This window comes from Candidatus Palauibacter scopulicola (genome assembly GCF_947581915.1).
Taxonomy (GTDB): domain Bacteria; phylum Gemmatimonadota; class Gemmatimonadetes; order Palauibacterales; family Palauibacteraceae; genus Palauibacter; species Palauibacter scopulicola.
The window spans coordinates 1-45,320 of record NZ_CANPWG010000035.1; the positions used below are offsets into that span (position 1 = coordinate 1).

At 69.5% G+C, this 45,320-nt stretch carries 40 protein-coding genes and 6 tRNA genes; 28 read left to right on the forward strand and 18 right to left on the reverse strand.

Annotation, left to right across the window (positions count from 1 at the left end; genetic code table 11):
• Positions 1 to 286 precede the first annotated feature (286 nt).
• The 9 genes from RN743_RS06440 to RN743_RS06480 form a co-directional block, all read right to left on the reverse strand.
• Positions 287 to 808, reverse strand: coding sequence for a hypothetical protein (locus RN743_RS06440; RefSeq protein ID WP_310777782.1), 522 nt, complete (start codon positions 806 to 808; stop codon positions 287 to 289).
• 34 nt (positions 809 to 842) lie between these two features.
• Positions 843 to 1,376 carry a hypothetical protein gene (locus RN743_RS06445; protein WP_310777784.1) on the reverse strand — a complete coding sequence of 178 codons (534 nt, stop codon included), beginning with the start codon at positions 1,374 to 1,376 and terminating at the stop codon, positions 843 to 845.
• Between the two features lie 127 nt (positions 1,377 to 1,503).
• Positions 1,504 to 2,346 (reverse strand): hypothetical protein, encoded by an 843-nt coding sequence (locus tag RN743_RS06450; protein WP_310777787.1) that lies wholly within the window; start codon positions 2,344 to 2,346, stop codon positions 1,504 to 1,506.
• Between the two features lie 482 nt (positions 2,347 to 2,828).
• A tRNA-Pro gene (locus RN743_RS06455) sits at positions 2,829 to 2,902 on the reverse strand.
• A 64-nt stretch (positions 2,903 to 2,966) separates the two neighbouring features.
• Positions 2,967 to 3,039, reverse strand: a tRNA-Gly gene (locus RN743_RS06460).
• Between the two features lie 79 nt (positions 3,040 to 3,118).
• Positions 3,119 to 3,190 (reverse strand) — tRNA-Thr (locus RN743_RS06465).
• 76 nt (positions 3,191 to 3,266) lie between these two features.
• Positions 3,267 to 3,340: transfer RNA gene (locus RN743_RS06470), tRNA-Ala, on the reverse strand.
• 32 nt (positions 3,341 to 3,372) lie between these two features.
• Positions 3,373 to 3,447 (reverse strand) — tRNA-Asp (locus RN743_RS06475).
• Positions 3,448 to 3,464: 17 nt separating this feature from the next.
• Positions 3,465 to 3,538, reverse strand: a tRNA-Val gene (locus RN743_RS06480).
• A 219-nt stretch (positions 3,539 to 3,757) separates the two neighbouring features.
• Between RN743_RS06480 and RN743_RS06485 the strand changes: the two genes are divergently transcribed.
• From RN743_RS06485 to RN743_RS06525, 9 genes are all read left to right on the forward strand, one after another.
• On the forward strand, positions 3,758 to 4,567 hold the full coding sequence (locus tag RN743_RS06485; RefSeq protein ID WP_310777790.1) for a cytochrome c3 family protein: 810 nt from the start codon (positions 3,758 to 3,760) through the stop codon (positions 4,565 to 4,567).
• Positions 4,555 to 7,647 (forward strand): molybdopterin dinucleotide binding domain-containing protein, encoded by a 3,093-nt coding sequence (locus RN743_RS06490; RefSeq protein ID WP_310777793.1) that lies wholly within the window; start codon positions 4,555 to 4,557, stop codon positions 7,645 to 7,647. The genes RN743_RS06485 and RN743_RS06490 overlap by 13 nt, the downstream gene beginning before the upstream one ends.
• Entirely contained in the window at positions 7,647 to 9,014 is a 1,368-nt protein-coding gene (gene nrfD / locus RN743_RS06495; RefSeq protein WP_310777795.1) for an NrfD/PsrC family molybdoenzyme membrane anchor subunit, read from the forward strand. Before RN743_RS06490 ends, nrfD begins: the two co-directional genes overlap by 1 nt.
• Complete coding sequence (locus RN743_RS06500) at positions 9,007 to 9,510, forward strand: DUF3341 domain-containing protein (RefSeq protein ID WP_310777797.1); 504 nt, start codon at positions 9,007 to 9,009, stop codon at positions 9,508 to 9,510. The genes nrfD and RN743_RS06500 overlap by 8 nt, the downstream gene beginning before the upstream one ends.
• Complete coding sequence (locus RN743_RS06505; RefSeq protein ID WP_310777800.1) at positions 9,507 to 10,121, forward strand: cytochrome c; 615 nt, start codon at positions 9,507 to 9,509, stop codon at positions 10,119 to 10,121. The genes RN743_RS06500 and RN743_RS06505 overlap by 4 nt, the downstream gene beginning before the upstream one ends.
• The gene (locus RN743_RS06510) at positions 10,118 to 11,398 is read left to right on the forward strand and encodes a hypothetical protein (RefSeq protein WP_310777803.1); all 1,281 of its coding nucleotides are present in this window, start codon (positions 10,118 to 10,120) and stop codon (positions 11,396 to 11,398) included. The genes RN743_RS06505 and RN743_RS06510 overlap by 4 nt, the downstream gene beginning before the upstream one ends.
• A gap of 150 nt (positions 11,399 to 11,548) precedes the next feature.
• Positions 11,549 to 11,848, forward strand: coding sequence for a hypothetical protein (locus RN743_RS06515; RefSeq protein WP_310777806.1), 300 nt, complete (start codon positions 11,549 to 11,551; stop codon positions 11,846 to 11,848).
• Positions 11,849 to 11,943: 95 nt separating this feature from the next.
• Positions 11,944 to 12,222, forward strand: coding sequence for a CopG family transcriptional regulator (locus tag RN743_RS06520; protein ID WP_310777893.1), 279 nt, complete (start codon positions 11,944 to 11,946; stop codon positions 12,220 to 12,222).
• Complete coding sequence (locus tag RN743_RS06525; protein WP_310777809.1) at positions 12,143 to 12,628, forward strand: PIN domain-containing protein; 486 nt, start codon at positions 12,143 to 12,145, stop codon at positions 12,626 to 12,628. The genes RN743_RS06520 and RN743_RS06525 overlap by 80 nt, the downstream gene beginning before the upstream one ends.
• A gap of 209 nt (positions 12,629 to 12,837) precedes the next feature.
• Here the strand turns inward: RN743_RS06525 and RN743_RS06530 are convergent, their stop codons facing one another.
• Together RN743_RS06530 and RN743_RS06535 are read right to left on the reverse strand one after the other, a co-directional pair.
• Positions 12,838 to 15,636: a 2-oxoglutarate dehydrogenase E1 component gene (locus tag RN743_RS06530; RefSeq protein WP_310777812.1), complete on the reverse strand. Its 2,799-nt coding sequence runs from the start codon at positions 15,634 to 15,636 to the stop codon at positions 12,838 to 12,840.
• 15 nt (positions 15,637 to 15,651) lie between these two features.
• Positions 15,652 to 16,566, reverse strand: a complete 915-nt coding sequence (locus RN743_RS06535; RefSeq protein WP_310777815.1) for an MBL fold metallo-hydrolase — start codon at positions 16,564 to 16,566, stop codon at positions 15,652 to 15,654.
• Positions 16,567 to 16,740: 174 nt separating this feature from the next.
• Here RN743_RS06535 and RN743_RS06540 point away from each other — a divergent pair, with 174 nt between their 5' ends.
• A complete protein-coding gene (locus tag RN743_RS06540) occupies positions 16,741 to 17,430 on the forward strand; it encodes a hypothetical protein (protein WP_310777818.1) in 690 nt (229 codons plus the stop codon).
• A gap of 18 nt (positions 17,431 to 17,448) precedes the next feature.
• Here the strand turns inward: RN743_RS06540 and RN743_RS06545 are convergent, their stop codons facing one another.
• Together RN743_RS06545 and RN743_RS06550 are read right to left on the reverse strand one after the other, a co-directional pair.
• Entirely contained in the window at positions 17,449 to 18,792 is a 1,344-nt protein-coding gene (locus RN743_RS06545) for an amidohydrolase family protein (protein ID WP_310777821.1), read from the reverse strand.
• Between the two features lies 1 nt (position 18,793).
• The gene (locus RN743_RS06550) at positions 18,794 to 19,882 is read right to left on the reverse strand and encodes a mechanosensitive ion channel family protein (protein WP_310777825.1); all 1,089 of its coding nucleotides are present in this window, start codon (positions 19,880 to 19,882) and stop codon (positions 18,794 to 18,796) included.
• Positions 19,883 to 20,086: 204 nt separating this feature from the next.
• Between RN743_RS06550 and RN743_RS06555 the strand changes: the two genes are divergently transcribed.
• Together RN743_RS06555 and RN743_RS06560 are read left to right on the forward strand one after the other, a co-directional pair.
• Positions 20,087 to 20,650: a DUF411 domain-containing protein gene (locus RN743_RS06555; protein ID WP_310777827.1), complete on the forward strand. Its 564-nt coding sequence runs from the start codon at positions 20,087 to 20,089 to the stop codon at positions 20,648 to 20,650.
• Between the two features lie 44 nt (positions 20,651 to 20,694).
• Positions 20,695 to 21,294, forward strand: coding sequence for a hypothetical protein (locus RN743_RS06560; RefSeq protein WP_310777830.1), 600 nt, complete (start codon positions 20,695 to 20,697; stop codon positions 21,292 to 21,294).
• Positions 21,295 to 21,336: 42 nt separating this feature from the next.
• Here the strand turns inward: RN743_RS06560 and RN743_RS06565 are convergent, their stop codons facing one another.
• Positions 21,337 to 23,655 carry a PBP1A family penicillin-binding protein gene (locus RN743_RS06565; protein WP_310777832.1) on the reverse strand — a complete coding sequence of 773 codons (2,319 nt, stop codon included), beginning with the start codon at positions 23,653 to 23,655 and terminating at the stop codon, positions 21,337 to 21,339.
• 39 nt (positions 23,656 to 23,694) lie between these two features.
• A complete protein-coding gene (locus RN743_RS06570) occupies positions 23,695 to 24,696 on the reverse strand; it encodes a pyridoxal-phosphate dependent enzyme (RefSeq protein WP_310777835.1) in 1,002 nt (333 codons plus the stop codon).
• A gap of 276 nt (positions 24,697 to 24,972) precedes the next feature.
• On the opposite strand from RN743_RS06570, the gene hisG reads away from it, so the two are divergent.
• The 6 genes from hisG to hisD are packed head-to-tail and all read left to right on the forward strand — an operon-like array spanning position 24,973 to position 31,579.
• On the forward strand, positions 24,973 to 25,836 hold the full coding sequence (gene hisG, locus RN743_RS06575) for an ATP phosphoribosyltransferase (RefSeq protein ID WP_310777838.1): 864 nt from the start codon (positions 24,973 to 24,975) through the stop codon (positions 25,834 to 25,836).
• On the forward strand, positions 25,833 to 26,849 hold the full coding sequence (locus RN743_RS06580; protein WP_310777840.1) for a histidinol-phosphate transaminase: 1,017 nt from the start codon (positions 25,833 to 25,835) through the stop codon (positions 26,847 to 26,849). The genes hisG and RN743_RS06580 overlap by 4 nt, the downstream gene beginning before the upstream one ends.
• Before the next feature lie 11 nt (positions 26,850 to 26,860).
• Positions 26,861 to 27,499, forward strand: coding sequence for an imidazoleglycerol-phosphate dehydratase HisB (gene hisB, locus RN743_RS06585; RefSeq protein WP_310777843.1), 639 nt, complete (start codon positions 26,861 to 26,863; stop codon positions 27,497 to 27,499).
• Positions 27,496 to 28,179 (forward strand): imidazole glycerol phosphate synthase subunit HisH, encoded by a 684-nt coding sequence (gene hisH / locus RN743_RS06590; protein ID WP_310777845.1) that lies wholly within the window; start codon positions 27,496 to 27,498, stop codon positions 28,177 to 28,179. The genes hisB and hisH overlap by 4 nt, the downstream gene beginning before the upstream one ends.
• Complete coding sequence (hisF, locus tag RN743_RS06595; protein WP_310777849.1) at positions 28,173 to 28,940, forward strand: imidazole glycerol phosphate synthase subunit HisF; 768 nt, start codon at positions 28,173 to 28,175, stop codon at positions 28,938 to 28,940. The genes hisH and hisF overlap by 7 nt, the downstream gene beginning before the upstream one ends.
• Positions 28,937 to 31,579, forward strand: coding sequence for a histidinol dehydrogenase (hisD, locus tag RN743_RS06600; protein ID WP_310777852.1), 2,643 nt, complete (start codon positions 28,937 to 28,939; stop codon positions 31,577 to 31,579). The genes hisF and hisD overlap by 4 nt, the downstream gene beginning before the upstream one ends.
• Here hisD and RN743_RS06605 read toward each other — a convergent pair.
• Entirely contained in the window at positions 31,530 to 31,979 is a 450-nt protein-coding gene (locus tag RN743_RS06605) for a hypothetical protein (protein ID WP_310777855.1), read from the reverse strand. The genes hisD and RN743_RS06605 overlap by 50 nt on opposite strands.
• Positions 31,980 to 32,143: 164 nt before the next feature.
• Between RN743_RS06605 and RN743_RS06610 the strand changes: the two genes are divergently transcribed.
• From RN743_RS06610 to RN743_RS06625, 4 genes are read left to right on the forward strand one after another with little or no spacing between them, the layout of a single operon-like run.
• A complete protein-coding gene (locus RN743_RS06610; protein ID WP_310777858.1) occupies positions 32,144 to 32,719 on the forward strand; it encodes a sigma-70 family RNA polymerase sigma factor in 576 nt (191 codons plus the stop codon).
• Positions 32,712 to 33,182: a hypothetical protein gene (locus tag RN743_RS06615; protein WP_310777861.1), complete on the forward strand. Its 471-nt coding sequence runs from the start codon at positions 32,712 to 32,714 to the stop codon at positions 33,180 to 33,182. The genes RN743_RS06610 and RN743_RS06615 overlap by 8 nt, the downstream gene beginning before the upstream one ends.
• Entirely contained in the window at positions 33,179 to 33,499 is a 321-nt protein-coding gene (locus RN743_RS06620) for a heavy metal-binding domain-containing protein (protein WP_310777865.1), read from the forward strand. Before RN743_RS06615 ends, RN743_RS06620 begins: the two co-directional genes overlap by 4 nt.
• A 2-nt stretch (positions 33,500 to 33,501) precedes the next feature.
• A complete protein-coding gene (locus RN743_RS06625) occupies positions 33,502 to 34,926 on the forward strand; it encodes an alpha/beta fold hydrolase (RefSeq protein ID WP_310777869.1) in 1,425 nt (474 codons plus the stop codon).
• Between the two features lie 29 nt (positions 34,927 to 34,955).
• Here the strand turns inward: RN743_RS06625 and RN743_RS06630 are convergent, their stop codons facing one another.
• Entirely contained in the window at positions 34,956 to 36,044 is a 1,089-nt protein-coding gene (locus RN743_RS06630; RefSeq protein WP_310777872.1) for a transporter substrate-binding domain-containing protein, read from the reverse strand.
• Between the two features lie 110 nt (positions 36,045 to 36,154).
• Between RN743_RS06630 and RN743_RS06635 the strand changes: the two genes are divergently transcribed.
• The 3 genes from RN743_RS06635 to RN743_RS06645 are packed head-to-tail and all read left to right on the forward strand — an operon-like array spanning position 36,155 to position 39,901.
• Positions 36,155 to 37,495, forward strand: a complete 1,341-nt coding sequence (locus RN743_RS06635; RefSeq protein WP_310777875.1) for a M20/M25/M40 family metallo-hydrolase — start codon at positions 36,155 to 36,157, stop codon at positions 37,493 to 37,495.
• 13 nt (positions 37,496 to 37,508) lie between these two features.
• On the forward strand, positions 37,509 to 38,909 hold the full coding sequence (locus RN743_RS06640; protein ID WP_310777896.1) for an amino acid permease: 1,401 nt from the start codon (positions 37,509 to 37,511) through the stop codon (positions 38,907 to 38,909).
• On the forward strand, positions 38,906 to 39,901 hold the full coding sequence (locus RN743_RS06645) for an EamA family transporter (protein ID WP_310777878.1): 996 nt from the start codon (positions 38,906 to 38,908) through the stop codon (positions 39,899 to 39,901). Before RN743_RS06640 ends, RN743_RS06645 begins: the two co-directional genes overlap by 4 nt.
• Positions 39,902 to 39,916: 15 nt before the next feature.
• On the opposite strand, the gene RN743_RS06650 is transcribed toward RN743_RS06645, so the two are convergent.
• Positions 39,917 to 40,303: a hypothetical protein gene (locus RN743_RS06650; RefSeq protein WP_310777881.1), complete on the reverse strand. Its 387-nt coding sequence runs from the start codon at positions 40,301 to 40,303 to the stop codon at positions 39,917 to 39,919.
• A 231-nt stretch (positions 40,304 to 40,534) separates the two neighbouring features.
• On the opposite strand from RN743_RS06650, the gene RN743_RS06655 reads away from it, so the two are divergent.
• The 3 genes from RN743_RS06655 to RN743_RS06665 all read left to right on the forward strand — a co-directional run bounded on the left by RN743_RS06655 (position 40,535) and on the right by RN743_RS06665 (position 45,284).
• Entirely contained in the window at positions 40,535 to 42,031 is a 1,497-nt protein-coding gene (locus tag RN743_RS06655) for a serine hydrolase (RefSeq protein ID WP_310777884.1), read from the forward strand.
• A 36-nt stretch (positions 42,032 to 42,067) separates the two neighbouring features.
• Entirely contained in the window at positions 42,068 to 43,543 is a 1,476-nt protein-coding gene (locus RN743_RS06660) for a serine hydrolase (RefSeq protein ID WP_310777887.1), read from the forward strand.
• Between the two features lie 73 nt (positions 43,544 to 43,616).
• Complete coding sequence (locus RN743_RS06665) at positions 43,617 to 45,284, forward strand: zinc-dependent metalloprotease (protein WP_310777890.1); 1,668 nt, start codon at positions 43,617 to 43,619, stop codon at positions 45,282 to 45,284.
• The last annotated feature ends 36 nt before the right edge of the window (positions 45,285 to 45,320 follow it).

Below are 45,320 nucleotides of genomic sequence, written 5' to 3' on the forward strand. Positions count from 1 at the left end.
CGTAAGCTGAACGATCACAACGACATGTGAATCCGAAAGCTCATGTCGCGTAGGCATTCTCGTCGAACGACGGATAGTGCGACGCGTCTCCGCGTGCGAATGCCCTTCGGCTTCAACCGATGGGAATGCCAAGCCGGTCTGAACCGTGAGCGTGATGGCCGCTTTCGGGAACGGGGTCATTGCGTTGATCGCTTCGTGGGTGAAGACGCGGCAACCGCCCCGCCCCGACGACGACGGGGAGCCCGGCCCGGAGTAGGGGTCAGCCGGCCCCCCCCAGAACCCTAAGCTAGCCTTCCCTGGTTGCGGTGATGATCCAGAGTCCGTGCGACTCGAGAAGGGTCTGGTCCGGAGCAGGGCGGAGCCGCCAGCGATGAGTCGTCACTCCGCTGGCGCGGGTTAGCTGCTCGTAGCCGAGTTCACCGATCGCCGCGATCCCGTCCGCCAGATGAATCGGCACTCCGCCGGCGCGCTGGAGCCGCTTGAACTGCTTCGGCCAGAGGTTCGAGCCGTCCGTTATGTAGAGCCCGCCCTCTGGGGGGAACCGGTTTAGGATCATCCCCGCCAAGCGACCCCTGAAGATACTGAGCGCGCTCCCACCTTCGCCTTGGCTGTCCCCTCGGTGAAACGCGACGCTGATCCGCGGCACGCCCACAAGCGCAGCGCGCGCGTCGCAGCACTTGAACTCGACCTCGGGGGCCAGCGGAAGGGTGCGCTTCAGCCGGTTCCAGTAGGGGACCAGGTGTTCGTTGATATCGCAGTACAGGATCCGGTCGACAAGAGGCGCGAGAATCGCTGCGGACGGCTGCACATCGCGACCTCCGCAGGCGGGATAGAAGCCGATCCTAGGCAGCTTCGGGGGCTCCACCGACCAGCTTTCCGCTGCCCAGATCCAGGCGGCCGAGAAACTCGAAGTAGTTCATCATGAATTCGTGGAGGTCTTCCGGCTCAACGGCGACGAAGCGGTACGAAGGGGGGGTATCCCTGGACAGGAACATGATGTCGTTGATGTCCCGGCCCCCGGTCACGATGTTTCCGTGTGCCAAGGCGTTGCGCATGATGTTGACCACAGTTCCTGCCCTGACGTTGGGTAGCATGGGCTCGGCGCCTGCGAACGCCTGATCGAAGTTCGGTGCTTGCGCTCCAACATCTTTGACCTTGCCCTTCCGCCACGTCGCTTTCCCGTCGGGCCAGAGTGGAGACGACAGGAAGGCTTCCTCGAGGAGTCTGTTGTACTCCGAAGCCGCCTCCTTGTAGCGGTGGCGATCCCCCGACGGATGCGGGGCCTGGCTCTCCTCGTTGAGTCGCTTGAGTCGCTCGTGCGGAACGATCAAGCCGACCGTCGTGATCGAGAGAAGGTGCGTCACCTCCAGACGCATACCACGCGCCGGGAAACGAAGTCGCCTGAGAAGTACGGAACATCTCTGAGGAAAGTCGCTTACGTAATCGCGGTACGCACTCATTCTGATGTCCTCTTAGGGGTCTTGGAGCAATGCTGGAATGCTATCAATGGGACCTCATCCAACGGTTTCGCCATCTGGCGATCGTAGGCTCGACGAAGTCTTTCAAGTACCGTGAGTTGACGGAGTTTCCCCACCAGGCGGGTTTGCCGGGTGCCGATGGATGAATGAAGGTCAAGATGTCTACTTGCTTTCCGTCAATTCGAGCGATTTCGGGAATCGCGGCTCCCTTGTAGCAGGCGGGCGGCTCCGGCCCAAGTCCGAGCGGACCACCGATCCAGCTTCGAACCCCCTGACCCTCAGCAACGATGATGGTCGGTTCAAGGATTTCCAGGGTCCGGAGGAAGTGTCGAGCGCAGTTCCGCCGCATCAGGGGACTCGAAGCGCCCCGCCCCGCCCTACAGCCCTCCGGCGGCTTGTCTACGGCTGAGCAGAGAAGAGCGTTGACGAGGGCGAAACCATCGAAGATGTGGGCGCTCGCCGCGCCGTCCCCAAAGAGCCGTTCTTCCTCAACGTCGGTACCGGGTTCTCCGCCGAGCAGCAGTCGCAGGATCGAGGTGGTACCACGCATGTGGGGATTCCGACCCTGAAAGCCCTCGCTGGCCGATCCATCGATCATGGCCGTGCGGGCAACGAGGTTGACCCGAGTGCATTTCTGTCCGTACTCCTGTCCAACCACGACGATCCGCAGTTCCTGACCGTCTACCAAGAGGTCATAATGCTTGCCGACGTGGCTCATCTGGCCCTCGTAGAAATACGGGGATGCGCTGCCACGGCAGTCCCGGTGGTGTCTGCAGATGAAGCGCTCGGCAGCGAGCAGATTGCGGCGAACGTATGCCTCGAGGTTCGTGATCCGCTCGGCGGTGCGTCCCGGGTTGGACGTGATCAAGTCGAACTCCAACGAGTACATGAGAGTTGGTCTACGCGGGTGACCGTACCTGAACATCGAGCCGGTGTGAAGATCGACGGGCAACTCGAAGCTTGTGGTTGGGTGGCTCAGGATCTCGCGTCCATGAACATCCCTCCGGGCGTGCGGTGACGTTAGGAAGCCCGCTGAAATGGACGGACGCGGCATGTGGATCCGTGGCCGCTGGCGCGGCCGACGCGTGAGCATGCGACTGCCGCATGTTGACCGGGCCGGGGCGCCCGGATTTCGCTACGACCGCCTTCGGCGGCCCGCGTAATCTCGGGGGGCGACTTGGCAGACCGGGCGTACGGAACAGTACGCCGATCTTGGTTGCCCAGGGAATTTAGTCGGGGCGCCCGGATTTCGCTACGACCGCCTTCGGCGGCCCGCGTAATCTCGGGGGGCGACTTGGCAGACCGGGCGTACGGAACAGTACGCCGATCTTGGTTGCCCAGGGAATTTAGTCGGGGCGCCCGGATTTGAACCGGGGACCTCTGCGTCCCGAACGCAGCGCTCTACCGGACTGAGCCACGCCCCGAGGGGTACTGCGGACCGCGCGGTGGGCGCGGGGGCCGGGCTCGCGCGCGAGCCGGCGGCGAAGAAGCGGGTGACCGGATTCGAACCGGCGACCTCAACCTTGGCAAGGTTGCGCTCTACCAACTGAGCTACACCCGCGTGTGCTGCTTCCTCTCCCTCCAAGCTCCCTCCAGGGCCTCCAGCTTGCCGGCCGGCGGCGGAGGGGTGCTGCCGCAAGAGCCACCGGTCGGATTTGAACCGACGACCGCCGCATTACGAATGCGGTGCTCTACCCCTGAGCTACGGTGGCGAGCCGTCGGCCGCTACCCGGGGCGGCCCTGGCGAGAAGGCTTGCCGGGGCTGCGGGGGTGGACGGCGACGGGGAGTGGAGCCGGCGGGATTTGAACCCGCGACCTCTTGAGTGCGATTCAAGCGCTCTCCCAAACTGAGCTACGGCCCCTCGCTCGGACACTCTCTCGAACTCTCTCTGAACGGGGCTGACGGGATTTGAACCCGCGACCTCCGGTGTGACAGACCGGCACTCTAACCAGACTGAGCTACAGCCCCCTGCAACGGCGTTTCGATGGGGCCTACTGGACTCGAACCAGTGACCTCTACGATGTCAACGTAGCGCTCTAGCCATCTGAGCTAAGGCCCCTCCGAAAGACACGACGAGCGGGCCCCGGGTGGGAGCCCGCTCGGACGGACATATGCTAAAGGAGCGGGCCGAATCGGTCAACCTCGGCGGGCGCCGGATGGGCGGTTCGCGGCGACGGTTGCATCCACCGGAGCGGGGTTTACCTTGTTCGCGACCCGGGCTTCCGCCGGCGGAGGCTGCCGGGCGACTCACATCGTCGATTCCCCCTCAGAGAGGCGGATGAAGATAAGCTCTCGCGCGGCCGCGGGCGTCCTCGCCGCGGCCCTCGGCGCCACCGCCCTGGCGCTGTACCGGCCCTCAACCGGCGAACTCGAGCTCGCGGTCGCGAGCCTCGATCCGTCCTCCTTCCTGCACGTCCAGGAGAGCGCGGATCCGCAGGCCGTGGGCGAGGGCGAGACGGCCGCCGCGGCGCTCCAGTTCGCCGAGGAGCAGGATCTCGCGACGATGCCCGCGCAGTGGCGCGCGATCTACGATCACGAGAACGCGAGCCGCGGACCCGAGCAGCCGATCCCGTTCAACCACCGGTTCCACGTCACCGACCTCCAGATCGACTGCATGTACTGCCATGTGGGGACGGAGCGGTCGGTGTCGGGGGTCGTTCCGTCGCTCGAGGTGTGCATGGGATGCCACCGCATCGCGGGCACGGGGCTGCCGCCGGTCGAGGAGCTGCGTCAGTACGAAGCGCGGGGCGAGCCGATCGAGTGGGAGTGGGTGTACAAGCTGCCCGAGTTCGTGCAGTTCAGCCACAAGGCCCACGTGCGGAACCTCGAGTGCCAGGACTGCCACGGCCCGGTCGAGGAGATGGACCGGGTCTACCAGTGGGCGCCGCTCACGATGGGCTGGTGCCTCGAGTGCCACCGGCAGTCTCCCTTCGACGGCGATGTCGCGACCGACCACACGCTGGCGCGGGACAACCCGCCGCCACAGGCCCCGGGGCCTCGTCAGCCGGAAGGGTTCTACCCGCGGGACATCGACACGGACTACGGCCGGACCCGGGCCCCCACGGATTGCGCGGCATGTCACTACTGAACGGGGGCAACGGCGGCTGCGGCTGCGCGGGGAGCTGCTCGGGTGGCGCCGCGCCTGAAGGCGACGCCCTGAACGGCGCCGCGGCGAATGGCGCGAACGGCACGGGGACCTCCCGGCGTCGCTTCCTGAAGGTGCTGGGGACTTCCGGGGCCGGGGCGGCGACGCTGGCGGCGTGCGGTCCGCCGGACTTCGGGGACAAGCTCATCCCCAGTCTCGTCGAGGAAGAGGGGATCACGCCGGGCGTTTCCGACACCTACGCGACGGTGCTGCCGGATGCGGGGCCGGAACCGGTCGCCGTCCATGCGCAGGTGCGCGACGGCCGGGTCCTCGGCCTGAGCCCCAACGATCGGTTCGGCGGAGGCACGAACGGCCTTTCGTCGCTCACGCACTCGACGCTGCAGGACCTCTACGATCCGGATCGCGTGAGCCAGCCGATCCAGCGCAATCCGTCCACGGAGGAGGGGGCGCCTCCCTTCCAGTTCGCGAACTGGGACGACGCGACGGCGGCGCTGACCAACGCGGTGCGCGTCGGCGGCGCGGTGCTCCTCACCGGCCGGGTGACGGGCACGACGGGCCGCTTCATCGCGGAGTGGGCCCGCGTGATGGGGGTCGAACACATCGCTTGGGAGCCGTTCTCGAACCAGGCGCTGGCGGGCGGGACCGCGGACGTGAGCGGCGGCGCGGGCATGCCGCGCTTCGACCTCTCCTCGGCGGACCGGGTCGCCTGTTTCGGCGCGGATTTCCTCGGCACATGGCTCGCCCCGACGCAGATGTCTGCGGGTTTCGCGGCGGCGCGGGACATCGACGCCCACCACCACGCGAAGTTCACGTTCGTCGGCCCGCGCCTGTCCCTGACGGGCGCCAACGCGGACGAGTGGATCGAAGCGCGGGCGGGGACCGAGGGCGCCGTGGCGCTGGCCGTGGCCGGCGTCGTTGCGGCGGCGCGGGGCGTCACGCTTCCGGCCGGAGTGTCCGCTGTGTCGCCGGAGGCCGTCGCGGACGCCGCGGGGATTTCCGCAGACGCGATCCGTGCGCTCGGCGAGGAATTGGCCGCCGCGGAGAACGCGGTCGCGATTCCGCCTGGGATCGAGTCGCAGGGCGCCGCCGCGCGGCAGGCGCACCAGGCGGTCGCCGCACTCAACGAGGTGCTGGGAGCCGTGGGTACCCGGGTCTTCCCGGGGGGCGGCGCACCCGAAGGTACGACGGCGAGCTTCGTGGACATGCAGGCGCTGATGGGGCGCATGCGGGCGGGCCAGGTACGCACGCTCATCGTGTCCGGGTGCAATCCGGCCTACGCGCTGCCCGCCGCCGCGGGGTTCGGCGAGGCGCTCGCTAACGTGGCGAACACCGTCGCGATCACGCCGCACCTCGACGAGACGGCGTCGGCCTGCGGCTGGGTGCTCCCCTGCCACCACGCGCTCGAGTCGTGGTGCGATGCGGACCTCGCGGACGGCGCGATGGCGCTCGGGCAGCCCCTCATGCACCCGGTGTTCGACACGCGGCAGCGCGAGGACCTGCTGCTGGACGTCGCGAACGCGGCGGGACAGGGCGCCGCGTTCGGCGGGGCGGACTACGCGACCGTGCTGCGGAGCACCTGGACCGAGCGGCTCGGCGGCGACGACGCGTGGCTCGACGCGCTGCGGCGCGGCGGCGCCTCGGCGGCGGCGTGGGCGGGCGACGAAGGCGAAGGGTCCGGCGCGGACTCCGGTGCGGATCCAGCGCCCGCGGGCGGCGTTGACGGCTTTGCGGCCCCGCAGGCGCCCGACGGCACGCAACTCGTCGTGTACCCGACGGCCCAGTTCTACGATGGCCGGGGCGCGAACCGCTCCTGGATGCAGGAACAGCCCGACGCGATCACGAAGGTCGTGTGGAACTCGTGGGTGGAGATGCACCCGGACATGGCGGACGAACTCGGCGTGGAGCGCGGAGACGTCGTCCGCGTCGAGTCGGCCCAGGGCGCCATCGAGGCGCCGGTCTACGTCTACCGCGGCATCCGCCCGGATACGGTCGCGATCCCGCTCGGACAGGGACACACGGAGTACGGCCGCTACGCGCGCAACCGCGGCGTGAACCCGCTGGACCTCCTGGCGGCGAACGCGGACCCCGGCTCCGGCGCGCTGGCGTACGCCGGCACGGCGGTCACGGTCGAGGCGACCGGGGAGACGGCCCGACTCGTCGTCACGCAGGGCTCCACCGACGACCAGGACCGGGAAATCGTCCACGCCATGAACGTCGAGGACGCGCTGCACGAGGTCGAGGCGCACGAGATCGACCTCGTCGAGCTGGTCGAGGCCGCGTGGGACTCCGACCCGAACAGCCCGTACCGCTGGGGCATGACCATCGACCTCAACGCCTGCACCGGCTGCGGCGCCTGCGTCACCTCCTGCTACTCGGAGAACAACATCCCCACCGTGGGCGAGGAGCAGGCCGCCCTGCGGCGCGAGATGTCGTGGATGCGGATCCACCGCTTCGAGGAGGAGGCGGAGGACGGCGGATTCCAGACGGTGCAACAGCCGATGCTGTGCCAGCACTGCGGCGACGCGCCGTGCGAGCCGGTGTGCCCGGTCTACGCGACGTACCACAGCCCGGAGGGGCTCAACGTCCAGGTCTACAACCGCTGCGTCGGCACGCGGTACTGCGCGAACAACTGCCCCTACAAGGTCCGGCGCTTCAACTGGTTCAACCACGACGCGCGCGGCCGCGGCGACGGGGGCGCCTTCGCGTGGCCGCTGAACCTCCAGCTCAACCCGGACATCACGGTTCGCGAGGTGGGGGTGATGGAGAAGTGCACGATGTGCGTGCACCGGATCAACAAGGCGAAGATCGACGCGAAGGAGGAGGGGCGGACGGTGCGGGACGGCGAGGTGATGACGGCCTGCCAGGCCAGCTGCCCGTCGAACGCGATCACCTTCGGCAACCTCAAGGATCCGGGGAGCGAGGTCTCCCGCAAGGCGAAGAGCGCCCGCGGCTACCACGCGCTCGGTGAACTCGGGGTGCGTCCCGCGATCACCTACCTCGAGGACGTCACGCACCGGCACATGCCCGCGGGCGGGCACGGCGAAGACGAAGAGGCGCACTGATGGCGACCGCGGAGGCGAAGGTGCCCGCCACCCCGACGCTGGCCGAGGCGAACCGCGACATCACGCGGCCCATCTCGATGCCCGAGAAGCGCTTCTACCTCGTGCTCGGGGTCGCGGCCGCGGGTCTCGCCCTCATGTTCGGGGCCTGGTTCTACCAGATCGGGGCCGGCATCGGCGTCGCGGGCATCACCCACCCCGTCTTCTGGGGCGTGTACATCACGACCTTCGTCTTCTGGGTCGGGATCGCCCACTCGGGAACGCTGATCTCGGCGATCCTCTACCTCTTCCGCTCCGGCTGGCGCACGACGATCAACCGGACCGCGGAGGCGATGACGATCTTCGCGGTGATGACGGCGGGGCTCTTCCCCCTCATCCACCTGGGTCGCGTCTGGTACTTCTACTACCTGATGCCGTACCCGTCGCAGCGGCAGATCTGGCCGGACTTCCGGTCGCCGCTCGTGATGGACGTGTTCGCGGTGTCGACGTACCTCACGATCTCCGCGCTCTTCTGGTACACCGGCCTCATCCCCGATTTCGCGATCCTGCGCGACCGGGCCAAGGGCTGGATGTACAAGATCTACGGCGCGTTCTCGCTCGGGTGGCAGGGGACGGTGAGCGAGTGGCGGCACTACCGCCGCATCTACCTCTACATGGCGGGGATCGCGACGCCGCTGGTGCTGTCGGTGCACTCCGTGGTTTCGTGGGACTTCGCCCTCTCGATCGTGCCGGGGTGGCACTCGACGATCTTCGCCCCGTACTTCGTGGCCGGGGCGATCTTCAGCGGGGTCGCCCTCGTGATCACGATCATGATCCCGCTGCGGTGGGCGTTCGGGCTCGAGGCGTACATCACCGAGAACCACTTCGAGAACATGGCGAAGCTGGTTCTCCTCACGTCGCTCATCGTGGGCTTCTCGTACGGGACGGAGTTCTTCCTCGCCTACTACTCGGCGGACCCGATCGAGATCGAGAGCTTCCGCTGGCGGGCGCTGGGGGCCTACGCGCTCCCGTTCTGGGTGATGGTGTTCTGCAACGTGGTCGTGCCGCAGGCGCTGTGGTTCAAGAAGGTCCGCACCAGCCTGCCGGCGCTGTTCGCGCTCACGATCTTCGTCAACATCGGGATGTGGTACGAGCGGTTCGTGATCATCGTCACGTCGCTCGCGCACGAGTACGAGCCGGGCGGCTGGGGCCTGTACACGCCGAGTTGGGTGGAGATGTCGATTCTCGTCGGCAGCTTCTGCTGGTTCTTCTTCTGGTTCCTGCTCTTCTCGCGCAGCCTGCCGGTGATCTCGATCGCCGAGGTGAAGGAACACCTCGCGCACGAGCACGCGCACGCTGAACACGGAGACGACGGGGATGGCCATGAGTAGCGGCGTCCTCGGGCAGTACGACTCGCTGCACGGCACGCTCGACGCCATCGCGCGGCTGCGGGAGGCGGGACACCGGGACATCGAGGTCTTCTCGCCGATTCCGTCGCCGGAGATCGAGGAGGCGATGGACATCCACTCCTCGCCGGTGCGCGTGTGGGCGCTGACGGGCGCGATCACCGGGTGTACGCTCGGGGTGCTGCTCACGGCGGGCACGTCGCTGGCGTATCCGCTCGTCACGCAGGGCAAGCCGCTCGTATCGCTGCCCCCGTTCGTCGTGTTCATGTTCGAACTCACCGTGCTGCTCACGGGGATCTTCGGGCTGGTCGCCCTGCTCGTGCACACGAAGCGGCCGGTGATCAACCTCGACCCGGCGTATCGGACCTCCTTCTCGGTCGACCGCTGGGGCATCTTCGTCCCGGTCAACGGCGAGGGGCACGCCGCCGCCGAGGCGCTGGTGCGGGAGACGGCCGCGGTGGACGTGGAGGTGCAGGGATGACCGCCCGGGCCGCCGCGACCGTGGTCCTCGCCGCCTTCGCGCTGGGCGGTTGCGACGACCAGATCAAGCACCTGGATCAGCGGACCCCGTTCTTCAACACGATGTCCTGGCAGCCCTCGCTGGAGGCCTACGAGGAGCGGGCGCGGCTGCCGGTGCCCGGCACGATGCCGATCGACGGCGAGCGCACGTACGACCTGATGGCGGCCGACACGATGCTGGTCAGCCCGATCTCCGGCACCGAGGCCGACCTCGCCCGCGGGGCGGAACTGTACAGCCAGTTCTGCACCGTCTGTCACGGCGTGACGGGCGCGGGGGACGGCTCCGTGGTGGGGCAGAACCGGATCCCGGACATCCCGCTCCTCAACATCCGGGGCGAACTCACGCGCGGATACACGGACGGCTACATCTGGGGGATGATCGGGAACGGACGCGGGCTGATGCCGCCCTACCGGCGCATCCCGGCCATGGACCGCTGGTACCTGGTCGCGTACGTGCGGCAACTGCAGGCCGAGGCGATGGCCGAGGAAGCGGCGGCGGCTGAGGCGGCGGCGGCCGAAGCGGCGGCGGAGTCCGAGGCGGGCGAAGTTCCCCCGACGGGAGGAGGCCTGTGAGCGGCGGCGGCGACCGTCCGGCGCTCACCACGGGCGAGGCGCTGAAGACGATCAGCGGCCGCATCCCGACGGTGTGGCTGGCGGTGTGGCTGGCGGCGGTCGCGATCGGGGCCGTCGGCTTTGCAACGACGGTCGGCGGCGACGCGCAGCGCGCCTGGATGAGCGTGTGGTCCAACTTCCTCTTCTGGACCGCGATCTCGATGGCGGGCGTCGTCTTCGGGGCCGTCCTCCAGGTCGCGAAGGGGCACTGGGGCAAGAGTTTCCGCCGGCTGGCCGAGGCCGCGGGCGCCTTCCTCCCCATCTCCTTCGCCCTCTTCTTCGCGCTCCGGCTGGGCGCCGAACACGTCTTCCCCTGGATCGGGCCGGTGGAAACATCGCACCTGAACCGCGACTGGCTGACGCTCGAGGGCGTCTTCATGCGGAACGGGATCCTGCTCGCGGTGCTCTATCTGCTCGGCTTCGTGTGGCTCTTCTACTCGATCCGGGCCGACGCGCCGCTGGTCGCCGCGGAGAGCCGGGGCTGGCGCAAGGCGGTCGTGTCCCTCTTCGCCCGGGGCTGGCGCGGGGACGACGTGGAGGTCGAGCGCTGCCGGAGCCGCATCGGACGGCTGTCCGCCGTACTGATCCTGAGCTGGGCCGTCATCTTCTCGCTCCTGTCGTTCGATTTCGGAATGTCGCTCACGCCGGGCTTCATGAGCATGGTGTGGGGGCCGTACTACTTCATCGGCGGCTGGCTCGGCATGCTCGCCCTCGTCGCCGTGATGGCCCACCGCTTCAACGGGCGGTCCGACGGGATCCGGCTGTGGGGCAAGTACGACTTCCACGATCTCGGGAAGCTGACGTTCGCCTTCGTGGCGTTCTGGACCTACCTCTGGTTCGCCCAGTATCTCGTGATCTGGTACGGCAACATCCCGCGCGAGACGAACTTCTTCATGCCGCGCTCGACGGGCGGCTTCGGGCGCATGTTCTGGCTCCAGATGGTGCTCATCTTCGCCCTCCCCTTCCCCTTCCTCCTGGGGCGGAGCCCGAAGATGAGTTCGCGCTGGCTCGCGTTCGTCGGGCTGCTGATTCTGATCGGTTTCTGGGTCGAGCGCTGGAACATGGTGGCACCGTCGATCTGGCACGGAGAGGGACTGCCGCTCGGCGTGCCGGAAGCGATGATCTCCATCGGGTTCGTCGGCCTGTTCGCCCTCGCGTACGGCGCCTATTCGACGACCTTCCCGAAGGTTCCGATGCGCGAGACGATCGCGCTGGGGAGTCCCGGCCGCGGCCCGTAGGCGTCCGCCGATTTCTCCTCGCCGACGCAAGGGGTGCCCCGGGCGGCCTCCGGCCTCTATTTTCAAATGCTGGCCGTATGACGTGACGGCTCGGGCCCTGCCGATGTGGCGTGGCTTCGTGCCGCGAAGTTCTTGACCGAGGCGGTTTGGATGGAGCTTTCCGACAACTACGAGCAGTTGCTGCAGCGAACGACCGCGACGGTCGAGAAGTACCGCGAGGGGGCCGAGGAGCTGAGGGTGAAGCTCCGCGAGGCCCGCGCCGGCCGAAAGGTTCAGATCATGGCCATGATCGACCGGCTGGAGCGCAAGTACGACGGCGCGAAGACGCGCCTCGAGGAGCTTTCCGATTCCGAGGAAGACGGCAACAGCCAGGCCCTCGGCGTCCTCCACCAGAAGGTGGTCTCCGAACTCTCGGACATGAAGCGGACGATCCAGACCCGCATCCGCTGACCGCCTCCTCCTGCAGTTGACGGGTGTACGCCCGAAAGGTTGAGCTTTCTCCTCTTGGTATTGCGATCTGTTGCAGATCGTATTACCGTCTCGTCATGAACCCATTCTCCCTGAAGCTACCGGTTGCGATGGATGCAGCGCTGACCAGAGAGGCGCGGCGACGCAACGTCAGCCGCTCCGCTCTGGTGCGCGAGATCCTCGACGAAGCACTCGGTCGCGCCTCCGACTCCGAGTCGCCGAGTTGCCTCGAACTTGCCGGGGATCTCGCCGGGTGCTTCGATAGCGGTCGTTCCGATGCGGCGACGGATCCGCTCCTGCTCGAAGAGGCCATGCTCGTCGACGCCGACTACGTTGCCGCCGACCGTCGTCGTTGACACTGGCCCCATCGTCGCTCTGTTCGACCGCAGCGAGGCACGGCACGATTGGGCTCGGCGTCAGTTCGACACTCTGAGGGCGCCGCTGCTTACCTGCGAAGCCGTGCTTTCGGAGACGTCGTTCATCCTCCGGCGCCTGGGCGCCGACCCAAGCTTGCCCGTGCAACTCGTGGAGCAGGGCATGCTGCGCATCGCACCGCTGTTTGATGCCACCGCCGACGCGACGGCCGTAGGCCGACTGATGCGACGGTACGCGGACGTTCCAATGTCGTTCGCCGACGCGTGCCTCGTGAGGATCGTCGAGTCGACGGAGCACGCTTCCGTCATGACGCTCGATTCCGACTTCCACATCTACCGGCAGCACGGGCGGCGAGTCATCCCGTTACTCGCACCCGCCGAGTCGTGAGGGAAGGAAGAGTCACATCAAGGCGGCCGCAGGGATTGCGGACGGTGCCAAGAAGCGCCTGAGGACTCGGTCGGGGATCAGCGGTTCACGCGTTGTCAATGGCGGCCGAAAATGTGACACATGCGGCGGGTGAAAATGTGACACCCGGCCGGAGGTGACGAGCCTCATGTCGCTCTCCGGCTACGGGGGTCCGGGCGCAGAACCCGTCTTCAGTCCAGGCGCAGGGCGGCGCGGAGGAGGCGGCGCTGGTGCCGGACGTGCTTGCCGAAGTAGCCCTCCGCGGGGCTCGCGCGTTCGGGGCGGCCGATGTAGACGGGCTCGCGGCCGATGAGTTCGCGCAGGTGCGGGCGCATGAACGTCCAGGCGCCCATGTTCTCCGGCTCCTCCTGTACCCAGCAGATCTCCGCCTCGCGGGGATAGGGGGCCAGGGCCGCGGCCAGCTCCTCCGCCGGGAAGGGATAGGGCTGTTCGACGCGCAGGATCGGGATGTTGTGGGCGGGGGGAGCCTCCGCCAGCAGGTCGAAGTAGACCTTTCCGCTGCACACGAGGACCCGGCTCACGTTCGAAGGGTCGGCCCGGAAATCCGGGTCCGGGAGCACGGGGCGGAAGGCGGCCCCGGTGAGGTCGGCGATCGTGGAGCGGGCACGGGGATGGCGCAGCAGGCTCTTCGGCGTCATCACGATCAGGGGGCGACACGTTGCGCGCAGCGCCTGCCAGCGCAGGGCGTGGAAGTACTGCGCGGGCGTGGTGCAGTTCACGACGCGGATGTTGCCTTCGGCGGCGAGTTGCAGGAAACGCTCCAGCCGGGCGCTCGAGTGCTCCGGGCCCTGGCCCTCGTAGCCGTGGGGAAGGAGCAGGACGAGCCGCGACTCCAGGCCCCACTTCGTGCGGCCCGAGACGATGAACTGGTCGATGATCGCCTGCCCGACGTTGGCGAAATCGCCGAACTGGGCCTCCCACATGACGAGCGCGTTGGCGGCGATCGTGGAGAAACCGTACTCGAAGCCGAGGGTGGCGATCTCGGACAGGGGGCTGTTCGCGATGCGGAACGCCGCCTGCCCGTCTTCGAGGTGGGCCATGGGCGTGTGGGGGCGTCCATCCTCCGCGTCGTGCAGCACGAGGTGGCGGTGGCTGAAGGTGCCGCGCTCGGTGTCCTCGCCGGTGAGGCGCACGGGGACGCCCTCCGTGAGCAGGCCCGCCAGCGCGAGCGACTCGGCATGCCCCCAGTCGATGCCTTCGTCCAGCGCGGCGCGACGGCGTTCCAGCTGTCGGCCGAGCTTGTGGAAGGGCTTGAAGTCGTCGGGCCAGCGGTGGATCGCCTCGTTGAGGTCCCGCAGCCGCGCCTCTGGAATGCCGGTCGGCCGCGCCGGCTCCGCCGGGTCCAGCAGACGCTTCGGGTCCGGGGCCGCTCCCGTCTGTGCGTCCGCCTCCTTGTGCGCGGCGATCGCCCCCCTGGCCGCCTCGAGTTCCGCATCCACGTCCGCGACCATCTCATCGGTCTCTTCGCGGGAGAGCAGCCCGCGCTCGATGACGACTTCCGCAAACTGCGCGCGCACCCGCGGGTGCGAGGCGATCCGCTCGTACATCATGGGCTGGGTGTAGGAGGGTTCGTCCCCCTCGTTGTGCCCGTAGCGCCGGTAGCCCACGAGGTCGATGACCAGGTCCTCCCCGAACTCGAACCGGTAGTCGACGGCGAGCCGAGCCGCGGCCATGCACGCCTCGGGGTCGTCCGCGTTCACGTGCACGACGGGAAGCCGGAAGCCGAGCGCGAGGTCGCTCGCGTACCGGGTCGAGCGGCTGTCGCCGGGCAGGGTGGTGAAGCCCAGCTGGTTGTTCGTGATGATGTGAAGCGTGCCGCCCGTCTCGTAGGCCCGCAGCCGGCACAGGTTCAGCGTTTCCGCCACGACGCCCTGCCCCGCGAAGGAGGCGTCGCCGTGGATGAGGATGGGGAGTATGGCCGATGAGTCGGAGGCCTCGCCGCTGAAGCGCGCGGCCCGGGCCATTCCGAGGACGACGGGGTTCACGTGCTCGAGGTGGCTCGGGTTGGGGGCGAGCCGCACGTCCAGTTGGACGTCGTCCTCCGCGACCTGCGACCGGCCTCCGACGTGGTACTTGACGTCGCCGGATCCGTGCTCCGGGAGCGCGGTCATGATGCCGCGCGCGGCCTGTTCCTCGAATTCGGCCACGATCGACTCGTAGGACAGCCCCATGACGTGGGCCAGCACGTTCAGGCGCCCGCGATGCGCCATCCCCACGAACACCTGCCGCGCCCCGCGCCGCCCCGCGCTCCCGATGATCCCCCGCATCATGGGCACGAGCATGTCGAGCCCCTCGACGGAGAACCGCTTCTTCCCGAGGTAGGTGCGGTGCAGGAAGGTCTCGAGACCCTCCACGCGGGTCAGCCACTCGAGGCACGCCTTCGCCCGCTCGCGGCTCATGAGGAGCCGGTGGCGGTGCGATTCGATGTAGTCCACGAGCCAGTCGCGCTGAGCCGGGTTCTCCATCTGGTCGAGTTCGTAGCCGATCGGGCCGCAGTAGATCTCCTCCAGGCGGTCCACGACTTCGGCCGCGTTGTCGCCCAGGTGCTTGAGCCAGACGGCGGAAGCCGGTACGCGCGCGAGTTCTTCGCGGCGGATGCCGTGATACGCCGGTTCGAGCAGCGGATGCCTCGGAGGCTCCGATCCGAGCGGATCGATGCGCGCCCCGAGATGTCCGTAGGCGCGGTAGTCCTCGACGAGCGCCCCCGCGATGGCGGCGAGCCGCAGGTCCTCCGTCGCCACGACCTCCGCCTCGGCCGGCGTGGCTGGGGGCGGGGGAGGAGGAGGAACCACCACCCTCGGCGGCGCTTCCACGACCGCCCCGGCCGATGGATCCCAGCCCGCCAGCGGGGGCGGGATCACGCCCCGGTCGCGCAGGGTCCGTTCGACCAGCCCCTCGGCGTATCCCGCGTTGTAACCGTCCGCGACCCAGCCGCGGTCGTTGGCGGAGCCGCTACCGTCGTCGCTCATCGCGTCGTCGCTCGCTTAGTGGTGGCCGTGGCCGTGTTCGACGTTCTCGGCACCCGCCGCGCCGGAGAGGCTCCGGTACACGGTGTCGAGCCAGCGTTCCGTCGAGATGAACTGCCAACTCCAGTCCGCCCACTCGTCGGCGACGCCCTCGCTCTGGATCTCTTCGCTGCTCATCCCCGCCTCGATCTTGCCGCGGACCATCGCGATCGTCTCGGTGATCATGCGGTGGTACGTCCGCAGGTCGTCCACGGTGGAGAGCGGACCGTGTCCCGGAATGATGTGGATGTCGGCCGGCACATTGTCGAGCACCTGCGCCACCGCTTGCTCGAGTCCCTCCACGCTCCCGCCACTGCCGATGTCGACGAAGGGGAAGAGGCCGGAGAAGTAGTCGTCGCCCATGTGGAGGACGTTCGAGCCCGTGAAGTGGATGAGCGCATCCCCGTCCGTGTGTCCGTGCGGGATGTGGAACGCCCGGATCTCCTCGCCGTTGAAGTGGATGGAGAGGGCGTCGTCGAAGGTGACGACGGGCAGGGCCACGTCGGGCGATCCGCCCGCCTGGAGCCTCGCGCGCACGTTCGTGTGCGCGACGATCGTGGAGGCGTCACCGAACTCGGCGTTGCCGCCCGTGTGGTCGCCATGGAAATGCGTGTTGATGATGAACTGTGGCTGCGCGGCTTCCTCCGATTGCCCCACTTCCCGAAGTGCGTCGCGGATTTTGTCCGCCAGCGGCGCGAACTGGTCGTCGACCATCACGACGCCGTCCGGGCCCGAGGACACGCCGATGTTGCCGCCGCTTCCCACCAGCATCCAGACGCTGCCGGCGACGTGCGTCGCTTCGATCTGGACGGCCGAGAAATCGCGCTGCGCGAGGACGGGGGTGGAGAAGAGACCCGCGAAGAGGGTCGCGAGGAACAGCGGTCGAGCTTTCATGGAAAGAAACTCCTGAATACGGGCGCCGTGCAGCGCCGAATGCGTACCGCCGGGCAGATACCGCCGGGCGCCCGAAGATGGGGCACGGCCCGGGCCAATGCCACCTTTGGCCGCAGCGGGCCGAAGCGCCGGAACTCTTGACCGCCCGGCGATTCCCGAACCACACTGCGCAAGATGCGCAGCTACATCGTCTTTCTGCTTCTCTTTTCGATCAAGGTCGCGGCGAAGGCGCTCTGCCGGGTGCGGCTGGAGTGGATCCGCGAAGCCGACGATCCCTGGTCCGGACTGCGCGTGCTCGCCCTGCTCAACCACACGAGCCTCTTCGAACCGGTGTTCCTCGCCGCGGTGCCGAATCGCATGCTATGGCAACTCGCGACGCACGGTGTCATACCGCTCGCCGACAAGACCGCGGCTCGACCGATACTGGGCCGGCTCTTCCTGCTCTTCGCCAAGCACGTGGTGCCAGTGACGCGCGAGAAGGATGACACGTGGGAGGAAGTGCTCCGGCAGGTCCGGGATCCGGAGGCCGTACTCATCATCCTGCCGGAAGGGCGGATGATGCGCCGCACGGGGCTGGATGTTGAGGGGAATCCCATGACCGTCCGCGGCGGGATCGCGGACATCCTCCGGGCGATGCCGGACGGTCGGCTGTTCATCGCCTACAGCGGCGGGCTCCATCACATCCAGGCCCCCGGGGAACGCTTTCCGCGGCCCTTCCGGAGCGCCTGGCTGGGCGCCGAGGTCGTGGATATCGCGGAATACTGCCGGGAATTGGGCGGCTCGGAGTGCGCGGAGACCTTCAAGGTGGCCGTCATCGAGGACCTGACGCGCCGGCGGGACGCGTACTGCTACCGCAACGGATGAAGCCGGAGGGGCGTGCCGTCAGTTGAAGCGGACGCGCCTCCAGTCCCCCTCCCGGTCGAAGGTCCACGCATCTCCGTCGATCACGACGAACGAGATCCGGCGCGCGTTCCGGATATCGGCGGCGGGGTTCGCCTCGAGGACGAGGAAGTCGGCGCGCTTCCCGATCTCGATCGTCCCCCGCTCGTGCAGTTGGCCGAGCTCGATGGCGCCGTTCCTCGTGGCCATGCCGAGGACTTCGAGAGCGGGGATGCCGGCCTCCACGAGCAGTTGCATCTCACTGTGGAACCCCTCTCCCCACGGAGTGGTGCGCGGAGCATCGGACCCCACGAGCAGGCGGACCCCGTGGCCGTGGAAGGTCCGGACCAGCGCCTCGGCCTTGGGCCAGACCGCCTCGAGCGCGCTCCGTTCGTCGTTCGAGAGCGGCGTGCAGGTGGCGGCGTCGGCCGGACAGTCGAGAGCGGCGGACGCGCCCGCCAGCAGTGGCAGGAGGGCCGAGTCGCTCGAAAGGAGCGCCGTGACGGCACGGTCGACCTCGGGCCCCTGCGGCTCCAGCCGCTCCAGCCACGCGACCTGGGCCGGGACCTGCCCCGCCTCCACAAGCGCCTCGAAGGGTCCGCGCTCGTTCTCCGGAAGCAGCTCGGGGTCGCCGGAGACCAGGGGACCCGCGACGTCGGAGCCGGCACGCAAGGCCAGCAGCCAGCCGCCATCCCGGCGGTCGGCCCACAGCGGCACCTCCGCGCGGCGCGCGGCGCGCGCGATCCCCACCAGCCAGGACAGGGGCACGCCGGAGGCGACGGAGACGAAGCCGGCCCCATCCGCGGCCTGCCGCGCCACCTCCGCGACGGCGGCGGCTTCCGATTCGAGCGCCACGCCGGGCGTCGCGCTCCCGGAATCGAGGACGGGACCGCCGACGTAGACGACAGGAACGGGGTCGTCGCCGAAGCCTCCGCGGCCTCGCTCCTCGAAGGCGGCCAGCGAGATGGCTCCATCGCGCACTCCGGTGATCCCCGCGGCCAGCAGCGCGCGCAGCTCTTCCGTGGTTCGAGGCGAGGCGTGCGCATCGATGAACCCGGGGAGGAGGTAGGAACCCGAGAGGTCCACGACGACGGTGCCTTCCGGGGCGGCCACGGAGCCCTGGGCGCCGATGTCCTGTATTCGGCCGCCCCACACGAGGACCGCCGAGGAAGGCCGGGGCGGCCCGCCGCGGCCGTCGATCACGGTCACGTTGGTGAACAACTCCGACTGCGGCGTGATGAACGCATCCTGGCCGGCGCCCGCCAGTCCGCCGGGGAGAACCGTCCCCGCCAGTATCGCGGAGGCCGTGCTGAGCGGCCGGCGTCCCATCATCGCGGCGCGTCGCAACTCAGACGCCGTCCGCCTGTGGTCCATCCGCGGACCGGATGAAGAGTTCCCGCTTCGGGTAGGGGATCTCCACACCGGCCTCCGCGAAGGCGCGGAGCGCCCCCTCGCTGATGTCGTCCGCGATGCGCCGTCTCGCCCTCGCATCCACGACCCAGACGCGCAGTTGGAGGTTGACCTCGGACGGACCGAAGCTCCGGGCGATGACGATCGGCGCGGGATCGTCCTTGACCCCCTCGACGCCCAGGGCAATGTCCACCAGCAGCGACTTCGCCCGCTCGATGTCCGATTCGTATGCGACGGAGAAGGGGATCCGGAGCCGGATGTCCTGGCCGGACATCGTGTAGTTGACGATGTCGCGCAGCATGAGCTGACTGTTCGGGACGACGATGACGAGATTGTCGGGATTCCGGATCTTCGTGGCCCGGAGTCCGATCTCGATCACGTCGCCCCAGGATCCCGTCTCGTTGGGCGCCGTCCACAGTTCGATCCGGTCCCCGACCTGGAAGGGGCGATCGACGATCAGCAGCACGCCCGCGATCACGTTGGAGAGCGTGTCCTTGGCGGCGAGCGACAGGGCGAGACCCATGACGCCGGCGCCGGCGAGCAGGGGTGCGATGTTGATGCCCAGTTCCGCGAGCGCGAGGACGACACCGAGGGCGATGACCGCGAAGCGAATCGCCTTGTTGATCATCGGGAGCGCCGTCTTGTCGAGCGGCGTCGACGTGCGCGCGACGACTTCCGTCTCGAGCGCGGTCAGGAGATCCCCGACGAAACGGCTCAACGGGAAGAAGAGGACGCCGATCCAGATCGCATAGACCCACTGGGCCGCCATGGGCAGGGCCCAGGTGTCCAGCAGGCGCCAGACTGCCCACGCCCCGCTCGACAGCAGAAGAGCCTGGCGCAGCAGCCGCACGGCCAGATCGTCGAGCTGCGTCGCGGTTCGCGTTACCCAGTGCTTCTGGGCACGGCCCAGGACCATCAGCGCCACGAGGTAGACGAGACCGGCCACCGCGACGACGATCAGGCTGGGCAGCCAGCGCGGAGCCGTGAAGGCGACCACCTCGGTCCACAGTTGTGACAGTCTCTCCATCAAGCCTCGCCTCTCCCCAGCCGTTGCCGCCACGCGCGGGGCTCTCGCACCCGCGGGGCAACTGCACCCCCGCTGCACGCCCGCTGCACCCCCGCGCGCGGTCGCCGCGCGATGCCGCGCAGAATCGTATCGTAATGGTACCGTGGCAGCCTTCTTGCGGATAACTTGGGGGATGGAGCGGCAGGAATCGAACCGGGAGCGGTGATGTTGAACGGAAAGTTCGGAAATGCGGGGGTCGGAGCGGCCTTCTTCGGGGTGGCGCTGCTCGTCACCGCGTGCGCGCCGCAAGCGGCGGGGGAGAGCGGGCGCACGGCGGCTGCGGCATCATCGACGGCCGCGGTTTCGTCGACGGCGCTGGTCGATGCGACGTTGGCCGCGACCATCGCGGAAACGCCGACGATCACGGTCTACAAGTCACCCACCTGCGGGTGCTGCGCCATCTGGGTGGACCACATGCGGGAAGCCGGGTTCGAACTCGACGTCCTCGACATGGATGATGCGGCCCTGGTCCGCGTGAAGCTCGACGCGGGCGTACCGCTCCGGATGCAGACATGCCACACGGCGCTCGTGGGCGACTACGTGTTCGAGGGCCATATCCCGGCCGAGGTCATCGCCCGGTTCCTCGCCGAGAAACCCGCCGCGAGCGGGCTTGCGGTGCCTGGGATGCCGATCGGCTCTCCGGGCATGGAGTTCGGGGATCGCGTCGATCCCTACGACGTGCTCGCGTTCGACGCGGCGGGCAACACGTCGGTCTACGAGAGCCGCTGACTCCGTAACCCCGCCGCTCCCGACACATCACGGACGCAGTCCGAATGGCATCGTTCATCGCTGCGCTGCTGGCGCCGGTTGCCGGAGTCCTGCTCTACGTCTGGCTGCACAGTCGCCCGAGCACGATTCGCGCCATCGACAAGGCCGTCCTGTGGATCCTCCCGGTGCTGATCGCCCTTCAGATCCTCCTGCACTCCTGGCCCGAGCTCCACATCGGGGCCCTCATCGCGGTTCTGTCGGGAGCAGGCGCCCTCTATGTCATTGAGAAGATCTCCCGTTCGCTGGCGCGGCACACGGACGACCTCGCCATCTTTCTGGGCGTGTTTTCGATGGCCGTGCACGCGCTCCTGGAGGGCGGCGCGCTGATACCGGCCGCGGCGAACGCTCCCTTCGCCCTCGCCGTCATCCTGCATCGGGTCGCCGTGGGGCTGCTGATCTGGTGGTTGCTCGAGCCTCGGCACGGCGTCGGCGTGGCCACGGCGGGGGTCGGAGCGATCCTCGTGGCAACGACGATCGGGTTTGCGGCGGGCACCGAGATCCTCCCGGATGGGCACGCCGCCATCGAACTCTACCAGGCCTTCGTCGCGGGCTCGCTGCTTCACGTCGTGTTCCACCAGGGGCGCCGCGACCACCGACACGACTAGCAGATCGGGGCCCGCGAGGCCCGGAAGCCTTGCTGGGGCGGCTTACCGCCTCGGCGTCGTACGCCGCGGACTTCCTCGTCGCCACCCCCGGATCGGATATCCGCAGGAAGCCTCGGGCGCCGTGCCGGCGAGGAAGAGTTCGGGCTGGCCCCGACATCCCCACCCGGCGCGCAGGCCGGTCCGGGGCTCGACCTCGACCCATTCCACGCCGTCGGGAAACCGGAAGTCGGATCCGCCCCCGGTTCCGAGGACGCGGATGAGAAAATCCGTGAAGATCGGCTGGGCGGCTCGCGACCCGGACAAGCCCAGGCGTGTCCCGTCGTCGAAGCCGACCCAGACGCCGATGGCCAGTTCCGGCGTGTAGCCGACGAACCACGCGTCGCGCGAGCCGTTCGTGGTGCCGGATTTCGCCGCGAGGGGGCCCCGGTACCCGGCCGCGCGCACACCGCTCCCGGTGCCGCGCTCCACCACCCCGCGCAGAGCGGACGTCACCAGGTACGCCTCCGCCGGGCTGATCACGGCCTCCCGGCGAAGCTCGGCCGGTCGGATGGTCTCGCCCTCTCGACCCAGCACGGCGCGCGCGGCGCGCGGGGGCGCCCGTCTTCCCTCCGCCGCCAGCACGGCATAGGCCGCCGTCAACTCGAGGAGCGTGACCTCCGAGGCCCCGAGGGCGAGGCTCGGATACGGCGCCAGAGGACTCTCGACACCCAGTCGTTGCGCGGTCTCCACGATCCTCTCGGGACCGACGGCGAGTCCCAGACGGGCGAACGGCACGTTGCGCGACTCCTCGAGCGCCTCGCGCAGTCTTACGGGTCCGAGGAACTCGCGGTCCGCGTTCGAGGGTCGCCACATCCCCGCCGGCGTCTCCAGCGCCAGCGGCTCGTCCCGCAGCGTTGAAGCCAGGGTGAAGGGGGCGTCCGCCCGCGGATCCAGCGCGGCCAGCGCCACGATCGGCTTGAAGGCGCTCCCCGGCTGACGCAGCGCGTGCGCGGCGCGGTTGAACTGCGACGTGCCGTAGGCGCGTCCGCCGACCATCGCCAGGATGTCGCCGCTCCGCGGGTCGAGGGCCACAAGCGCCGCCTGGAGCGGCCCCGCCTGCTCCGCGAGGCGGGTACGGGTCCGCTCAAGCCTGCGGATTCCCTCCGACACGGCCAGCTCCGCGGCTCGCTGCAACTCCGGCTCCAGCGACGACACGACGGTCAGGCCCGCGCCATTCAGACCCAGCGGCCGTGCTCCCGACCCCAGCTCTCGCCGCAGGAAATCCAGGTACCAGCGGGCATCCGCCTTCCGCTCCCGTGGAGCAGCGAGGGTCAGGCGCGTTTCGAGTTCCGCGTTCAGCCGGTCCGCGTCGATGTGGCCGAGCGCGTGCATCTGCCGCAGGACCACGTCCCGCCGGGCCCGGGCGCGCTCCGGGTGCCGGTGCGGAGCGTACATGCTGGGACCTCGAATGATCCCCACCAGCATGGCGGACTGCCCCAGCGTCAACTCGGAAACGTCCCGGTCGAAGAAAAACGGCGCCGCCCGGCCGAAGCCGTGAATCGCCACGCCTCGGTCCTGCCCGAGGTAGATGTGGTTCACATACGCTTCGAGGAGCCGCCGCTTCGAGAACCGCCTCTCCAGGGCCACGGCGATGGCCGCCTCGCGGACTTTCCGCAGCAGCGTGCGGTCGGTCGAGAGGAAGAGCGTGCGCGCGAGCTGCTGGGTGAGGGTGCTGCCGCCTTCGGCGATCCGCCCCTGGCGCAGGTTCGAGAGCATGGCGCCGGCGATGCGGCGGGGATCCAGTGCGCCGTGTTCATGGAAGCGGCGATCCTCCACGGTGAGGAGGGCGTCGATCAGGTGGCCGGGGACTTCATCGAGCCTTACCGGGATGCGGTCCCGGCCGTGCTCGCCGGGCACGGTCCCGATGACCTCGGGATCCAGGATGAGGGTCGCGAGGTCCTGCCCGTCCGCGTCCCGAATGGATGTCACCCGACCCGTGCCCGCATAGCCGCGGAACCGGACGCGCACCAACCCGCCGGGATCCATGTAGCCGCCCAGGCGCAGCGCCCGGCGACCCAGCCTCAGTTCGCCGCCGCGCCACGCGAACTCTCCCCGGTCGGGCGTGCGCTTCGAAGCGGAGCGGTAACCGACCCGCGTCAGGTGGCTTGCGACCTGCCGCGGCTCCACGCGGTCGCCCGGACGCAGGACCAAAGGCCGAGCGACGACACGCGTCGGAGAGACCGCATCGATCGATTCGAAGTCGCGCACGACCTTCGCCTCGAAGCCGAGATACGCGAGCCAGCCCGCTGCGACGACGCCGGCCAGGATGCCCAGCCTCCGCCAGATCCGTCTCCTGCCTTTCCTGCCTCTCTTGCGTTTCACATCGACTATGACGCTCCGGGTCGAAAAAAGGTTCCCGGATCAGTCGGCCGCCCGGATGTGCTTCCCGAACGTGTCCAGGTCGATGTTCGAGCCGGAGAGGACGAGGCCGACGCGCCGCCCTTCCAGCCTCTCCCGGAGGGGACCGCAGGCGGCGGCCAGCGGAGCGGCGGAGGCGGGTTCGGCGACCAGCTTCGCGTCGAGGAACAATGCTTTCATGGCGGCGCGGATCGCGTCGTCGACGACGAGCACCACGTCATCCACGTAGCGCTGCACGAGTCCGAAGCTGTACGGCGCCGCGTGGGGGGCGCCGAGGCTGTCCGCGATCGTGTCGATGCGGTCGAGCGCCACCGGCTCGCCCGCATCGAGGCTGCGCCGCATGGAGTCGGCGCCGACGGGCTCCACGCCGTAAACCCTGCACGCGGGCACAAGCTGTTTCACGATGCTCGCCGTGCCGGAGATCAGGCCTCCGCCCCCGATGGGGATGACGAGCGCCTCGAGGTCTGGAAGCTGTCCCGCGACCTCGAGACCCACGGTCGACGTGCCGAACACCGTCGCCTCCCCCTCGAACGGATGGAGCGCCAGCCGACCCTCTTCCCGGGCAATCTCCTCCATGAGCGCGAATCCGCTCGCCCCGTCGTCCGCGAACTCGATCTCCGCCCCGAAGTTCCGGCAGCGCGCGACGCGGGCCGGGTTGGCGGAGGACAGCATGACGACCTTCGCGCTCGTGCCGGCGGCCCGAGCGGCGTAAGCCACGGAGATGGCATGGTTCCCGGCGCTCACGGCCGTAACGCCTCGGCGCAGCGTCTTCGCGTCCGCGCGGAGGACGTTGTTGAGCGCGCCCCGGACCTTGTAGGAACCCGTGCGCTGGAAGAGTTCCAGTTTGAGAAAGAGCTCGACCCCCGCGGGCAGAGCAGCGATGCCGGGGTCGGGAATCCAGCGCCTCACCGGCGTGCGTTCGATCCACGGCGCGACGCGCGCGAGTGTCTCGCGGCTCCGCGCCGGCGTGGGGGGCCGGGGGCTGGCGGGCGGAGGTTCGGTCATGGTTTCCCCGGGGTCGAGGTGGAGTGTCTCGGCGGGTCGTTGCGGAAGCCCGCCGCGTCGGCGGCTTGACAAGCTAACGGCGCGATGCGATCCTCCGCGCCCATGACGAACACCCATCCGTTTTTTGGCCATTATTACTTCCACCGCGTGCGCGGAGGCCGGTGATCGTCTAGCTGTACCCTGAACACAGATTGCGAACGATCGATGCCGGCCCGGGGTGGCCGGCTTTTTTTGTCGCTGCCCTCCCCTCCGGCCTCGGCCTCCCGAGCCCAGGACATGAACCACAAGACGACAAGACTCGCCCTGCCCAAGGGACGGATGCAGTCCGGCGTACTCGAACTGCTGACGGCCGCCGGGGTGCGGGTCGATCTCGGGGAGCGCCGCTACCGTCCCGTCATCTCGGTCCCCGGTTTCGGCGCCAAGCTGCTCAAGCCGCAGAACGTCGTGGAGATGCTGCATGCGGGATCTCGCGATCTGGGATTCGCGGGGGCCGACTGGGTGTCGGAACTCAACGGATCGCTGGTCGAGCTGCTGGACACGGGGCTCGACCCCGTGCGCGTCGTGGCGGCCGCTCCGACGCAGATCGCCCGGACGGGATTGCGCGCCGCCGGCCGCCTCACGGTCGCGTCCGAGTACGCGCGGCTCTCCTCGCGCTGGATCGAAGATCGGGGACTCGACGCGACGCTCGTGCGGTCGTACGGCGCGACGGAGGTGTTTCCGCCGGAGGACGCCGACGTCATCGTCGACAACACCGCGACGGGCGCGACGCTCGACGCCAACGGGCTCGAGATCGTCGACGAACTCATGACCTCATCGACCCGCCTCTACGCGAATCCGCGGGCGCTCGAGAACCCGCCGCACCGCGAGCGCATCGAGAACCTGGTCGTCGTGCTGAAGTCGGTCGTGGAGGCCCGGCAGCGGGTCATGCTTGAGGTCAACGTGGACGCGGCGCGGCTGGACGGCCTCGTGGCCGTGCTCCCCTGCATGCGCAAGCCGACGGTGTCGCGCCTGCACGGCGAAGAGGGCTACGCCATCCGGGTCGCCGTGCTGCGCGAAGCCCTTCCCGGCCTGATCCCGCGCGTGAAGGCGCGAGGCGGCACCGATCTCGTCGTGACGACGCCCGGACAGATCGTCGCATGAGCGGGCTGGCAGTGGCCGCGCCACCGGGCGAACGGCTCCGGCTCGATCACAACGAGCGCCTGTTCCCGGCGCCGGAACTCGTCCGTCTCCTCTCGCAGGTGCCGGCGAGTGCGCTGACGCGGTATCCGGAGGCGGGCGGCCTGGAGGCGTCCCTGGGCGAAGCCTTGGGCCTGGAAAGCGACCGCGTCCTGGTCACGGCGGGAGCGGATGACGCGATCGACCGCGTGTGCCGCCGCTGGCTCGACGGCGGACGGGAGATGATCACCGTGGCTCCCACGTTCGAGATGGTCCCGGCTTTCGCGGCGCTCGCGGGCGGGCGGGTGCGGTCCGTACCCACGCTTGACGACCCCGCTCCTCTCGGGCCGATCCTCGACCGGCTCGGGGAACGGACGGGCCTGGTCGCCGTGATCTCGCCGCACAATCCCACGGGAACCGTGGCCCCGGTCGAGCGGATCCTGGCCATCGCCGACCGCCTGACCGCGAACGCGGCGCTGCTCGTCGATCTCGCCTACGTCGAGTTTGCCGACCGCGACCCGACGCGGGAACTGCTGCGGCGCGACAACGTCCTCGTCGTACGGACGCTCTCAAAGGCGTGGGGCCTCGCCGGGCTTCGCGTGGGTTCCGTGCTGGGCCCGCCCGCGGCGATCGCGGACCTCCGCGCCGGCGGGGCGCCCTTCCCGCTTGCGGGTCCCTCCATCTGGTTGGCGGAGCGGGCGCTCGCGTTGGGCGACCGCGTCACCGCGACGTACGTCGCCGCCGTGCGCGACGAGCGCGAGAGGCTCGTCTCGGCACTGCGCGCGGCGGGGGCGGAGCCCTTCGAGTCGCAGGCGAACTTCGTGCTCGCCTCCACCGACCGCGCGGCCGCCCTGCACCGCGGCTTTCGGCAGCGGGGCATCGCCATCCGGCGCTATCCGAACTTGCCGGACCTGGTCCGGATCACGCTTCCGGGGGAGGAGGCGACGTTCCGCCACCTCCTCCGCGTGCTCGACTCGACGTTTGGACACATCTCGTGAAGGGGATTGCCATGAATGCGAACTCCGGAGAGAGTCGCTCGGCCAGCGGGCGGGTGGGAGAACGGTCCCGCCGCACGCTCGAGACCCGCATCGAAGCCCGGCTGGACCTGGACCGCCGGGGACGCAGCCACGTCGATACGGGGCTCGCGTTTCTCGATCACATGATCGGCGCCACGGTCTTTCACGGCGGCATGACGCTGGACCTGCGCGCGCAGGGCGACCTCGACATCGACGACCACCACACGGTGGAAGACTGCGGGCTCGTCTTCGGTTCGGTCATCCGGGACGCGCTCGGGGACGGGGGCGGGATCCGCCGCTTCGGGTACGCCTACGCGCCTCTCGACGAGGCGCTCGCCCGGGCGGTAGTGGACCTCTCCGGACGTCCCTTCGCCAGCGTGGACCTCGGCCTCCGGCGCGAGATGCTGGGGACGGTCGCGACCGAGAACCTCCCCCACTTCTTCGCCTCGCTCGCGACATCCGGAGGCCTGACGCTCCACCTGGACGTGATCCGCGGCGACAACGACCACCATCGCGCGGAGGCCGCCTTCAAGGCGTTCGGTCTCGCCCTCGCCGAGGCGGTCGCGGAGCGCGCGGTGCCCGGAGTCCCGAGCACGAAGGGCGTGCTCGAATCCGCCGGGTTGCCTCAATGAGCGCGGCGCGGATGGCAACGGGTCCCCGGGATGTGGGAATCGTTCCGACGGGCGTGGCGAACCTCGAGGCGGTGGCGGCCGCGTTCCGGCGCCTGGGGAGAACCCCGCGGCTGCTGGACTCCGCCACGGGAATATCGAGCGCCGACTACGTCGTCCTGCCCGGCGTGGGGTCGTTCGCGGGAGGCATGGCGGAGCTTCGCCGGCGCGGCTGGGCGGAGGCGGTCCGCGGGCGGGTGGAGGCGGGACGGCCGACGCTCGCCATCTGTCTCGGACTTCAGCTCCTGTGCGAGGGGAGCGAGGAAGCGCCGGGCACCGCCGGACTCGGGTGCGTGCCGGGCCGCGTGGTCCGGCTGGCGGAGAGCTGCCGTATACCCCAGTTGGGCTGGAACCTCTTCGCGGCGCCGGCCGGAACCGTGTTCCTGCGCTCATCCGTCGTCTACTTCGCCAACTCCTACGGGCTCGAAGCGGGTCCCGCGGGCTGGACCGCCGCGATGGGGCGGCACGGAAGCCGCTTCGTGGCGGGGCTGGAGCGCGGTGGAGTCCTCGCCTGCCAGTTCCACCCGGAGCTGTCGGGGAAGGTCGGCGCGGGCCTCCTGAAGCGATGGCTCGACGAATCGCCGGGTGCGGCGGCGGCGTTCGAGCGGCGCGCGCAGCGGCCCACGCTCGCGGCGGCATGCTGAACGTCCGGGTCATTCCGTGCCTGGATGTGAGGGACGGGAGGGTCGTGAAGGGCGTCCGCTTCGACAACCTCGCGGATCAGGGCGACCCCGCCCGGCTCGCGCGGCGCTACGAGCGCGAAGGGGCGGACGAACTCGTGATCCTCGATGTCTCGGCCACGGCGGAGGGAAGGGTGGCCCGGTTCGAAACGGTGGGCCGCGTGCGTGACGAGATCTCGATTCCGCTGACGGTCGGCGGCGGCGTGCGGACGGCGGAAGACGCGGGCGCCCTGCTGGAGGCGGGGGCGGACCGGGTCGCGGTGAACACGGCGGCGGTCGAGCGGCCGGAACTCCTGTCCGAGATCGCGACCCGGTTCGGGGCCCAGTGCGCGGTCCTGGCCCTCGACGGCGGCGCGACATCGGATGAGGCGTGTGCGAGCGGCTTCGAGGTTCTGACGCACTCGGGAAGCCGGCGCACGGGTCTCGATGCCGCGGAGTGGGGCCGACGCGGGGCGGCGCTGGGCGCGGGCGAGATCCTCCTCACGAGCTTCGACCGGGACGGTACGCGGAGCGGCTACGACCTGGCCCTGATCGGAGTCATCCGGGAAGCCGTGCCGGTGCCGATCGTGGCTTCGGGCGGGGGAGCCCATGCGGGTCACATGTGCGCGGCCATCGAGGCGGGCGCCGACGCGGTCCTGGCGGCGTCGATCTTCCACCAGGGCGACTGGTCGATCGGCCGACTCAAGGATCGGCTGCAGCAACTCGGGGTCGCGGTGCGCCGATGATCATCCCATCCATCGACCTCATGGGCGGCCGGGCCGTGCAGCTTCGGCAGGGCTCGACGCTCGAAATCGATGCCGGCGATCCGCGGCCTCTCGCCGAGAGGTTCGCCGTCGCGGGGGAAGTCGCGATCATCGACCTCGACGCCGCGCTCGGCCGCGGAGACAACACCGCCCTGATCCGTGAACTGCTCGGGCTCGCGCCGTGTCGGGTGGGCGGCGGCATTCGGTCCCGGGAGGCGGCGCTCGACTGGCTCGACGCGGGTGCGCGGCGCGTGATCCTGGGAACGGCCGCGACGCCCGAAGTCCTGGGCGGACTTCCCGCGGAACGCGTGATCGCGGCGCTCGACGCGCGCGACGGCGAGGTCGTCGTGGAGGGCTGGCAGCGCGGGACGGGCCGCGATGTCCTCGGGCGCATGGAGGAACTCGACGGCCTCGCGGACGGCTATCTGGTCACCTTCGTGGAGGTCGAAGGCACACTCGGGGGGATCCCGCTGGATCGCGTGTCCGCCCTCGTCGCGGCCGCCGGGTCCGCGCGCGTGACGGTGGCGGGCGGGGTCCGCGAGGTTTCGGAGATCGCGGCGCTGGACCGAATGGGCGCCGACGCGCAGGTGGGGATGGCGATCTACAGCGGGCGCATGGATCTGGGCGACGCCATCTCGGCTCCGCTGAAGTCCGACCGGGCCGACGGGTTGTGGGCGACGCTGGTCGAGGACACGGCCGGGCGCGCGCTCGGGCTCGCCTGGTCGAGCGCGGAGAGCCTGCGCACCGCCGTCCGGGAACGGCGCGGCGTCTACCAGAGCCGCTCACGCGGGCTCTGGAGGAAGGGCGAGACGTCGGGCGCCACGCAGGAACTGGTGCGCGTGGCGGCGGACTGCGACCGCGACACGCTGCGCTTCACGGTGCGGCAGCGCGGGACCGGCTTCTGTCACACGGGCGCCGCGACGTGTTTCGACGCGGCGCCGTCCCGGGGGTCGGCGGCGCTGCCGCCCCTGTCGGGCATGGGGCTGTCCGACCTCGAAGCCCGCCTCCGCGAGCGGTTCGCCGACCCGGAGCCGGGCTCGCTGACCGCGCGGCTCGCCGGGGACCCCGAGCTGCTGCGGGGAAAGCTCGTCGAGGAAGCGCACGAACTCGCGGAAGCCGGATCGAAGGCGGACGCGGTGGCGGAGTTCGCGGACCTGTACTACTTCGCCCTCACGCGGCTCCTGAAGGCGGGCGGCTCCCTCGAAGACGTGCGCCGGGAACTCGAGCGGCGCGCGCTCAAGGTGCGCCGCCGGGTTCCCAGGGCGCCGGGAGGGCCGACCGGGCGGGGGGACGTGGCGCCCGCCGCGGCGGCGGGCGCGATCCTGCCGCCGATCGGCCTCGACGAGGCGGTGCGGGCGGCGCGCGCGCCGGCGCTCGATCCGGCGGCCCTCGAGGTCGCGCGGACGATCCTGGACGATGTCGAGCGGCGCGGAGAGCCGGCGCTCCGCGAGCATGCCGAGCGGCTCGGCGACCTCGAGCCGGGCGACGACCTGCTCCTCGACCGGGCAGCGCTTAAGCGCGCGACAGAGGCCCTGCACCCCGACGACCGCGAGTTGCTGCGCCGCGTGGCCGACCGGATCCGCACGTTCGCGGAGGCCCAGCGGGCATCCGCGACCGACCTCGACACGCGGGTCGCGGGCGGCCGCGGCGGCCACCGGCTCGTGCCCGTCGGCGCGGCCGGCTGCTACGCGCCCGGCGGGCGCTTTCCCCTCCCGTCCTCGGTGCTCATGACCGCCATCCCGGCGCGGATCGCGGGCGTGGGCGCCGTCTGGGCCGCATCGCCGCGCCCGAGCGCGGCGGCCCGGGCCGCGGCGTTCATCGCCGGGGCGGACGGCCTGCTGACCATCGGGGGCGCGCAGGCGATCGGCGCGCTCGCCTTCGGCGTCGGAGGCGTCTCCCGCTGCGAGAAGATCGTGGGACCGGGCAACCGGTTCGTCACCGCGGCCAAGCGCCTCCTCTACGGCCGGGTCGGCCTCGACACCATCGCCGGCCCATCCGAGCTGCTCGTCGTCGCCTCGCCGGATGCGGCGCCGTCCCGCGTCGCGGCCGACCTGCTCGCCCAGGCCGAGCACGACCCCGACGCCGTCCCGCTCCTGTGCGCCTTCGACGAAGCGACCGTCGAGGCCGTCCGCGAAGCGGCCGAGCGGCAGTTGGCCGCGCTGCCGACCGCACCGATCGCGCGCCAGGCCCTGGCGGCCGGCGGCGCCCTCCTCGCGGCCAGCCCCGACGAGGCCGCCGCCATCTGCGACGCGGTGGCCCCGGAGCACCTCCACCTGCACGGCGACCTCGCCGAGTCCCTCGCTCCCCGGGTCGACCGCTACGGATCGCTTTTCCTGGGGGCAGCCACGCCCGAGGCGGCCGGCGACTACGGAGCCGGGCCGAACCATACCCTTCCCACATCGGGCGCGGCGGCGTTCGACTCGGGACTCTCGGTGTTCTCGTTCCTGCGCCGACCGACGTGGCTGTCGCTTTCCTCGGAAGATGAAGCCTACGAGGGCCTGCTTCGCGACACCGCCGCGCTCGCCCGACTCGAGGGACTGGAGGCGCACGCGCTGTCGGCGGAACTCCGGCTCACGGCAGCGGGCCGGGAGGATCGCGGTCGGAAGGTCCGCGCCTCGTGAGGTGGTCGAGGGCGCGGTCCACGGCGTCCTTCGTCGAGGCCGTGATCCCGCCCCTTTCGTACTCCTGCACCGCCAGCCGCTCCAGGCGGTCGACGAGCGCATCGACCCCCGGCCGCGGAGAAGACGTCAAGGCGCGGACGTGGTCGGTGGCGCCGAACAGGTTGATCCAGTACTCCGTCCGTCGCCCCCACTCCAGCAGCGCGTAGAACTGCCGGCCCGCCCGGGGTCCGACGCCGAGCACGTCGAGGAGGGCGACGAAGAGCGAGATCGGCAGCAGCATCGCATCCCGCAGGCCGTCGAGGACGAGCTTCAACTGGAAGACGGCCACGTCGCGCATGAGCGTCCAGCGCGAGGGGACAATTTCGGGATGCAGGGTTGCTCTGGCCGGGAACTCGTTCATCCTGTCTCTCGATCTGTCTGGCGATCTGTGTCTCGATTTTCTGATCCGCGAAATAAACTCGGCGGCTTCGGGTAACCCTCGCGAGGCGAACAGTCACCACAGGTTCACGCAGGTGCCCGCGACCATGGGAGCCATCATTGAACAGCTCGGAGGCAACCGACCGGATGCTCGTGCTTCGCGCGCAGCGCGGCGAGCGTGCGGCCTTCGGCGAACTCGTCACACGATACATGCAACGTGCCTACTATACCGCGCTCGGCCTCGTAGGGAACCACGACGATGCCCTGGACCTCTCTCAGGAGGCCTTCGCCAGGGCGTTCCGCGCGCGCGCTAGGATCGACCCGGAACGGCCCTTCTTCCCCTGGCTGTACCAGATCATCCGGCGACTCTGTTTCAACCATACGCGGGACCAGCGGCTGCACCGCCTGAAACTCGAGACGGCGGGCAGCTGGCTCTCGGACACGACGATGGGGCGGCGCCCGCTCAGCCCGGATCAGGCGGTGATGCGATCCGAACTGCGCGAACAGGTCGGCGCGGCCATCGAACGCCTGCCCGAGCGGGAGCGGGAGACGCTCGTCCTGCGCGAATTCGAGGAACTTCGCTACCGGGAGATCGCCGAGTTGCTGGGCATCCCCATCGGGACGGTGATGTCGCGCCTCTACCGGGCGCGGCGGTCTCTCGCGCGCGAGATGGAGACGGCGGGAACGCGCCCCGACCAGGGGGGAGGTGCGGGCGATGAATGAGAGAAACGTGCACCCGCCCGGCGACGAGCGGGTGCGCCAGTTGATGATGGCCGAACTGGACCGGGAGATTTCGGGTGAGGGACGGCGCGAACTCGAGTCCGCGCTCGAAGGGAACCCGGGTCTTCGCGACGAACTGGCGTCGTACCAGCGCCTGAAGGAGGTCACCGACACCATGACTCCGCTGAAGCCGCCGGAGGAAACCTGGGACAGCTACTGGGAACACGTCTATCGCCGGCTCGAACGCGGCATCGGATGGGTCCTGTTCTCGCTGGGAACGATCGTCGTGGGGACGTGGGCGCTGTGGACCGCGGTCAGCGAGCTGATTCGGGACACGACGATTCCGGCGTACATTCGCTGGAGCCTTCTCGCGCTGATCGCGGGCGTCGTGATCCTGTTCGTCTCCGTGGCGCGCGAACGCCTGTTCATGCAGAAGAAAGACCCCTACAAGGACGTGGTCCGATGATCATCACCTCCAGGAACGACCTCGCCGGACACCGGATCGTCGAGGAGTTCGGCCTCGTCCGCGGCAGCACGATCCGGGCGCGCCACCTGGGCCGCGACATTCTCGCCGGCCTGAAGACCATCGTGGGCGGCGAGATCCAGGAATACACGAAGATGATGGCCGAGGCGCGGGAACAGGCGGTCGATCGCATGGAGGCCGAGGCGGCGGCGGCCGGCGCGAACGCGATCCTCTGCGTCCGCTTCTCCACCTCCTACATCCTGGGAGGGACCGCCGAGATCGTGGTCTACGGCTCCGCCGTCAGGGTCGAGGAGGTCTGACCATGGTCCCGAGACTGCTTGTCGCGGCCGGGTGCGTGCTCTCCTCTCCGGCGCTGGCGCAGGAGCCGGATCCGGACTCCGGGGGAAGCGGCGGAGGCGTCGGAGGCGTCGAGGGCAGGTGGGTGGGATCCGTCGTTCTTCCCACGGGTGGCCTGCCCTTTTCGGTCACCTTCGAGCGCGCGGAGGACGTGCTCGTCGCCACGATGGATATCCAGGGAGCGGTGGATCTTCCCCTCACCGCCGTGTCCCACGAGAACGACCGCGTGCATTTCGAACTCGAAACCCCGATCGGTCTCGCCGCGTGGGACGGCGCCCTTACGGGTGACACCATCGAGGGCGAATTCACCCAGGGCGTCGTGACCGCCACGTTCTCCGTGTCGCGGGCCGATCCCGCGGAAGCGGAGGCGGAAGAGCCGCCACCGTACCGGGAGGAAGAGGTCTCGTTCGAGAACGGCGACGTACACCTCGAGGGCACACTGACGCTTCCGGAGGGGCCGGGACCGTTCCCGGGCGTCGTCCTCATCACGGGGTCGGGGCCACAGGACCGGGATGAGGTCGTGGCCGGGTTCGCCGTCTTCCGCCACCTCTCCGACCACCTCACCCGGCAGGGCATCGCGGTCCTCCGCTACGACGACCGCGGCGTCGGCGGCTCGACGGGCAGCGTCTCTTCCTCGACCTCGTCCGACTTCGCCGGGGACGCGCTGGCGGGCCTCGCGCGGCTCTCGGAACACCCGGACGTCGATCCCGCGCGCGTCGGCCTCTTGGGACACAGCGAGGGCGCCATCGTGGCGCCGATCGCGGCCTCGCGCTCGGAGGCCGTCCGCTTCGCCGTGCTGCTGGCCGGTTCGACCGTGCCCGGCACAGAGATCCTGTACGAGCAGTCCGCGGCCATTCAGCGCGCGAGCGGCGTGCCCGAGGACCGCATCGAGTGGAACACCGACTTCCAGCGCCGGCTGTTTGCGGCTCTGGACGCGGGAGAGGATCTGGAGGCGTATCGCGAGGAACTCGGGGCCGCGATCCGCGAGGGCATCGAGACCCTGCCCGGAGCGCAGCGCGCCGCGATCTCCGACGTGGACGCCTACGTGCAGGGCCAGATCGACGCGCAGATCGACCGCGTCGAGACACCCTGGTTCCGCTATTTTCTCACCTACGATCCGACCGAAGGTCTCCGGGGCACGCGGGTACCGGTGCTCGCGCTGTTCGGCGGGCTCGACCTGCAGGTACTCCCCGACCAGAACCGCCCGCCGCTGGAAGAGGCGCTGGCCGGGAACCCGGACGTGACGGTGGACGTGCTCCCGCGCGCGAATCACCTCTTCCAGGCCGCGACGAGCGGATCCCCGGCCGAGTACGCGCTGCTCGAGAAGCGCTTCGTCGACGGCTTCCTCGAAACGATCTCCGACTGGATCCTCGCCCGCTTCGGCAACTGACGGGTCGGAGCGGCTACTGTCGCGGCCGCTCAGCCACCGCCGGGCCAGAGGGCGGCTCGCTGCCGGAAGACGGACGGGTCGGCGAGCCATTCCGCGAACCCTGTGCGGCGTTCGTCGGTCAGCCAGTCGATTCGGGCATCGATGCAGGTCAACAGATCGCGGGCGTCCGCATCCAGCGTGAACCCTCCGAATTCGGCGAGGGAATCCCGGGCGGCCACAGTGAACTCTCCGCCCGACCTGTGCGCGGCCTCGCCGCTTCCGATTTCCCCCTGGGCCACGGCGTCGATGCGTCCATCGCGCAGGGCGTCGAACAATTCCTGATCGCCGGACTCCCGGCCGAGGTACACCACCCGCGGCATGTCGCTGGATGGGGGGTGAAGGCGGGTTCGGCCCCCAAGGACGGGCGATGCCATGGCGGCCGTGATCGTAAACGCCCCCGTCCCATCCGCCACGACCGTGCCGGCCGGCGTCTCCACGCGCGTCCCCGCCCGGAGCACGCCGGAACCGTCCACGATTCCCGTGATCTGGAGCAGCCGGGCTTCGCCCGTTGTGCCCGCAAGGACGCCCACGCGCACCGCGCTCGTGAGCGCGTCGTAGGAGGAGAGTCGCGCGGCATCCTCGCTTCGCACCAGGAGCGACTGGCGGAACGTGATGTGGCCGGATGTGAACGCAACCGCCCGGACACCGGTATCGTCGAGCGTGCGCGACTCGAGAATCGTGATACCGCCGCCGGCCATGTCGAAGTCCGGCGTCGCGGGCAGAAGCCAGATTCCGGGCCAGTCGGCGATCGGGCGGCGCACGAAGGAGAGTCCGGTACCGGGCATGGCCTCGAGCGCGCTGAGGAGGTCGGCTTCGTAGCCCATGTGCCGACTGAACCCGGGCGAGTTCGGGTTCTCGTCCGCGCTGTAGCTTACGGGCGCGAAGAGTGCGTAGAACGCCACCGTGAGAGGAGCGTCGCCACACATGGCCGACAGCGGCGGCTCCACGGGGCCGCCGCAGCCCGCACCGACGAGCGCAAACCCGGCCAGCAGCCGCCGTACGATCGGCTCTGTCGCCTTGAACTTCAGCTCGACACCCCCCTCAGCCGTCGGCCCGCAGGGAGACCGCGTTTTCGACATGTGTTCGGAAACGGTATTCTTCACGAGCGGACTCCCGCCAGAGAGCGGCATCCTGCGCCCCGGCGGCCGACGACCGTCGCAGCGATCCGAATCCAGGAGACACGGACGCCATGTACGGACCATATGCCCGGACCTTCGCCGGACTCATCGTCTCGGTCCCCCTTGGCATGGCCATCCTTGGGGGGATGCCGGCTGTGGCGACGGCCCAGGCGCCGGGCGAGGACGTGCGGCGCCTCGCCGAGCATCCCGCGGTGCGGAACGCCTTCAGGATCATCGAGGAACTCGAACCGAGGACGATCCGCGAACTCATCGAACTCACGGAAGTTCCGGCGCCCCCCTTCATGGAAGACGAGCGCGGCCGGGTCTACGCGGAGCGGCTCCGCGAAGCCGGGGCCGACTCCGTGTTCATCGACGAGGAGGGCAACGCGGTGGCGATCCGCTACGGCCGGGGCGGCGCGCGGGGATCGACGCCGGAGGGGGAGCGGCGGACGGTGGTGCTGTCGGGACACCTGGACACGGTCTTCCCGGCGGACGTCGACGTGACGGTCACGCAGCGCGGGGACACGCTGTTCGCGCCCGGGATCGGCGACGACACGCGCGGTCTCATCGCGGTTCTCACCGTGCTGCGGGCGCTCGAGGCGGCCGGTATCGAGACGGAGGCGGACGTTCGGTTCATCGGTACGGTCGGGGAGGAAGGACTCGGCGACCTGCGCGGGATGAAGTACCTGTTTCGCGAGGGCGCGGACCCCATCCACACGTGGATCGACATCGACGGCACGGGACTGGGTCGGATCGTGAACAAAGGGCTCGGCTCCCACCGGTTCCGCGTGACGTTCCGGGGTCCCGGCGGACACTCCTGGGGCGCGTTCGGGATGGCCAGCCCCGCCCATGCGCTGGGCCGCGGGATCCGTCATTTCCAGGACGTGGCCGACACGCTCACGCGGTCGGGGCCGCGCACGAGCTACAACGTGGGGCGGCTGGGCGGCGGCACGTCGGTCAACTCGATTCCGTTCGAGGCGTGGATGGAAGTGGACATGCGCTCTGAGAGCGAGGAGAGCCTCGGGCGCATCGACGCTGCCTTCCGGGACGCGATGCGCCGGGCATTGGCGGAGGAAAACGCCCTGCGCCGGGCCGGGCCGGAGATCGAACTCGAACTGGACCAGATCGGAGACCGTCCCTCGGGAGAGGTCGCGGACGACCATCCCCTCGTCGAGCGGGCCATCGCGGTGATGCCCCTCTTCGGGGCGGTGCCCGCGCTGACCCGTTCCTCGACGGACTCCAACATCCCGATCTCCCTGGGCATCCCCGCGGTGACGATCGGGAGCGGCGGCATCGGGAGCGGGGCCCACTCGCCCGGCGAATGGTGGATCAACCGTGACGGCCACCTCGGGATCCAGGCGAACCTCCTCCTGCTGGTGAGCGAGGCGGGTCTGGCCGAGCCCATCCCGTGAAGAGTCCGATCCCCTGAGCACTTCCAGGGCGCGGTTCGGCCTTCACACGGCGGCGGCGGTCGTCGTCGCCAACATGATCGGGACCGGCGTCTTCACGAGCCTCGGGTTTCAGCTCGAGTCTCTGAGATCCGGGTTCGCACTGCTCATGCTGTGGGTCGTGGGCGGGGTCGCGGCCGTGTGCGGCGCGCTCACCTACGCCGAACTGGGGTCGACGATCCGGCGCTCGGGCGGCGAATACACCTTCCTCTCGCACATCTACCACCCCGCGGCCGGCTTCGTCTCCGGCTGGATCTCGGCCACGATCGGGTTCGCGGCCCCCACGGCGCTGGCCGCGATCACGTTCGGCACCTATCTGTCGTCCGTCTTTCCGGTGCTTCCGGCCCGGTGGCTCGCGGTCGGGCTCGTCGTGCTGCTCTCGGTCGTCCACGGGCGCACGCACCGCACCTCGGGCGGCTTTCAGCGCTGGTCGACGACGGCCAAGGTGGTCCTGATCCTCGCATTCGTCGCGGCCGGACTGGCCCTCGTCGCGGAACCCCGGGACATCGGCGTGCTCCCGTCGGCGGAAGGCGTCTCCGGTGTGTTCTCCGCCGGGTTCGCCGTGTCGCTCATCTTCGTGTCGTACTCGTATTCGGGCTGGAACGCGGCGACGTACGTGACGGGCGAGCTTCGCGACCCGCGCCGGACGCTGCCCCGCGCGCTGGCGGCCGGGACGCTGCTCGTGATGCTGCTCTATGTGGGACTCAACTACGTCTTCCTGCGCGCGGCCCCCGCGGAGGAGATGGTGGGACGGCTCGAGGTGGGGTACATCGCGGCGGGGTACATCTTCGGGCCGGTCGGGGCCGACCTGATGGGGATCACGCTCGCACTCCTCCTCGTTTCCACCGTGAGCGCCATGGTGCTTGCGGGCCCGCGGGTCCTCCATGCGATCGGCGAGGACTACCCCACGTTCCGGTTCCTGAGTTCGATCAACGCGCGCGGAACGCCCGGCGTGGCCATCTTCACGCAGGCCGCGATCAGCCTCCTCTTCATCCTCACGGAATCGTTCGAGACGATCCTCGTCTTCTCGGGCTTCACGATGGGCCTCAACACGTTCCTGGCGGCGGGCGGCGTCTTCCTCCTGCGCCGGCGGCAGGCGTCGGGCCGAGCGCCGAACCGGGACGCGGACGGGCGGGGAGGCAAGATCGACGGATCCGAGGTCGACGGATCGGAGGCGGACGCGCCGTACCGGGCCTGGGGCTATCCGGTGACGCCCCTCGTCTTCCTGGCGGTGACGGGCTGGACGCTGGCCTACATCCTGCGCGACCGGCCGCTCGAAGCGGGGCTGGGACTGGGGCTCATCGCCGTCGGCCTCGCCATCTACGCCGTCACGCGGGCGCGCGATCGACGGACCCGTGATCGGCGGGGCGGCACTTGACCGCGAGCACCACAGCCTCCGAGTCCACCGTCGCAGGGTCCGCCGCCTCCACCAGAGATCTGCTGCTCGCGTTCGCCGCGGTGTACCTGGTGTGGGGGTCGACCTACCTGGCGATCCGCTTCGGCGTCGAGACGATCCCGCCATTTCTCCTCGGAGGCATACGCTTCCTTGCGGCGGGCGTGATTCTTGCCGTCGTGTCCCGCCGCCGGGGCGCGCCGGTCCCGAAGCCTGCGGAATGGAAGGCCGCCAGCATCTCGGGCGTGTTCATGGTCGCGGGCGGCAACGGACTCGTGTGCTGGGCGGCGCAGTACGTGCCCTCGGGGCTCACGGCCCTGCTCGTGGCCACGGTGCCGCTGTGGCTCGTCGCGATCGCACGCCTCGGACCGGACCGCGAGCCGACGAGCCCGCTGGAGATCGCGGGACTCGTCCTGGGCCTGGGCGGAGTCGTGCTCCTCGTGAGCAGCTCCGGGGCGGACATCGGGATCCGCGGGGCGAGCGCGAACCAGGTGGTGGCGGGGGCCCTCGTCGTCGTGGGGGCGTCGATCAGCTGGGCGATCGGCTCCATGTACAACCGGCGGGCCGCGCTGCCGCAGCCGCCGCTCTACGGCACGGCGCTCACGATGGTTGCCGGAGGGCTGATCCTGCTGCTCGTCGGGCTCGTCGCGGGCGAGTTCGGCCGCCTGTCGCTCGGCGATGTGTCCCTGCGCTCGTGGCTGTCGCTGATCTACCTCGCCGCCATGGGGTCGATCGTCGCCTTCTCGGCCTATATGTGGCTCCTGCGCAACGTCCGGCCCGCGGCGGCCGGGACGTACGCGTACGTCAATCCGGTGGTGGCGCTCTTCCTGGGCTGGTGGCTGGCGGACGAGGCGTTCACGCTGCCGATGCTGGCGGGCACCGTGATCATCGTGGCGGGCGTCGTGCTGGTGCAGCGGGGGCGGGCGCCGAAGGGCGGCCCGAGGCCGGCGACCGTGCGCGCGCCGGCCTCGAGGTAGACGCCCCGGGCGGGATTAGAGGGAGAGCGGAGGCCGGCGCCGCTGCTGCAGTTCGGCCAGGTATTCCCGGTACTTCTCCATCTGCTCGTCGCTCAGCACTTCGTCCAGCAGGGTTTCCGTCTCCTGCTGGAGTTCCTCCATGAGCTGCATCATCGCGTTCCGGTCCCCCGACCCGCGCATACCCTGGAAACGCTCGCGCCGGCTCTCTGCCTGGGCCTCGAGGATCGCGCGGACCTGCACGACCTGCTCCTCGTCGAGCGCGAGCCGCTCCGTGAGGGCCGTCATCTGGTCGTCGAGGCTCATGCCGAAGCCGCGGGCTCCCCGCTGAGCCTGCACCTCCAACGGCGCCGCGGCCGCGAGTGCGACCAACAGGAGAGCGAACGCTCCGATCGTCTTTCTCATCGATATCCTCCGTTTCCTGCCTTCTTCCGTGCCTGTTGCCGCACCCGTTCCCCCGCCTGTTCCCCCGTCCCGTTCCCGCTGCTTCAAAATTCAGGCGCGGCCTCCTCACTGGAGACGACACGGAGTCCGCCGGAAACGTTATGAACCCTTGCGCAGGACGCTTCGGATGCGCTCAGCTACGAAGTCGTGACCGAGACGTTCGACCGCCGAAACGAGGCGATGGGGGTTCGCATGAAAATTATGTCTGGAATCCATCATGGGTTCCGAGGCCGGGCGGCGGTGGGCGGCGTCCTGCTCGTCGCAGCGTGCGTTTCCGGGTGCGGGGAACCACGCACGGTTTCAGGCGAAGTCTCCGAAGACGACGAGGCGGTCCACGAGCGCTCGCACATCGCGGGGATGGCGGCGCACCACATCTGCTCGGGCGTCTTCGTCGTGGGACGCGACTACGAGCGTTCCGTCGAGGAGGTCGTGGCGCAGGACATCCGGCGCTTCGAACTGTTCAACTGGCAGGACGATTTCGAGTACGACGTGAACTTCGAGACGCGCACCGCCTCCGTCTCGGGAGCGGACTTCGGCACCCGCTCCGCCGAGTACAACGGGGACCAGGGCTGCACGATCCTCCCGGCCGATCTCGACGACGTGACGTACGAGCCGCAGGTCGTCGAGCGGCTCGGCCCGGACCCGGCGGCGACGGCCTGGCCGACGGGCGACGTCGGCGCGTACCACGACCCGCCGCCACCGGAGGTCGACATGGCGGCGCTCGAGGCGGCCCTCGACTGGACGATGGCCCAGACGGAGCACAACACGCGCGCGCTCGTCGTCATCTACGCGGGGAAGATTCTCGGGGAGCGCTACGCGCCCGGCTTCACGCGCAACACGCCGCAGATCTCGTGGTCCCAGGGGAAGAGCATCGCGAGCGCGCTCGTCGGCGCCGCGATCCAGGCCGGCCACCTCGACGCCGGACTCGACGACCCCGTGCCCGTGCCCGAATGGCACGGAGAGGGCGACCCGCGCCGGGAGATCCGCGTCCGGGACATCCTGAACATGAGTTCGGGGCTCGATTTCCTGAACCTCGGCCTGACGGACTCGCTGTCGTGGACGCACGCGAACGAACACTTCCGGATCTACTTCGAGGGGATCGACGTGTTCGAGCACGCCATCGACCAGCCGATGGACACGCTCCCGGGCGCGGTCTTCCGCTACCGCAACTCCGACCCGCTCACCGCCAACCACATCGTGCGAGAGGCGGCCGAGGCGCGCGGCGAGGACTGGCTCACGTATCCCCAGCGCGTCCTGTTCGACCGCATCGGGGCCCGGAACTACGTCCTCGAGACGGACGCGTGGGGGAACTTCATCATCAGCGGTTACGACTACGGGAGCGCATGGGACTGGGCGAGGTTCGGCCTCCTCCACCTGTGGGACGGCGTGTGGCCGACGCCCGATGGCGGAAGCGACCGCATCCTCCCGGAGGGTTGGGTGGAGTTCGTCAGCACCCCCGCGCCGGGCGCCGATGCCCTGCAGTACGGCGGGCTGTTCTGGCTCAATCGCGGCGGCTCGCTCCCGCGCGCGCCGGAGGACGCCTACTGGGCGGCGGGATTCATGGGACAGTACACGGCCATCATCCCTTCGTACGATCTCGTGGTCGTCCGACTGGGACCGAGCCCCGGCGACACCGGCGCATATCTGTCCGACATCATCGGAGAGGTGACGGCGGCAATCGACCGCTGACCGCTTGAGCCGGCGCCGTCGCCAACGGAGGGTCGCATGAGCACTCACACGGAGAGTCGTCGCCTGGGTGGGCTCGTGGTCGCCGCGGGTGCGGCCCTGCTGGCGGTGGGCTGCGCGCCGGAACCGGCGCCGCCGGAGGAGCCGGTGGAAGACGAGGCTCACATCCGCGGGCACATCGCCGGGCGGGTCGCGCACCACCTCTGCGCCGGAGTCTTCGTCGTGGGCCGCGACTACGAGCGCACCGTGGAGGAGGTCGTGGCGCAGGATCTCGAGCCCTTCGACGAGTTACGGGATGATTTCCGGTACGATGTGGACTTCGAGACGCGCACGGCCTCGGTCACGGGAGACGGATTCGGGACGCGCTCCGCCGAATATAACGGAGACCAGGGCTGCACGATCCTGCCGATCGGATTCGAGGACGTGGTTTTCGAGCCGACGTTCGTCGAGCGGCGGACGCCGGATCCCGAGAGCACCGCCTGGCCGACGGGCAATGTGGACGCGCACCACGATCCGCCCCCGGCGGAGGTCGACATGGCCGCGCTCGACGCGGCCCTCGATTGGGCGATGGGCCGGAGCGAGCACCATACACGCGCGCTGGTGGTCGTCTATGCCGGGAAGATCCTCGGCGAACGCTACGCCGGCGGCTTCGGGCCCAACACGCCGCAGATCTCCTGGTCTCAGGGCAAGAGCATTGCGGCCGCTCTCATGGGCGCGGCGATGCAGGCCGGCCATCTGGACATCGGCCTGGACGACCCGGCGCCCGTCCCGGAGTGGCGGGGAGAGGACGATCCGCGCCGCGAGATCCGCATCCGCGACCTCCTCAACATGAGTTCGGGACTCGACTTCCTGAACCTGGGCTCCGATGACGAGCGCTCCCGGACGCACGCCAACGAGCACGGCCGGATCTATTTCGAGGGCATCGACGTGTTCGAGCACGCCATCGACCAGCCGATGGACACCCTGCCGGGCGCCATCTTCCGCTACCGGAACTCGGACCCCCTCACCGTGGCGCGCATCGTGCAGCAGGCCGTCGAGGCGCGCGGCGACGACTGGCTGACCTATCCCCAGCGCATCCTGTTCGACCGCATCGGGGCGAGGGATTACGTCCTTGAGACGGATGCGTGGGGGAACTTCATCATCACCGGCTACGACTACGGGAGCGCGTGGGACTGGGCGAGGTTCGGTCTCCTCCACCTGTGGGACGGCGTGTGGCCGACGCCGGATGGCAGGCCCGACCGCATCCTCCCGGAGGGTTGGGTGGGCTTCGTGAGCACGCCGGCTCCCGGCGCGGAACTCCTCGACTACGGGGGACTGTTCTGGGTCAATCGCGGCGGGTCGCACCCCGGCGCCCCGGAAGATGCGTACTGGGCGCTCGGGGCCATGGGACAGTACACCGCCATCATCCCATCCTACGATCTGGTGATCGTCCGGCTGGGACCCAGCCCCGGCGATTATTCCGCATACATGTCGGATGTCATGGGCAGGGTAACGGCAGCCATCGATCCGCCCTAATGTGTAGTCCCTCCCTCCGACTCCCCGGGGGAGGCCGACCGTTCATCGTCCGCAGGAGGCTCTTGTGTACTCCGTGACCCGTTTCCGGAAGCTCCTTCCCGCCTTTCTCTTCCTTCTCAGCCCCGCTCTCGCCGTGGCGCAGGACTCCGGGGGGCAACTTCCCTCGATCGAGGAGAAGACGGCCTCGATGCGGGCCATCGACGGCTTCATCCCCATGTACTGGGAGGCCTCGAGCGGCAAGCTGTGGCTCGAGATCTCACGCTGGGACACGGATATCCTGCACATGACGGGACTCGCCTCGGGGCTGGGGTCGAACGACATCGGGCTCGACCGCGGGCAGTTGGCCGGGTCGCGGGTCGTGCGCTTTCATCGGGTGGGGCCGAAGGTGCTGATGATCCAGCCGAACCTCGACTTTCGGGCGAGCAGCACGAACCCGCGCGAGGTGCGGGCGGTGACGGACGCCTTCGCGCCCTCGACGCTGTGGGGCTTCACGGCGGCCGCGGAGACGGACGGGCGCGTGCTCGTCGACGCGACGGGCTTCGTGGTCCGGGACATGATCAACTGGGCGCAGCGGCTGCGGCCGGGGACGTACCGGTTCGACGCGAGCCGGAGCGCGGTGCACCTGCCGATGACGATGGGGTTTCCAGAGAACACCGAGATCGAGGCGTCCCTCACCTTCGTCCGCCAGCCGGGCGGCGGGGGTGGCGGATTCGGCGGCTTCGGAGGCGGCGGCGGGACGTTCGAGGGCGTCGGGAACGTGGCCGCGACGGGCGAGGCGGCGACGATCCGTCTCCATCACTCGTTCGTGCAACTGCCGGAGTTGGGGGAGTACACGCCGCGGGCCTTCGATCCGCGAGCCGGCTATGGAGCCATGAGCTTCGCGGACTACTCGGCGCCCCTGGGCGAGGACATGCAGCAGCGGTTCATCCGGCGGCACCGGCTTGAGAAGCGGGACCCGTCGGCGGCGATGAGCGAGGCGGTCGAGCCGATCGTCTACTACCTGGACCCGGGGGCGCCGGAGCCGATCCGGACGGCGCTGCTCGAGGGGGCGCGGTGGTGGAACCAGGCGTTCGAGGCGGCGGGCTTCCGGGACGCGTACCGCGTGGAGATGCTGCCGGACGGGGTGAGTTCGCACGACGTGCGCTACAACGTGATCAACTGGGTGCACCGCTCGACACGGGGCTGGAGCACGGGCGGCTCCGTCACGGACCCGCGCACGGGCGAGATCCTGAAGGGGGTGGTGACGCTCGGCTCGCTCCGTTGGCGGCAGGACTACCTGATCGCCGAGGGCCTCCTCTCGCCCTACGCCAACGGCGACGAAGTGCCGGCGGACCTCGCGGAGTGGGCGCTGGCCCGGATCCGGCAGCTGTCCGCGCACGAAGTGGGACACACGCTCGGCCTCGTCCACAACTACTACAACAGCCGGCTCGGCCGGATCTCGGTCATGGACTATCCCCACCCACTGGTGACGCTGGGCGACGCCGGGCGGCTCGACTATTCCGAGGTCTATGACGTGGACATCGGAGAGTGGGACAAGGTCGCGATCGTCTACGGGTACTCCGAATTCCCGGAGGGCGCGGACGAAGCCGCCGAGCTGCAGCGGATCCTCGACGAAGCCTGGGACGAGGATGTCATCCTGTTCACGAACCAGGACATCAACATCCACGCACGCGCCGACCAGTGGTCGAACGGGGTGGACGCGGCGGCGGAACTCGAGCGGATGATGGACCAGCATTCGTGATCCCATTCGGAACTGTTGTGGTTGTTGAAGTTACGG

Bases quoted from the DNA above. Each gene is read 5' to 3' on its own strand.
- hisH (WP_310777845.1), top strand. From the start codon at position 27,496: ATGAGCGCGGCGCGGATGGCAACGGGTCCCCGGGATGTGGGAATCGTT.
- RN743_RS06550 (WP_310777825.1), bottom strand. From the start codon at position 19,882: ATGGAGAGACTGTCACAACTGTGGACCGAGGTGGTCGCCTTCACGGCT.
- RN743_RS06520 (WP_310777893.1), top strand. From the start codon at position 11,944: ATGAACCCATTCTCCCTGAAGCTACCGGTTGCGATGGATGCAGCGCTG.
- RN743_RS06570 (WP_310777835.1), bottom strand. From the start codon at position 24,696: ATGACCGAACCTCCGCCCGCCAGCCCCCGGCCCCCCACGCCGGCGCGG.
- RN743_RS06500 (WP_310777797.1), top strand. From the start codon at position 9,007: ATGAGTAGCGGCGTCCTCGGGCAGTACGACTCGCTGCACGGCACGCTC.
- RN743_RS06615 (WP_310777861.1), top strand. From the start codon at position 32,712: ATGAATGAGAGAAACGTGCACCCGCCCGGCGACGAGCGGGTGCGCCAG.
- RN743_RS06535 (WP_310777815.1), bottom strand. From the start codon at position 16,566: ATGAAAGCTCGACCGCTGTTCCTCGCGACCCTCTTCGCGGGTCTCTTC.
- RN743_RS06605 (WP_310777855.1), bottom strand. From the start codon at position 31,979: ATGAACGAGTTCCCGGCCAGAGCAACCCTGCATCCCGAAATTGTCCCC.
- RN743_RS06490 (WP_310777793.1), top strand. From the start codon at position 4,555: ATGTCACTACTGAACGGGGGCAACGGCGGCTGCGGCTGCGCGGGGAGC.
- RN743_RS06635 (WP_310777875.1), top strand. From the start codon at position 36,155: ATGTACGGACCATATGCCCGGACCTTCGCCGGACTCATCGTCTCGGTC.
- RN743_RS06580 (WP_310777840.1), top strand. From the start codon at position 25,833: ATGAGCGGGCTGGCAGTGGCCGCGCCACCGGGCGAACGGCTCCGGCTC.
- RN743_RS06620 (WP_310777865.1), top strand. From the start codon at position 33,179: ATGATCATCACCTCCAGGAACGACCTCGCCGGACACCGGATCGTCGAG.
- RN743_RS06660 (WP_310777887.1), top strand. From the start codon at position 42,068: ATGAGCACTCACACGGAGAGTCGTCGCCTGGGTGGGCTCGTGGTCGCC.
- nrfD (WP_310777795.1), top strand. From the start codon at position 7,647: ATGGCGACCGCGGAGGCGAAGGTGCCCGCCACCCCGACGCTGGCCGAG.
- hisF (WP_310777849.1), top strand. From the start codon at position 28,173: ATGCTGAACGTCCGGGTCATTCCGTGCCTGGATGTGAGGGACGGGAGG.
- RN743_RS06540 (WP_310777818.1), top strand. From the start codon at position 16,741: ATGCGCAGCTACATCGTCTTTCTGCTTCTCTTTTCGATCAAGGTCGCG.
- RN743_RS06530 (WP_310777812.1), bottom strand. From the start codon at position 15,636: ATGAGCGACGACGGTAGCGGCTCCGCCAACGACCGCGGCTGGGTCGCG.
- RN743_RS06560 (WP_310777830.1), top strand. From the start codon at position 20,695: ATGGCATCGTTCATCGCTGCGCTGCTGGCGCCGGTTGCCGGAGTCCTG.
- hisB (WP_310777843.1), top strand. From the start codon at position 26,861: ATGAATGCGAACTCCGGAGAGAGTCGCTCGGCCAGCGGGCGGGTGGGA.
- RN743_RS06610 (WP_310777858.1), top strand. From the start codon at position 32,144: ATGCTCGTGCTTCGCGCGCAGCGCGGCGAGCGTGCGGCCTTCGGCGAA.
- RN743_RS06525 (WP_310777809.1), top strand. From the start codon at position 12,143: ATGCGGCGACGGATCCGCTCCTGCTCGAAGAGGCCATGCTCGTCGACG.
- RN743_RS06515 (WP_310777806.1), top strand. From the start codon at position 11,549: ATGGAGCTTTCCGACAACTACGAGCAGTTGCTGCAGCGAACGACCGCG.
- RN743_RS06445 (WP_310777784.1), bottom strand. From the start codon at position 1,376: ATGCGTCTGGAGGTGACGCACCTTCTCTCGATCACGACGGTCGGCTTG.
- hisG (WP_310777838.1), top strand. From the start codon at position 24,973: ATGAACCACAAGACGACAAGACTCGCCCTGCCCAAGGGACGGATGCAG.
- hisD (WP_310777852.1), top strand. From the start codon at position 28,937: ATGATCATCCCATCCATCGACCTCATGGGCGGCCGGGCCGTGCAGCTT.
- RN743_RS06625 (WP_310777869.1), top strand. From the start codon at position 33,502: ATGGTCCCGAGACTGCTTGTCGCGGCCGGGTGCGTGCTCTCCTCTCCG.
- RN743_RS06630 (WP_310777872.1), bottom strand. From the start codon at position 36,044: ATGTCGAAAACGCGGTCTCCCTGCGGGCCGACGGCTGAGGGGGGTGTC.
- RN743_RS06485 (WP_310777790.1), top strand. From the start codon at position 3,758: ATGAAGATAAGCTCTCGCGCGGCCGCGGGCGTCCTCGCCGCGGCCCTC.
- RN743_RS06505 (WP_310777800.1), top strand. From the start codon at position 9,507: ATGACCGCCCGGGCCGCCGCGACCGTGGTCCTCGCCGCCTTCGCGCTG.
- RN743_RS06555 (WP_310777827.1), top strand. From the start codon at position 20,087: ATGTTGAACGGAAAGTTCGGAAATGCGGGGGTCGGAGCGGCCTTCTTC.
- RN743_RS06650 (WP_310777881.1), bottom strand. From the start codon at position 40,303: ATGAGAAAGACGATCGGAGCGTTCGCTCTCCTGTTGGTCGCACTCGCG.
- RN743_RS06655 (WP_310777884.1), top strand. From the start codon at position 40,535: ATGAAAATTATGTCTGGAATCCATCATGGGTTCCGAGGCCGGGCGGCG.